Annotated in this window: 35 protein-coding genes and 1 pseudogene (2 of these 36 cut by a window edge); 13 read left to right on the forward strand and 23 right to left on the reverse strand. The window is 32.7% G+C overall.

What is annotated here, in order from left to right:
• The 3 genes from WC223_00270 to WC223_00280 form a co-directional block, all read right to left on the reverse strand.
• Positions 1 to 216, reverse strand: partial view of a hydroxymethylglutaryl-CoA synthase gene (locus tag WC223_00270; GenBank protein MFA6922663.1) — the 5' portion only. It extends 831 nt beyond the left edge of the window; only the first 216 of its 1,047 coding nucleotides appear in the window; its start codon is at positions 214 to 216; its stop codon lies off the left edge, out of view.
• Between the two features lie 253 nt (positions 217 to 469).
• Entirely contained in the window at positions 470 to 784 is a 315-nt protein-coding gene (locus tag WC223_00275) for a nucleotidyltransferase domain-containing protein (protein ID MFA6922664.1), read from the reverse strand.
• A 467-nt stretch (positions 785 to 1,251) separates the two neighbouring features.
• Entirely contained in the window at positions 1,252 to 3,246 is a 1,995-nt protein-coding gene (locus WC223_00280; GenBank protein ID MFA6922665.1) for an acetyl-CoA carboxylase biotin carboxylase subunit, read from the reverse strand.
• Positions 3,247 to 3,641: 395 nt separating this feature from the next.
• On the opposite strand from WC223_00280, the pseudogene WC223_00285 reads away from it, so the two are divergent.
• Positions 3,642 to 4,811 (forward strand): annotated as a pseudogene (locus WC223_00285) (IS4 family transposase).
• Positions 4,812 to 4,857: 46 nt separating this feature from the next.
• On the opposite strand, the gene WC223_00290 reads toward WC223_00285, so the two are convergent.
• From WC223_00290 to WC223_00320, 7 genes are all read right to left on the reverse strand, one after another.
• The gene (locus WC223_00290) at positions 4,858 to 5,646 is read right to left on the reverse strand and encodes an enoyl-CoA hydratase-related protein (GenBank protein MFA6922666.1); all 789 of its coding nucleotides are present in this window, start codon (positions 5,644 to 5,646) and stop codon (positions 4,858 to 4,860) included.
• Positions 5,647 to 5,890: 244 nt separating this feature from the next.
• Positions 5,891 to 7,498 (reverse strand): carboxyl transferase domain-containing protein, encoded by a 1,608-nt coding sequence (locus tag WC223_00295; GenBank protein ID MFA6922667.1) that lies wholly within the window; start codon positions 7,496 to 7,498, stop codon positions 5,891 to 5,893.
• 275 nt (positions 7,499 to 7,773) lie between these two features.
• Complete coding sequence (locus WC223_00300) at positions 7,774 to 9,843, reverse strand: helix-hairpin-helix domain-containing protein (GenBank protein ID MFA6922668.1); 2,070 nt, start codon at positions 9,841 to 9,843, stop codon at positions 7,774 to 7,776.
• A gap of 54 nt (positions 9,844 to 9,897) precedes the next feature.
• On the reverse strand, positions 9,898 to 10,269 hold the full coding sequence (locus WC223_00305) for a GxxExxY protein (GenBank protein MFA6922669.1): 372 nt from the start codon (positions 10,267 to 10,269) through the stop codon (positions 9,898 to 9,900).
• Positions 10,270 to 10,332: 63 nt separating this feature from the next.
• On the reverse strand, positions 10,333 to 11,154 hold the full coding sequence (locus WC223_00310) for a hypothetical protein (GenBank protein MFA6922670.1): 822 nt from the start codon (positions 11,152 to 11,154) through the stop codon (positions 10,333 to 10,335).
• A 116-nt stretch (positions 11,155 to 11,270) separates the two neighbouring features.
• Positions 11,271 to 11,648, reverse strand: a complete 378-nt coding sequence (locus WC223_00315) for a GxxExxY protein (protein MFA6922671.1) — start codon at positions 11,646 to 11,648, stop codon at positions 11,271 to 11,273.
• Positions 11,649 to 11,742: 94 nt separating this feature from the next.
• Positions 11,743 to 12,738, reverse strand: coding sequence for a T9SS type A sorting domain-containing protein (locus WC223_00320; GenBank protein MFA6922672.1), 996 nt, complete (start codon positions 12,736 to 12,738; stop codon positions 11,743 to 11,745).
• Positions 12,739 to 13,158: 420 nt separating this feature from the next.
• Between WC223_00320 and WC223_00325 the strand changes: the two genes are divergently transcribed.
• Complete coding sequence (locus tag WC223_00325; protein ID MFA6922673.1) at positions 13,159 to 14,451, forward strand: hypothetical protein; 1,293 nt, start codon at positions 13,159 to 13,161, stop codon at positions 14,449 to 14,451.
• Between the two features lie 20 nt (positions 14,452 to 14,471).
• Here the strand turns inward: WC223_00325 and WC223_00330 are convergent, their stop codons facing one another.
• Positions 14,472 to 17,972: a hypothetical protein gene (locus tag WC223_00330; GenBank protein ID MFA6922674.1), complete on the reverse strand. Its 3,501-nt coding sequence runs from the start codon at positions 17,970 to 17,972 to the stop codon at positions 14,472 to 14,474.
• An 84-nt stretch (positions 17,973 to 18,056) separates the two neighbouring features.
• On the opposite strand from WC223_00330, the gene murQ reads away from it, so the two are divergent.
• The gene (gene murQ / locus WC223_00335; GenBank protein ID MFA6922675.1) at positions 18,057 to 18,857 is read left to right on the forward strand and encodes an N-acetylmuramic acid 6-phosphate etherase; all 801 of its coding nucleotides are present in this window, start codon (positions 18,057 to 18,059) and stop codon (positions 18,855 to 18,857) included.
• A 41-nt stretch (positions 18,858 to 18,898) separates the two neighbouring features.
• Here the strand turns inward: murQ and WC223_00340 are convergent, their stop codons facing one another.
• The 4 genes from WC223_00340 to WC223_00355 all read right to left on the reverse strand — a co-directional run bounded on the left by WC223_00340 (position 18,899) and on the right by WC223_00355 (position 25,987).
• Positions 18,899 to 19,915 (reverse strand): NAD-dependent epimerase/dehydratase family protein, encoded by a 1,017-nt coding sequence (locus tag WC223_00340; GenBank protein ID MFA6922676.1) that lies wholly within the window; start codon positions 19,913 to 19,915, stop codon positions 18,899 to 18,901.
• A gap of 6 nt (positions 19,916 to 19,921) precedes the next feature.
• Positions 19,922 to 21,469 (reverse strand): aldehyde dehydrogenase family protein, encoded by a 1,548-nt coding sequence (locus WC223_00345; GenBank protein MFA6922677.1) that lies wholly within the window; start codon positions 21,467 to 21,469, stop codon positions 19,922 to 19,924.
• Positions 21,470 to 21,707: 238 nt separating this feature from the next.
• Positions 21,708 to 23,333, reverse strand: a complete 1,626-nt coding sequence (pruA, locus tag WC223_00350) for an L-glutamate gamma-semialdehyde dehydrogenase (protein MFA6922678.1) — start codon at positions 23,331 to 23,333, stop codon at positions 21,708 to 21,710.
• A 554-nt stretch (positions 23,334 to 23,887) separates the two neighbouring features.
• Positions 23,888 to 25,987, reverse strand: a complete 2,100-nt coding sequence (locus tag WC223_00355; protein ID MFA6922679.1) for a T9SS type A sorting domain-containing protein — start codon at positions 25,985 to 25,987, stop codon at positions 23,888 to 23,890.
• A gap of 545 nt (positions 25,988 to 26,532) precedes the next feature.
• On the opposite strand from WC223_00355, the gene WC223_00360 reads away from it, so the two are divergent.
• Complete coding sequence (locus tag WC223_00360; GenBank protein ID MFA6922680.1) at positions 26,533 to 27,444, forward strand: carboxypeptidase regulatory-like domain-containing protein; 912 nt, start codon at positions 26,533 to 26,535, stop codon at positions 27,442 to 27,444.
• A gap of 235 nt (positions 27,445 to 27,679) precedes the next feature.
• Here the strand turns inward: WC223_00360 and WC223_00365 are convergent, their stop codons facing one another.
• Positions 27,680 to 27,910: a T9SS type A sorting domain-containing protein gene (locus WC223_00365; GenBank protein ID MFA6922681.1), complete on the reverse strand. Its 231-nt coding sequence runs from the start codon at positions 27,908 to 27,910 to the stop codon at positions 27,680 to 27,682.
• Positions 27,911 to 28,490: 580 nt separating this feature from the next.
• Between WC223_00365 and WC223_00370 the strand changes: the two genes are divergently transcribed.
• Entirely contained in the window at positions 28,491 to 33,857 is a 5,367-nt protein-coding gene (locus tag WC223_00370; GenBank protein ID MFA6922682.1) for a PKD domain-containing protein, read from the forward strand.
• A 35-nt stretch (positions 33,858 to 33,892) separates the two neighbouring features.
• On the opposite strand, the gene secA is transcribed toward WC223_00370, so the two are convergent.
• Entirely contained in the window at positions 33,893 to 37,189 is a 3,297-nt protein-coding gene (gene secA / locus WC223_00375) for a preprotein translocase subunit SecA (GenBank protein ID MFA6922683.1), read from the reverse strand.
• Positions 37,190 to 37,499: 310 nt separating this feature from the next.
• Between secA and WC223_00380 the strand changes: the two genes are divergently transcribed.
• From WC223_00380 to WC223_00390, 3 genes are all read left to right on the forward strand, one after another.
• Positions 37,500 to 38,657, forward strand: coding sequence for a hypothetical protein (locus WC223_00380; protein MFA6922684.1), 1,158 nt, complete (start codon positions 37,500 to 37,502; stop codon positions 38,655 to 38,657).
• A gap of 67 nt (positions 38,658 to 38,724) precedes the next feature.
• Complete coding sequence (locus WC223_00385; GenBank protein MFA6922685.1) at positions 38,725 to 38,961, forward strand: NifU family protein; 237 nt, start codon at positions 38,725 to 38,727, stop codon at positions 38,959 to 38,961.
• 235 nt (positions 38,962 to 39,196) lie between these two features.
• Positions 39,197 to 39,979, forward strand: a complete 783-nt coding sequence (locus WC223_00390) for a zinc-dependent peptidase (protein ID MFA6922686.1) — start codon at positions 39,197 to 39,199, stop codon at positions 39,977 to 39,979.
• 194 nt (positions 39,980 to 40,173) lie between these two features.
• Here the strand turns inward: WC223_00390 and WC223_00395 are convergent, their stop codons facing one another.
• The 5 genes from WC223_00395 to WC223_00415 form a co-directional block, all read right to left on the reverse strand.
• Complete coding sequence (locus WC223_00395; protein MFA6922687.1) at positions 40,174 to 42,183, reverse strand: oligopeptide transporter, OPT family; 2,010 nt, start codon at positions 42,181 to 42,183, stop codon at positions 40,174 to 40,176.
• Between the two features lie 342 nt (positions 42,184 to 42,525).
• On the reverse strand, positions 42,526 to 45,672 hold the full coding sequence (locus WC223_00400; GenBank protein ID MFA6922688.1) for a T9SS type A sorting domain-containing protein: 3,147 nt from the start codon (positions 45,670 to 45,672) through the stop codon (positions 42,526 to 42,528).
• A 247-nt stretch (positions 45,673 to 45,919) separates the two neighbouring features.
• Complete coding sequence (locus WC223_00405; GenBank protein ID MFA6922689.1) at positions 45,920 to 46,684, reverse strand: LytTR family DNA-binding domain-containing protein; 765 nt, start codon at positions 46,682 to 46,684, stop codon at positions 45,920 to 45,922.
• Positions 46,685 to 46,822: 138 nt separating this feature from the next.
• Positions 46,823 to 49,774: a two-component regulator propeller domain-containing protein gene (locus WC223_00410; GenBank protein MFA6922690.1), complete on the reverse strand. Its 2,952-nt coding sequence runs from the start codon at positions 49,772 to 49,774 to the stop codon at positions 46,823 to 46,825.
• Positions 49,775 to 49,958: 184 nt separating this feature from the next.
• Positions 49,959 to 52,394 (reverse strand): sodium-translocating pyrophosphatase, encoded by a 2,436-nt coding sequence (locus WC223_00415; protein ID MFA6922691.1) that lies wholly within the window; start codon positions 52,392 to 52,394, stop codon positions 49,959 to 49,961.
• Between the two features lie 488 nt (positions 52,395 to 52,882).
• On the opposite strand from WC223_00415, the gene WC223_00420 reads away from it, so the two are divergent.
• The 5 genes from WC223_00420 (at position 52,883) to WC223_00440 (ending at position 57,561) form a co-directional block, all read left to right on the forward strand.
• A complete protein-coding gene (locus tag WC223_00420; GenBank protein ID MFA6922692.1) occupies positions 52,883 to 53,521 on the forward strand; it encodes a bifunctional nuclease family protein in 639 nt (212 codons plus the stop codon).
• A 144-nt stretch (positions 53,522 to 53,665) separates the two neighbouring features.
• Complete coding sequence (locus tag WC223_00425; protein MFA6922693.1) at positions 53,666 to 54,457, forward strand: thymidylate synthase; 792 nt, start codon at positions 53,666 to 53,668, stop codon at positions 54,455 to 54,457.
• 36 nt (positions 54,458 to 54,493) lie between these two features.
• On the forward strand, positions 54,494 to 55,006 hold the full coding sequence (locus WC223_00430; protein MFA6922694.1) for an RDD family protein: 513 nt from the start codon (positions 54,494 to 54,496) through the stop codon (positions 55,004 to 55,006).
• A gap of 179 nt (positions 55,007 to 55,185) precedes the next feature.
• Positions 55,186 to 56,832 carry a Zn-dependent hydrolase gene (locus tag WC223_00435; protein MFA6922695.1) on the forward strand — a complete coding sequence of 549 codons (1,647 nt, stop codon included), beginning with the start codon at positions 55,186 to 55,188 and terminating at the stop codon, positions 56,830 to 56,832.
• Positions 56,833 to 56,952: 120 nt separating this feature from the next.
• Positions 56,953 to 57,561 carry an outer membrane beta-barrel protein gene (locus tag WC223_00440; protein ID MFA6922696.1) on the forward strand — a complete coding sequence of 203 codons (609 nt, stop codon included), beginning with the start codon at positions 56,953 to 56,955 and terminating at the stop codon, positions 57,559 to 57,561.
• 42 nt (positions 57,562 to 57,603) lie between these two features.
• Here the strand turns inward: WC223_00440 and WC223_00445 are convergent, their stop codons facing one another.
• Positions 57,604 to 57,671, reverse strand: the end of a protein-coding gene (locus WC223_00445) for a 4'-phosphopantetheinyl transferase superfamily protein (GenBank protein ID MFA6922697.1). 568 nt of this gene lie beyond the right edge of the window; only the last 68 of its 636 coding nucleotides appear in the window; the start codon falls outside the window, past its right edge; its stop codon occupies positions 57,604 to 57,606.

Below are 57,671 nucleotides of genomic sequence, written 5' to 3' on the forward strand. Positions count from 1 at the left end.
AAGTTCCTGAGGATTTATACCGGCTCTTATAATTGCATTTTGCGCTGCATTAACTGCAAGCGTTGCACAATCTTCGTCAGGAGCAGGAACAGATTTTTCGTTTAGGTTCAATCCCCGCTTGTATGACGGAGCATCGGCACCCCAAACTTTTGCTATTTCCTCTACCTTTATCCTGTAACGTGGAATTTGCGTTCCATATCCCACTATTCCTACCATAATTTTACCTCCTTGTTTTTTATTTATTTAAGTTAATTTATTTCTTAATCAATTTGGTAAAATTAAAATTAAAAAATTAATTTTCAAAAATAATTTTAATAATAATAATTGAAATTCAGATTTTATTTTAGGGCACCTAATAACATATCAAAAAAATTAATTCTGCAACAATCTGTTTTAATATTCGATTATCAATTGCAAAACTAATTTGTTTTAATACTAGAAACGCTATTTTTAGTTGTTCGGGGAACTATTATATTTTTATTTCAATGCCGTATTTTTTTATTTCAGCGATAAAAGGGTCGCCTGCTTTAAAATAAGCTGTAGGATAAGTTTTTGGTTGTATATAGATATAATTTGTCAATGTATTAACGAATAATTGAATGTCATTGAAACCTATGCCAACAAATTCATCGGCAACCATGGCAACATCAATATCAGAATATTGATGTTGTTTATTTTTTGCATAAGAACCGAACAGTATCACTTTTTTTAAATGTAATCCGGAGTTTTTAACCTCTTTTGCAAATGACTGAACCGTGTTTATTGCAGTTTGCTGAGTAAACATTTTTTAATATCTTTAACTTTATTCAATATATCATGAGTGAAATCCAGAGTACAAATTTTGTAAATCTTTAATGTGTAATCAGGATATCTTGCTTTCAAGCTGAAAATCATTGAAAGTAGCCAGAAAGTTTTTTTGTTCTTTTGTTAAATCAACATTGGCAGAATTAAGAATAATTAAAAGATTGTGAATTTTGGGCGGATGATTGCCTTTATTATTTTTACCCAAAGCGCTTTACATATTTTTTCGATATGTAAATGGGCAAAAAATAAACTGTATAAATATTTCTTTTGTTTAAATAACACCTGCGAAACTTCCCAATCCTTTTCAGAAGTGTCAATCCAGTATTTTATAAAATCCTTTTTTATCATAATATTTCCGAAAATGCTTTAAGCGATACTCATTTTTATGTGAAAACAAATATACAACCAAGTATTATGAAAAACAAATTTTAAGTAATGACTAATGACCTATTTACTTTCTTCAAAAATAATAAGAGGTTTACTGCTATCAACCATTTCGCCTACTGATGTGTTTATTTTTTCTATTTGAGCATCTTTTGGGGCAATAATATTGTTTTCCATTTTCATTGCTTCCACAACAAGCATGATTTCTCCTTTTTTAACTTTGTCTTTATCCTTAACATTAAGTTTGATTACTTTTCCGGGCATAGGTGAAAAAATGTGATTTGTATCTTCGGCATGTCCGCCGCTTGCTCCCGAAAAAACATCTTCTTTTACAAGAACATCTTTACGTATCGCATTGAAAATATTACCGTCGCAGGAAATATGAGCTTCACCTTTTGAACCTACGGAAACATAAGTTGTACAAACATCATTGTTAATAACCGTATCTATTTTCCCGTCAATAATCCTTATGACGAAAACAAAATATTTTTTACCTTCTATTTCAAATTCATATTTGTTGTTTTCTTCACTGTTAATGAATACTGTAATTTCCTTTCCTTCGAAATCAATTCCGAATTTCATTACATCTCGCCAATATCCTATAGTGTTCCATATATTCTCCTGAGTTTTCTCTTTTATATTTAAACTGTATATGAGATAAGAAATAAGTGGAATATGTGACGGAATGCAGTTTTTGTTTAATTCGCATGAAGAAAGCATTTCATCTTTATACTCTTCGCAAAACTTTGTAGATATTGTGTTTTTGATATACGCATCGTGTTGAAGCAAGTTAATAAGGTATGAAACATTTGTTTTTATTCCATGAACAATATAATCTTTAAGAGCTGATTGCATTTTTTTTCGGGCATTTTCCCTGTCAACACCCCAAACAATAAGCTTACTGAGCATTGGGTCAAAAAAACTTTCAATAACAGTTGCACTTTCAATACCGGTATCAATCCTCACTCCTTCGCCTGAAGGTTCTTTGTAATATGTCATTTTTCCGGGAGAAGGCATAAAATTATTTTCAGGGTCTTCGGCATATACACGACATTCTATTGCATGACCGGTTTGTTTGATGTCTTCCTGTTTGAATGAAAGCGGATTTCCGGCAGCAACTAATATTTGTTCTCTCACAATGTCAATGCCGGTAACCATTTCCGTAACCGGATGCTCAACCTGAACGCGCGTGTTCATTTCAAGAAAATAATAATTCTGATTTTTGTCAACGAGAAATTCTATTGTGCCCGCATTGTTATAGCCAATTTCCTTTCCGATTTTCACTGCTGTTTCGCCCATCTTCTGTCTCACCGCATCAGTCAATGTTGGTGAAGGAGATTCTTCTATGATTTTCTGGTATCTTCTCTGAATGGAACATTCTCTTTCAAAAAGATGAACTACATTTCCAAAGTTATCACCGATTATTTGTATTTCAATATGACGAGGTTCTTCAATAAATTTTTCAATATAAACCGCCCCATCGCCGAAATATGATTTTGCTTCGCGACTTGTTGATTCTATCGCATTTTCAAGTTCTTTATCATTATATACTATTCTCATTCCTTTTCCTCCACCACCTGCTGCTGCTTTAATAAGCAATGGATATGGTATTGTCTTTCCTGCTTTAAGCAATGTAACTGCATCACCGGTAACACCTTCCGTCATCGGGATTTTGATTTTCTTTGCAAATTCCCTTGCCTCTATTTTATTTCCCATAATTTTCATCGCTTTTATATTAGGTCCGATGAAAGTAATTCCTGCATCTTCGCACGCTTTTACAAAAAGAGAATTCTCCGCAAGAAACCCATAACCCGGATGTATACCATCACATTTGGATTTTAAAGCAACATCAATAATTTTTTTAATGTTAAGATAAGTGTCATGCAATTCAACTCTTCCGAGACAATATGATTCGTCGCCCGATTTAACATGTAGTGCGTCTGCTTCAACTTCGGAATAAACCATCACGGTTTTTATTCCTAATGCTCTTGCTGATTTAGCAACTCTGATAGCTATTTCGCCTCTGTTTGCAATTAATATTTTATTGAATAATTTCATTTTAATTATGTTTAATTTTTATGCTTTTCTTTATTTAGTACCTATTTAAAACTTTCTGCTTTGCGTCGCACCATACATTTTAGCAATTAAATATTTTCTTCTTGCGACGCTGAACACGTTGGCATTTACTTACCCCGTGCTGAAGCACGGGGCTATTAACATTTAAACCCAATGGGTTTATTCCAAATAAACTGACTTATAAACAAACAATAATTAACTACAAACCACAAACTACAAACATTTTCAACTTTATATAAATAAATTAATTTCAAAGCTAAAAACACTCGTATTGCGTTTAAAAAATAAATAAATTCTAAAAGTACTAATAATACTAATATTATAAAACGTTCTTTGATTTTACGATTTCAAAACATAAATATTTGCAAAAAATATTTATGCATAAAGGTAAGTTTGTTTTCGCTCAATTAATGGATTTTGTGAATCGCTATGAATTTGATAAATGTGTTGAACGCTACAACGGAGATTATAAGACACGCGATTTTAATTGTTGGTGTCAATTTCTATGTATGACATTTGGACAATTGACACACAGAGAAAGTATCAATGATATTATAACTTGTTTAAACGCCCATTATAATTCAGTTTATCACATGGGAATAAAGCAAGTTGTATCGATATCAACATTAACTCGTGCAAATAAAAACAGAGATTGGCGGATTTATGCTGATTTTGCTAATTATTTACTTAGCATAACTCGTCCTCTTTATCACGATAATAGTGATTTTGCTCTTGATTTAGAAAATACGGTTTACGCATTTGATTCAACAACGATAGACCTTTGCTTACGTACATTTATTTGGGCAAAGTTCAGAAAAGCAAAAGCAGCAATAAAGCTTCATACTCTTATTGATGTAAGAGGTAATTTGCCAACATTTATTTACATCACAGACGGGAAAGTTCATGATATAAACGCACTGGATGAATTACTTTTTGAAAAGGACGCTTTTTATGTTATGGATAAGGCATATGTTGACTTTGAAAGACTTTTTAAAATCACAAAGGCAAACTCTTTCTTTGTTGTTAGAGCAAAAGACAACCTTAACTTTCGTTGTATTAAATCGCAAAAGATTGATAAATCAACAGGGTTAAGATGCGACCAAACAATAAAGCTGCTGACAAAGAAGTCTGCTTTAGATTATCCGATTTATTTGCGAAGAATTAAATATTACGATAAAGAAAATGATTTGCTATTGGTGTTCTTGACAAATAATTTTGAAATATCAGCAACATTAATTGCAATGCTTTACAAACAAAGATGGCAGGTTGAATTATTTTTTTAATGGATAAAACAACATCTTAGAATAAAAGTATTTTGGGGACGTTCGCCAAATGCGGTAAAAACGCAAGTTTGGATTGCTGTCTGTTCCTACATACTTATAGCATACATAAAAAAACAACTTAATGTGAAATTATCGATGTATGAAATGTTACAAATTTTAAGCGTGTCATCATTTACAAAAGAGCCGATTAAAGAGCTGTTTACAAACATGTCAAAGAACAATGAAAATATATTATCGTCTAATCAATTGAATATCTTTAACTAATAACGCAATACAAGTGAGCTAAAAACTATAAACTGGGAACTGTAAACTAAACAACCCATTTCGGTTTTCTTTTTTCCAGAAATGCTGCCATTCCTTCCTGTCCTTCTTCGGATGCTCTTATGTCTGCTATCATTTTTGCTGTATATTCCTGTGCTTGCTCAAATGTAAGATTATTTGAAATATTGAAAATTAAATTTTTACATTGCGTCATCGCTTCGGGTCCACTTGTTTTCAGCAATTCAACAGCTGAATTAACGTACTCATCAAGCTTTTCAGGAGGAAGAGATTTATTCACCAACCGGTAATATTCTGCTTCTTTTCCTTTTATTCTTTTTCCAGAAATCATTAAATCTCTTGCACCAAACTCGCCGACTCTTTTAATAACATAAGGACCAATGCACGCAGGAATAATTCCTATTTTTACTTCACTCAACGAAAATGTAGCTTCATCGGAACAATAAGCAAAATCACAAGCCGATAAAATTCCGTTTGAGCCGCCGAGAGATACTCCATGAATAATAGCAATAGTAGGCTTTTTACAAGTGTAAATTGTGTAAAAACATTTTGCCAGGTTCAAACTCTCGTTATAATTTTGCTCATAACTGTTTTTTGCAACATCACGCATCCAGTTTAAATCCACACCTGCACAAAATGATTTTCCTTTGCCTCTTATAATCAAACATACAACATCATTGCTGTCATTTATTGCTCCAATACAATCAACTATTTCAGCAAGCATCACATCGTTGAAAGCATTATGAACATCGGGGCGATTCAACCACAGAGTTCCAACGCGGTCGTTAATTTCAAATTCTATTGTCTTATAATTATTCATATGTTGTGTTTATTTTTGGTATTGTAATCCATTCCGCAAGTAAGAAATTAAACTTTGTGAGCTTTGTGTTCTTTGTGGTAAAAAAATATAACCACAAAGTTCACAAAGAAAATTTCACAAAGAACGCAAAGGACTATACTTGATTTATTATGCTATATTTATTTAATGTAAAACATATTTATTAACAGTTTCTAAATGGTTTTAGCAATTCAACAATTTAGCAATAAAACAATGAATAAAAAAATTACATTCTAAACACTCCATATCTATGTTCAGGGAATTTTTGATTTAACGACATTGCAATTCCCATCGCAATAATTTTTCTTGTATCCACAGGGTCTATTATTCCATCGTCCCACAAACGTGAAGTGCTGAAATATGCCGAGCCTTCTGCTTCATATTTTTCGAGAATGCTTTTTCTTAATGCTGCCTCTTCTTCTTTTGGCAATGTTTTTCCTTTTGCAGCAAGTTGTTCCTGCTTTACCTGCACTAAAACTCCTGCTGCCTGTTCGCCACCCATAACCGAAATTTTTGCATTGGGCCACATAAATAGAAGTCGCGGGTCATAAGCTCTTCCTGCCATTGCGTAATTGCCTGCACCAAATGAACCACCAAATATTACAGTAAACTTAGGAACATTTGCATTTGCCACTGCGTGTACTAACTTCGCTCCGTCGCTTGCTATTCCTCCTCTTTCATATTCCTTGCCAACTATAAAGCCGGTAATATTCTGAAGAAATAGTAATGGTATTTTTCTTATCGTGCATAACTCTATGAAATGAGCTGCCTTCAATGATGTTTCAGAAAATAAAACACCGTTATTTGAAATTATTCCCACAGGGAACCCCATTATATTTGCAAAACCTGTAACTATTGTCGGGGCATATCGTGCCTTGAATTCATGAAATCTGCTTCCGTCAACTATTCGCATTATTATTTCTCTTGAGTCAATTGCCTTTTTAAAATCAACGGGTGCTATGCCGTATAATTCTTCAGGGGGATATGCCGGTTCTTCTATTGGGGAAAGTTCTATCGTCTGCTTTTCCTTTACTCTGAGAGTTTCGAAAATATTTCTGCAAATCTGAATTGCGTGTGAATCGTTTTCGGCAAAATGATCGGAAACTCCCGAAATAGAAGTATGAACATCGGCACCGCCGAGTTCTTCCGCAGTAACTTCTTCGCCTGTTGCTGCCTTCACCAAAGGCGGACCGCCGATAAATATTGTTCCCTGTTTTTTTACAATTATTGTTTCATCACTCATTGCCGGAACATAAGCTCCTCCTGCCGTACACGAACCCATAACTATTGAAAGCTGCGGAATGCCCATAGCAGAGAGCTTTGCCTGATTATAGAAAAACCTTCCGAAATGATATTTGTCGGGAAAAACATTTGCTTGTTCAGGAAGAAACACTCCACCGGAATCCACAAGATAAACACATGGTAAATTATTTTCCATTGCAATTTCCTGTGCACGCACATGCTTTTTAATGGACTCTTTAACATAAGTTCCTCCTTTAACTGTAGCATCATTTGCAACAATAACCGTTTCTTTTCCATGTATTACTCCTATTCCGGTAACAATACCTGCGCATGGAAACTGGTTATCATACATACCATACGATGCCAATGATGATAATTCAAGAAAGGGTGTGTTTGGGTCGAGAAGCAAGTCAATACGTTCTCTTGCCAACAATTTCCCTCTTTTTTTATGTTTTTCCACTGCATCCGCAGAGCCACCCTTTTTTATTTCTCTGAGAGTTTCTTTATATTTATTCAATATAGCTAAAAATGCTTCTTTGTTTTTCTTAAATTCCTCAGAATTTACGTTGATTTTCGTTTCTAATTTATACAAGGTTTGTAAATTTTAGATTTAATAAATAGGATTTACTGCAAATATAAAAAAAACATTAAATTAAAAATTTGAAAGATTAAAAAAGTAGAATTAATAAAAAGAGGCTGTCTAAAAAGTAAAAATTTAGTATTTTTTTTCTCTGTGACTCTCTGTGGATTTTCTGTGAATCTCTGTGTAACAAAAGAATAAAAAATTACACAGAAAACCACAAAGAATGCACAGAGTTACACAGAGCACTTTTAAGTAAATTTAATGTACGATTTTTTTTACTTCTATTAAAATTTTATCCTCATCTGTATTTTTATTTCCGATTTTGTATTTCCATCAATTTCTGTTAAGCCGCTTCCGATAATGTTTTTATTTGAATATGTTGTTCGTGCATATCTCAGCCACAATTCAAAATTTCTGTTTATTTTGTATGAAAAATTTATGTATGTTCTGTATCCTTTATAAAAATATGATGGCAGTGAATACGAATAAAGAACATCGTTTTCGTAAGAATATATTCTTGTATCATAATCATCGGCATCAAATAATGCGAAGCGGAATGATACTGAATACCGGCCTTTGAAAGATGTGTATGAAATGTCCTGAGATAAAAGATAACCGTATTTAATTTGATTTTGAATTTTATAAACAATATATTCTAATCTGTTTTTTAATGAAAGCGAAGGTGAGATTCGATATGAAATATTATATCTATAATTTTGTTTACGATAATTTTCGGTATAGTCAATGTAATAGTCCGTAACATTTGTTGCTTTGCTTTTTTCTTTATAATAAAAATACATATCAACTTTTTTTGAAGGAACAAATTCTATTTGTACGAAATAGTCATAACCTTGTGATGGTGCGTCAACCTGATATTTCAGCCATGGAAAAGAAAAAATATCATAATATGCCGATATGTTAATATTTTTTAGCGGATTAAAAATTATTCCCGAGTATATTCCTTTTTCATTTGCTTTCATGGTGTTTTCTCCAAATGATTTTCCGTATAGATTCTGAAAGTTTCTTTGATAATTTCTTTGGAGCAATGCAAATGAAATTTGTCGGTCAATAGCTACGATTACAGAATTAAGATAAGCAACTCCACCATTTTTGCTTCTTGCAATTTCACCCGAAAACATGAAATTTCTAAATGAAAAATTATAATCACTTCCGATTATAAAATTGTTTCTTCCACTAAATTCAAATTGGTTATATGGGTGAGGTGTCTTTTGCAAAAAGTCGCTGAGTAATGAGTTTAATGCTGTTATTCCAACTGACATTTTTTTGTTTTCAAAAGTTAAATTTGTTCCGCAAATAATTTCTTTAACTGCATCTTTATCGAAAAACTCATTTGGTATAGTATGCAAGCCTGTTTGCTGAAGTGAAGAAATTATTTCGGGTTTAAAATCAGAACTGTCAACAGCAACTATGTTCGCATCGCGTTTTTTACAGGAATATAATGTGGAAAATTTAAAATTTTTATATTCCAATGTTGTGGCAATTCCCCGAAAGAAATTGTTTTCGTCAGTGCCAGTGTATGATTTTATACCAACCGGATTATTTATTATATTTATTGCATCAGAAGATTTGCCCACAGAGAATCCTGAATTCAAAACAAGTCCCTGTCCAAAATCTGCTTGATAATCTCCAATAGCAAGAGTTTTTAATAATCCATAATTTTTCAAAAACAAATGAGCAGAATAAAAATCAAATCCGTTTTTTTGAGAACCTTTTAAAAATTCTTCACCGGCATCTTTTTCAGCAGTGATTCCAAAATTAATTTTATTATTATATTTATAGCAATAACGAGAGTATATACGAAACGGATTGCCCAAATATCTTGAGTTTGGATTTTCTTTATATGCTGAATAAGTTACTGGACTGAATCCTTTTTGTTGTTCAATAATTCTTTGAGAGCGAAAGAAAAATTCATTTTCGCCTTTACTGAAAATGTCTTTAAAATTAAGTTTTAATAAAGAACAGGAATCAATTTTTATGTATGGAAGAATTTTTATTATTGTTGCGTTATCAAATCCGTCAATGCTTTGAAGTTCGTAAAGTGAAATAAGCTTGCCGTTGGTTTTGATATGATTTATGAGATTATTTATTTGCAAACTATTAAGCAAGAACAATTCTTTCAATTCTTCTTCTGTAGCGGTATTTATATTCAATGGGTGTTCTTTTAAAAATTCAAGATTTTCGAGAAGAGTAGAATAATCCAAATCGGATTCGGAATTTTCGGCAATATTTTCAATTCTATTTTCAATTTCATTTTCCTGCGAAAAACAAATAGAAAATGAAAAAATAAAAAATAAAAAAAATATTATGCGGCAATATTTAATAAATGATGTCATAAAAAAATATTACACAGAGTCTCACAGAGCAAACACAGAGAGCCAGAGGGTTTTCTATTTCTTAAATCTTTTGATTCCATTTTTTAGCATTGTCACATTAAAATTGATTAAAAGACCAATTTGTTTATTAGAGAACTTCATGTAAGTCAGAATTTGAGCTTCGTGCACAGGATTAAAAACATCTACTGTTTTTAACTCAACCACCACCACTTTTTCAACTAATAAATCTATCCTATAGCCGCATTCTAATTTTATTTCCTTATAAACAACGGGAACCGGTTTTTGTCTTTCAACATACAAACTTGCTTTTTGTAATTCAAAAAATAAACATTCTTCATAAGCAGATTCTAATAATCCTGGACCCAATGTCCTGTGTATTTCTATAGCACAACCAATAATTGTTCCTGTTATTTTATTAATTTCCATGTTATTTTTCTCCGTGTAACTCTGTATTTACTTTGTGAAACTCTGTGTAATTTTATATTTTTTTTAAAAATCATAAATCATTGAAATAACAGGAGTACAGCCAAGAATAGAATTTGTTTTTGTTGCAAAATCAATTTTAAAAATTTTTAATTCCAAACCAAAACCAAAACAATATTCTGTGGGATTTGTTGATAATCCTGTTCTGAGGAATATTTGCTTTACGATGTGATATTCGAGTCCGGTTTTAAAAAGAGGTTTGAAGTCAATATCCTTTTCTGTTTCGACAGCAAGTAGAACTTTATCGGAAATTTTATAAAGTAAGCCGAGTCGCATTATTGCAGGCACACGTTCATTGTTGTAATCTGCAAGTTTTACTCTGAAAGGATTAAAAATATGAACACCGAGAAAAAGTTTTTTTGCAACTTTTGCCTGCAACCCGGCTTCACCTGTCAGTATTCCCTTGTTTCCATAGTTTTCGGCGATGTGTGTGTATAAATAATCAAGTTGAATTCCTGCCGAAAAATTTTCACCGAATGATTTTCCGAATGCAAAACCGAATTTTGTTTCGTTGAATAATTCAAATCCGAAATAATTAAAGTCGAGTGCGAAAACACCAGATTTTGTTGGTAAAGCAAATGCTAAAGATTTTGAACTTAAGCTGTTTAAAAAAAATCTGTTTTCATAACTAAAACCAACTGAAATATTTTTAATCTTAGATAATCCTGCCTGATTATTGAATGATGACCAAATGTCGGAAAAATTCAATGAAGAAATTCCTAATGCGGCGGAACGTGCACCAATTGGATGATTGTCATAAGCGAATGATTGATGGATTGAGAAAAGAAAAATAAATAAAAAAATATTTTTCAGAATAAATAACCTCATTGTATTATTTTGCTTATTAGTTAGATTATATTATTATTTCTTTTTCTTCGCGGCTTCGCATCTTTGCGGTAATTTTTTTTACCGCAAAGTCGCACAAAGTAAATCACAAAGGCACACTAAGGATTAAAAATTATTCGCTTTATACCGTCTTTTAAATGTCTTACATTAAAATTTACTAACAATCCAAGTTTACATTCGGATAGTTTTAAGTAAGTGAGTATTTGTGCCATGTGTATATCACATAATGAATCAACTGATTTTATTTCGACTATCACACTGTTTTCTACAAATAAATCAACCCTGTATCCTGTCTCGAGCTTAACCTCTTTATAAACGAGTGGTAAAGGTTTCTGTTTGTCAACTTTTAGTCCTGATTGCGCAAGTTCATAATACATACATTCTTCATAAGCACTTTCAAGCAAACCGGGACCTAATGCTGAATGAACCTGAAAAGAACAATCCAATACTTTTTTAAAAATTTCTTCTATATCCATATTTCTGATTTTTTTACTTTGTGTGCCTTTGTGATTTACTTTGTGCGACTTTGTGGTTAAATTAATTTTTTATTATTCGATGTTCGATATTTTTTTATTTTAATATTATTTGCTTCACCACTCTATCTTCGTTTTTTTTGAATTTCATTTTAATAAAATATGTTCCTTTTGGAAATGAGCTGATGTCAACAGAGAAATGATTATCGGATTTGGTTGCATTAAAAATTATTTTTCCCATCATGTCATAAATTATAATATTTGATAAAATTTCTTCGGAAGCAATTTCAAAAACACCATTACATGGATTAGGGTTTATATTTATAATTTTTGAAATATTATTTTTATTAATGTCAGTGTAAGCATTGCTTTGGCTTGTGATAAAAATATCATCAACACCAAGTTCAGGTCTGCTGCCATAGCCGGCAATACTTTGATAGTAGAGCCATCGTAATTGTATTAATGGTTTGTTATTGCAAGTGTCAGGCAATAAAACAGGACCAATAGTATCAATATGCTCTTTGTGTTTGTATGAAGTGGATGTGGAGTCGCTTGTAAAAACACTTGGTTGCGAAAGAGAATGAAAATTTCCCGTATCACCTATTCGGTATTGAAGTTGTATGCTGAAAAATCTGTTTTGTCCTGTTGAACCAGTGCTATAAGTGAATGCAGAATGCATTATTCCTTTCCATTCCACCTGAATGGAGGTGCGGTTAAGCGTATTTAAAGCGAGAACTGCTTCTCCAACATAAGTATTTAATGAGGCGCTTCCAGATAAACAATTATCATATTGAGCCGAGCTTGTGTTTAAAAAACTAAACCCATTAATGCCTTTACCCATTATTCTTGCTCTGCTGGCTAAGTTATATCCGCATACCCAATCTCCCGCAGCTATTGTATTTGTATCGGGAGACACGGTGTTGAATCTGTGAAAAATAATATTGTTGGGATACGTTTCCGCAGGTGAATCTCCTGCCCATTCGGTTAAAGAATAATCTCCTGTGCTTAAATCAAAAGGAACCGGATTTGTTTGTGCTTTCGTAACTGTTGCTGTTGCAACAAACATAATGAAAATTAAAAAATGTTGTTTCATGATTTTTTTGTTTTAAAGGTTAATAATAAAAATGAATACAAATAAATTTTTTGCACAAACATATTTGTAGGAAAATTAAAATAAAAGCACAATTTAGAATTAGATGGAAGGTTTTTAGAATTTGCCGTAAAATTTTTAGAATTTGTAAAAATTATGTGAGGTTCAATAATAAATAAATTTTATTCTCATTATTGAATAACAGTTTCACGACTGCAAAAAATAAGTTTGCAACATAATTTTATAATAGTTATTTTTGTTGAAAATTATCATAACTGATTAAGTGAAAGAAATATATTTGCGTTCAATAAACTTCACTTGAATGAAAGTTTTATTCCAACAAATAAATTAGACAATAATAATTGCTAACAAAAGAATACTACTTGCAAAATATTAAATTATTAAGAGTTGTTAATGATGAAAATGAAATATAAATATATTTTTATTATCTTAAATTGTATTTTAACAGCTTTTACTCAAATAATTTATCATTATACACCGGCAAACGATTCATTGAGTTATTTGCATTTAGCAAAACAATACAGTGAATTTATTTTTTTTGACCCGGTAACAAATTGTACAGGACATCCTTTTTATGCATTTTTTTTGGCGATAGTTGGAAGTATAATTTCATACAACCATTTTTTAATAGGATTTATACAAACTTTGATATTCTGCGTATCTGCTTTATTTTTAATTGGAGAATTAGAAAAATATCTGAATAAAAATTTATTTGGACTTGTTGTTATTATTTTCTTAATTCCCGAAATACATTTTTTCAACGGGTATCTTCTTACTGAATCTCTTGCATTTTCTTTAATACTACTCATTTTTTCGGTAGCATTAAGAATGTATAATCGCGAAGCAACATTATTTAATTTGTTTTTTCTTTCTTTTTTAATAGGACTTATTGTAATAAACAGACCGGAATGCGTAGTTTGTATTTTTCCTGCATTGTACTTAATATTTCCAAAAATTAAAGATAAATTAATTATTCGTATTTTAATAATTATAAGCATTCCAGTATTTATTCTCATGTTAAATGGTTATAAGAATTATAAAACTTTTAATGTTTATAAAATCACTGCTTTTAATGGAGGTGAAGTAATCTATGGCGGGAATAACGAGAATATGGACGGAAGTCATCATCCTTTTGCTCAACACATAGAAATTTTTATTCCAAAAAATAAAATTGATGACTTTAAAAAAATACTATCTCAACCGATGTGCTATACATGCCCTAAACAAGATTCTTTTTATCTTAATCTCGCTATTGATGCTTGGAGAAAAAACACATTTCAGCAATTAGGCGTTATCCCGGTAAAATTTGCTAAAAATTGGCTGCTACCCGGTAATTTTGACATATATACTTCCGATACTACAAAAACAAGAGGTCTTCAGTTCACAAAAATTTTATCAAAAAAATATTTTAATGGCAAGTGGTATATTCCATATAAACATCTTTTATACATAATCATACATTACATATTATTATCAATAATAATTTTTGGATTATTTAAAATTGAAAGAAAAAACAGATTTCAGATGGCAGTGTTATTTTTACTAATGTTCTTTATTTTATTCACTATACCTTTTTCCGGACTCCCGAGATGGCATGTTCCAATATTTCCATTATTAATTATAACATTTACTCCTTTTGCATTAGTATCCAGAGTAGAAAAAATCATAAAACATTTTTTTCGACTTAATACTTAATACTTACGACTTATTACTAATTAAAAGAAAGCCCTCAATTGCACGCTACCGGTATGAATTGCGTGTGTGCCTTCCGATTTTCTGCCTTCGTAGCTTACGTTCATTTGAAGATTATTTGAAAGGTTTTGCTGATACATTAAGTTCCATGTTATGTTTTGTCCGGCTTTAAGTCCTTCGAGCATTTCAAATGCAACAGGAGTGTTATTGTTGGCATTGCTGTAGCTTATGTTAATATAATTTATCTTCGACATCAAGCTTCCGTTTGCTTTAATGTTGTACCGGATTTCAATTCCCGATTTTCTGTTTATAGAGGATTCTTTTAGTCCAATTTTATTTTTCTTTTCTGTATAAGTAAAATTTAAACTCGTTCTGAAAAATGTATTCGGCTGAAAACTCAGGGTATTTTCGGTTTCAAAATAATTAATTGTGTAATCTCTGGAATTAAGATATTCGGATTTGTTGTTTTTATTTCCTTCGGTATAGCCCGCATTTAAAGCAATTTCCCTGATGATATTCCATCGTAATTTTATATTTCTTGTAATAAGCGATTTTGAATCGAACCCGTTTACAAGTAATGTTTTTCCGTTGTTTTCCTGATACCCGAGTTCTATTCCATACTTTGAGGAATTTCTGTTAAAGTAAAAAGTATTACGGAATGATGAATTAAGAGTTAACAAACTGCTGTCGGCAATACGGTTGTTAAAAGGATTATAAGCTTCCAAAGCATCATTAATTGTGGTTTTATGGTCAACATGATATATAGTTTGGTTTGACAAGCGTGAAATGATTTTTTTAAAACCTTTGGCATTGTTGTAAACTATATATGGATTAATATTAAAAACTTCATTAAACTGATTTGAATTACTTTTTATATACTTGTCGGTAGGAACAAAAACTCTTATATAATTTGCCTGGTCGGTGAAAGCAGCAATTTCAAATTCGTTGAGTTCGGGAATACCATTGTTATTGTAGTCAGTCCATGAGTACACACCCTGACCGGTTGCGACTTTTACATAATAAAATTCTTTCTTGACTTCAAGTCCCGAGCCGATTTCATAATAAGTGCCCGAATTGAAAACTCCCTTTAAGAATTTTGTATTATATTCTAAACGACCAAGTAATGAATAATCGCTTTTTAGTTTTGTGATTTCAGTATCGGCGATGGCTAAATTTCGATAAGTAAAATTCAATTTAAACTGATTATTTGCATTTTTAACTAATTCGAGCATGGCACCTGCTTCATCGGCAATTGTGGAGTTTCTGAATTGTAAAAATTTTGGAGCATAATCGAGCCGATGTTTGTAGTTCAATAAAAATTTATTTTTTGTTGAGTCGGAATTTTGAATAAAACCCTCAAATTGCCTGAAGGAAAAACTGTTTTGCTGTAGCGTATCGGAATGGGCTTTCCTGAATGTGTTTACTTCCTGTTCTTCTTTTGCACCGATTGCAATAACTTTCATTTTTTTAGTAAGACATGCTTTTTGCCTTATGAACTGAGTTGTTGATTGTATGCCAGTTGAGTTTAAAAAACTTCCATCAAAAGTAAAGAAGAAATTTTTCTTATTAAGATTTGTGTTTAATAAATTCATGTATGCATTGTAATCAGTGCCTTTAATAAAAGAATTCAATTGATAATTTATGAAATTATTTTTTTTATTTGCAAACGAAAACTTAATTCCTGATAAATGCTCATATTCATTTGCCGTATTATTAGCGATGTTCCAATCTCTTTCAAATTCAGAGCTTCTGTATCGCTCAAGAGGATTAAAGAAAATATTTTTAAATTCATAATTTGCCGAACTTGTCATGCTCCATGTGTTTTTGCTTTTATTACTCAATGGAGTTGTATTTTCAAAATAATATTTTACTGCAAAACCCTGATTATTCTTATCGTCAAGAGGCGAGAAAAGATTAAGGTCGTTGTTGCTCATTGCAACTTCAACACCTGTTTTTGTTCGTTTTGATATAAAGTAATCAAAACCGAGAGTATATAATTGCTGCATTTTAGGAGTAACAAGTAATTCAACGGGTTCATAAGAACCTTGGAGAACACCATTGGTGTCGGGGGCAATCCATTTGAATACTTTTCCGTTGGCAGTGGAATTTATTTGTACATAATTTCCTTTCCCCTGTCCTACTAATGAAAACCCGAGTCGAAATTTTGCACTGTCCGAATTTGTTGAATAAACAAAAACAGTGTCGTAATGAATTGCATGAACTGTTGTATCAACAATTTTATATAAAACTTCATTTTCATCAAATCCCACACTGTCAATATTCGGAAAAATTGCTTTATCAAGATTATTTCCAATATTTTTGAGCAGGATTTTTTTCTGCGGCGTTAAATTCTGCTGTAAAGGTTGGTTTTTTGAGTCCTGTTCGGAATATATATTGAATTTTATTTTTACTTTTTTACTTTCCAACTCGTTGCCCACAAAGAAAGTTGAACGACTGTAATTTTTATCGGAATATTCAAATTCAACAACAATTCTGCTGTCCTTAGTGATTAATTGTTTTGGTGTGAAAGTAATTTCCGCGGTATTATAATCAATAATATAATCATAATCTTGTCCTCTTTTTATTAATGCACCATCAATATAAACTTTTTCAGTGCCTGAAAGTACAACAATGAAAAGTTCATTATTAGCACCTTTTAATTTATAAGGACCTTGATTTCTTTCAATTCCGTTAAATAAATTTCGTGCATATTTGCCTTTTGAAACAGCAGCAGATGCGAATGTTTTTAGGATGAGTGGAGAATCCTTTTTGTTTTTTGATAAATTATTTTTTGTTCCTAAACTTAATCCTTGCACTTTTTTATTGAAATTCATAAAATAACTTTCAGGTCGTTTAATTTCAAAATCACCTGCAGTTAATTTAAAATTTTCATTCGACAATTCAATAAATACTTTGTCGAATTCCTGTAATTGCTGCGTGTTTCCTTCGGGTTGTATCGGAATATTATTATCGGAAATAGCAGCAACTATTTCAATATTATCAGTAAGTTTTCCGGATAGCTGCATATTCAGATTTGAATTTACAACAACATCCTGATTGTTTCCGAATGAAACTCCGCGTGAAATGCTGCCGTTTTTATTTAACCCTCCGGTTTTAAAAATATCATCGGTTGAATTCTTTTCAATCGAAAAAGAAAGTTCATTATAATAACTTTTTCTTTCGGTTTGAATTTTCTGAGGATTTTTATGAAAATAGGGCTTTGTAAATAAATAAGGAAAACCCCTGTAAGAAATTTTAAACTTTGAACCTTGAACTTTGCTCTTTGAATCAAAGATAATTCTCGAATTCGGATAATCAATTTTATAAAATGAAGAATCGACAATTTTGCCTGTACTGTCAAATAAAATAACCGAATTCGGAATTATGCTTAATGTATCAATCTGAATTGTATCTTTCGAAACGCTAATGGTTGAAGTCCTGAAATTGCTTAATTGTTGCGATTTGCAATTATAATATGCAAACACAGAAAATAAAAAAGGAATTATGAAAAAGCTCTTTCTCAAAATAATCGAAATAATTTATGCTAAAATAATAAAAATACTTTCTTTATTTTTGTAAGAATTTAATTTAAGTAATAACTGATATATATGAAATATATTACAGAACAGAATTCCCGTTATGATAATCTCGAAAGGATGAGCACTGATGAAATTTTAAAAAAAATAAATACGGAAGACAAAACCATTGCTTGTTGCGTTGAAAAGGCATTACCTCAAATAAAAATATTGACAAATCAGGTATTGAAGAAAATAAAAAACGGCGGAAGATTATTTTATATAGGTTCGGGTACAAGCGGACGACTTGGCATTGTTGATGCTTCGGAATGTCCTCCTACTTTCGGTGTTAAAAATAATTTGGTGATTGGCATTATTGCCGGCGGTGATAAGGCAATACGAAATGCCGTTGAAGGTGCCGAAGATAATTTTGAAGCAGGGTGGAACGATTTGAAAAAATATAAAGTAAATAAAAAAGATTTTGTAATTGGTATTTCCGCATCGGGCACTACGCCTTATGTTGTGGGTGCAATTCAAAAATGCGAACAGAATAAAATAACCACCGGTTGTATTACATCAAATAAAAATTCACCTCTTGCGGTAGAATCACAATATCCTGTTGAGGTTGTTGGACCCGAATTTATAACAGGCAGCAGCAGAATGAAAAGCGGTACTGCACAAAAAATGATTTTAAATATGGTGTCTTCCTGTGTGATGATTAAGCTCAATAAAATCAAAGGAAATAAAATGGTGGATATGCAGCTTAAAAATAAAAAACTTGTTGAAAGAGGTGCCGGAATTATAAAATCGGAATTGAAAATATCACACAATAAAGCAAAAGAACTACTTTTAAAATATGGAAGTGTAAGGAAAGTTCTGGAAAATAAAAAATAAAGTTTTTAAAAAAGTATTTCTGTTTTTATTAATTTTATTTGTCAGGATTTCATGTCCTTCAAAAATAATTTACAAGTATCATCAATACTTTTATTTATCGGAATAAATTCAAAGTTTAATCTTTCTTTTATCTTTTTGCTTGAATAAAAATACTTATTGTTCGCTGTTCTTGCAGTTTCGGGAGTTATAATATCATAATCATTACCGAATAATTTCAATAAAGTATTTACCGCTAATGCAATTTTGCTGATAAACATATTTACGCGGATATATGGTCTTTTGCAATGCAAACTGTCTGCTATCAAAAAAAATAAATCTTTATAAGTTAAATTTTCAGACGAAATAATAAATCTTTCATTCTTAATTTCTGAGTTCATTAATTGAATCATAGATTTTACTACGTTTCTCACATCAACATAACCGTTAACTCCAAGTGTATAATATTTCATTCCTTTGCTGACAGTATAAATTAAATTGGCACTTCCTTTTTTCCAGTCGCCGGGACCTATGATAACAGAAGGGTTTACAATTACAGCATTCAAACCGTTTTCTATTCCTTTTAAAATTTCTTTTTCGGCAGAATATTTACTTTTTGAATAATTTGAATTATGGTGAGATTCATTCCATGTGGTTTCTTCGGTAATCTCATCAATTTCTCTTTTCGCTCTTCCTATTGCTGCAATGGAACTTATATAACATATTTTTTTTATTTTATTTTCAATTGCTGCATGGACAACATTTGCAGTTCCTTCAACATTTGTTTTCACCATCAGTTCAAAATCTTTTTTATGAAAGGAAATTTTAGCAGCACAATGATAAACTTTTTCTATTCCTTTCATTGCGATTGTCAATGCTTGCAAATCGCATACATCAGCATCAACCCAATCAATGCGGGAAAATATTTTTTCGTAATCATTAGAATAATAACTGAATATTTTTTTTGTAAGGTTAAGATTGCTTTCGCTTCTTTTAATTGCTTTTATTCTTTCTTCTGTTTTTAAAAGTTCAAATAAAAGATGCGAACCAACTAAACCTGTACCGCCTGTTACTAAAATCATTGAATTTTATATATCAAATTTTATTCCTTGTGCCAAAGGAAGCTCATTACTGTAATTGATAGTATTGGTTTGTCGTCGCATGTATTGTTTCCATGAGTCGGAACCGGATTCGCGACCGCCGCCGGTATCTTTTTCACCGCCAAAAGCACCACCGATTTCAGCGCCTGATGTGCCGATATTAACATTTGCAATTCCACAATCAGAGCCACATTCTGATAAGAATTTTTCTGCTTCACGGATATTTAAAGTAAATATTGCCGAAGATAAACCTTGCGGAACATCATTGTTTATGGCAATTGCCTCATCAATGGTTTTATATTTTATAAGATAAAGAATAGGAGCAAATGTTTCTTCCTGAACTATTTTAAAATTATTTTTTGCTTCTGCTAAAACAGGTACAATGTAATTTCCCGAAGAGTATTTTTCACCTTCAAGAACATTTCCACCGCAAATAATATTTCCGCCTTCTTTTTTAATTTCTGCAATTGCGTTTAAAAAACTTTTAACAGAAGAATTATCAATTAAAGGACCAACTAATGTATCAGGTTCGAGCGGATTTCCTATTCTGTTGGTTATTTGCCTGTATGCATTTGTTAATTTATTTTTAATTTCATCGTAAACTTTTTCCTGTATAATCACTCTTCTTGTTGAAGTGCATCTTTGACCACATGTTCCAACCGAGCCGAAAACAATGGAATTTACTGCCATGTTTAAATCGGAATTATCGGAAACAATAACTGCATTATTGCCGCCAAGTTCCATAATAGTTTTGCCGAGCCGCTTACCTGCAATTTCCGAAATGCGCTTTCCAACCTTTGTAGAGCCGGTTACTGAAAATAAAGGTATTCTTTTATCGGCAGCGAAATTATCACCAAGCACCGATGATTTTGCAACGAGCATGCTGAAAATTCCTTCGGGTAAATTATTTTCTTTTAAAACTTTTGCAATAATGTTTTGTGTGGCAATTGCACAAAGTGGAGTTTTTGAACTTGGCTTCCATATTACAACATCACCGGCTGCTGCTGCTAACATGGCGTTCCATGCCCACACGGCAACCGGAAAATTAAAAGCAGAAATTACTCCTACTATTCCAAGTGGCTGATACTGGTCATATATTCTGTGTTCTTTTCTTTCGGAGTGCATTGTAAATCCATTAAGCAATCTCGACTGACCAACAGCGAAGTCGCAGATGTCAATCATTTCCTGCACTTCCCCTAATCCTTCCTGATATATTTTTCCCATTTCAAGAGAAACAAGAAATCCTAAGTCATCTTTATTTTTCCTTAATGCATCTCCAATCTGGCGAACAATTTCTCCGCGTTTTGGTGCGGGTATTGCACGCCATGTTTTAAATGCTTTTTCGGCTGTTGCCATCACTGCTTCGTATTCCTGAAGTGTGGCGTTTTTAACTTTTGCGATTTCTTTATTGTCAATTGGTGAAATGGAAGTTGTGATATCACCTTTTGCTTCCAGCCAAATTGTACCGGTGGTAACACCACTATTCAAAGGTTTAATTTCTAACCTTTCCAAAACAGAAGTTATATTTTTTTTCATCTATTTAAATTTTGTAAGTAATTAATATTTCTGCTGTTAATTTGCTGTTATGTTTATTTAACTTTTTTAGTTGCTCCCTCGCACAGCCGAAACACCAGCTGGTCGCGAATATCCATGCCTTTCTTCGTTGAAAACAGCATTGAATTTTTAATCATTTACGGTTTGTGCAACCTATTTTGTTTGCATGGATATTTCATAATGGATTTTGATTATTAATTATTATTTATTAATTTAATTCCTACTCCATAAACGGATATCTGAAATCAGTTGGCGGTGCAAATGATTCTTTAAGTGTTCTAGGGCTTGTCCATCTTAAAAGATTCATGTCGCTGCCTGCTTTGTCGTTTGTACCCGAACCTCTTGAGCCGCCAAATGGCTGCAAGCCGACTGTTGCACCTGTGGGTTTATCGTTGATATAAAAATTACCTGCTGCATATCTTAGTTTTTCACAAGCACTGGCAATAGCAATTCTGTCGGTTGAGAAAACAGAGCCAGTCAATCCGTAAGGTGATGTTTCTTCACAAAGCTTTAATGCCTCATCATAATCTTTATCATCGTAAACATAAATTGTCATTATTGGTGCGAATATTTCTTCGACCATGGTTTTGTAATGTGGATTTGTAGTTTCAATAATTGTAGGTTCGAGAAAATATCCTTTTGATTTGTCGCCTTTTCCGCCTGCAATAATTTTAGCATCGGTTGAATTTTTAGTTTCTTCAATATATTTCATGGCATTATCAAAAGCAGGTTCGTCAATCATTGCATTCACTAAATTTTTAAAATCCCTTACATCACCCATTTTTATTTCATCACACATTTGTAAAAGAAGTTCTTTTATTTGCTTCCATAATGATTTAGGTACATATCCACGTGATGCAGCAGAGCATTTCTGTCCCTGATATTCGAAAGCGCCTCTTGTTATTCCCACTGCAACCTCAAGTGGATTTGCCGAAGGATGTACAAAAATAAAATCTTTGCCTCCTGTTTCTCCGATAATTCTCGGATATGATTTGTAATTTTGAAGATTATCGCTCATTTTCCTCCAAAGCCAGTTGAATGTTTTGTTAGAGCCGGTGAAATGAATTCCTGCATAATATTTATGTGATAAAACTGTTTCTCCTATCATTGAGCCTTTGCCGGGGACAAAATTAATTACACCATCAGGCAATCCTGCTTCTTTAAATATTTTCATTAAATAATAATTGGAATATAAAGAAGTGGATGCAGGTTTCCATACTGTTGTATTGCCCATCAATACAGGCGACATATTCAGATTGGAAGCAATAGCGGTAAAATTAAAGGGGCTTACGGTAAAAACAAAACCTTCGAGGGAGCGGTATTCCATACGGTTTAGTTGGTTGAAGTTCGATTTCGGCTGGTCGGAATAAATTTTTGAAGCAAAAAAAGCGTTGTACCTCAGAAAGTCAACAGTTTCACATGCAGCATCAATTTCTGCTTCACGAATATTTTTGCTCTGACCAAGCATTGTTGCTGCGTTTAAAAGGTGTCTGTGCCTCGTTGATATGAGTTCGGCAGCTTTAATAAGAATTGATGCTCTTACAACCCATGAAATGTTTGACCACTCTTCATGTGCCTTGAGAGCCGCATCAATAGCCATCTTCACTTCTTTCTCGGTTGCTAAATGATACGTTGCGAGTATATGTCCGTGAGCATGAGGCATCACTACTTTTGCGGTTTTGCCTGTTCTTATTTCTTTTCCGCCAATGATTAAAGGTATTTCAATCTCTGATGACTGGAGAGTTTCAATTTCTTTTGTTAGTTTTTTTCTGGCTTCACTGCCGGGTTCATAATTTAATACTTCTTCATTTTTGGGGTCGTAGAAATTAAATAGTGCGTTGTTCATTTTATTTATTATTTTTAAAAATAAAAGAAAATAATTTCGAAAATATGTGGAATACAAACCTACATGATTTTTTTGAAATCGCAAAAACATGATGAAAAAGTATAGAAAAAAATGTTCTAATTAAAGTTCATCGCAGGAAATTAAAAGTGTTTTCCGAGAAATTGAAAGTTATTATCTTGCAATTATAAGTTATTCCAAAGAAATTGAAGATGAGAGCAAAAAAAATGAAAGTAATATTAAAGAAATAAAAGATGCAAGCAAAGAAATGAAAAGTGCGGGTAAATAAATTAAAGATGAGAGTGAAGAAATTGAAAGTAATGTTAAATTTTAATATCTTCGTTTTATAGCTTGGATAAGAATCCTTCGAGAATACCGAAATTGGCTTTGTTTCTCAAAAGCCGTTTTACTGCCCAATCGAATCGTATAAGATTTTTCATTTCAATGTTTTTTATTAATGCAAATTTACTGTTTTTTTAAAAACTACTAAAATAAACGCCAAAATAAAAAAGGCGTTGTTTTTATTGTAACGCCTTTTCTTAGTTTTATATTTTTCTTTAATTTTTAATAAACTTTCTAACAGTTACGCCATCTTGAGCTACAACTTTTATAAAATAAATTCCGCATGGCAAAGTGCTGACATCAATTTTCGTTTTGTTATTTGTTGTTTGTTGTTTTATCACTTCTTCTCCGTTTATGTTATAAATTATAATTGTGCTTTGTTTTGCTGTTTGCGGGAGTTCGATTGTTATTTGGGTGTTTGCCGGATTTGGAAACACTTGCAATGCCAAATTTGTATTCACTGCTTTTTTTGAAACATCATTTGCTTTGTCGTCAATTCTTGTGATTGCTGTGTTTGTTAGAACAGGCACATTAGCATCGAAATAAATATATGCTTTGTTGGTGATTGAATCATCTTTTATCAATGTATTGTTTATTTTCACTTTGTATTTTACAAAGCCATGACTCTTTGGTTCGTTAATATTGCTATCGGGCAAAAGTATGTTATTGAATTTCCACTCACAAACTCCTAATGCTCTCATGCTGAAAACGCATGAATGGCTTGAACCAATGGTTTCCAGAGTGGGTATATTAAGATTTTCATCAAGAGTATCTTTAATTATAACCGTATAAGCTGTATCGTTTCCTGTGTTCTGAAAGTTTACAGTATAATTCAGATAAGGTTCGCTTGCAACTTGATTTGGTGTAATTAATTCTTTAGACACAATTTTATCATTTGGGTCGTAAGAGTTGGTAACAAACTGATATATTGTATCTGCATTGTCAAAAAGGTATGCATCTGTTAGTGCAGGTACTATTGAAACAGTTGAATTCAAATAAACACCAACCATAACAGACGAAGGTATATTAAATTTTATATTTATATATCTTCTTTCACCCGGTAATAAATTAGTAAAGTCCCATTTAACTGTATTGCCTGACTTAAAAGAATGTGCTGGCTCGCTTGAGGTGTAATTTAACCCGCTGTTGAAAACCAATTGCACATAACCATCTGCATTTTGATTTCCTGTGTTTTCATAATTTATATAATAATATGTATCAAAGCCCGGTCTTGCTCTGTTTGATGCAGTTAAGCTAACTCGTACATCATAAATATCTGGTGTGTAAATACCAAATTTATTTACTGTATCTGTTGCATTAGTCATTGTCTGGCTTGTTGGAGTTACCGTACTGAACTTTGGCGGGCTTGGAATATTTATATTATATGTTCCGCTTATATAATTTACTTTATAACTGCCTAAGCTATCGGTGCTGTAATAATAATCTTCTGAGCCCTGATTTTGATGAACAATTATATTTGGCAATGGCGGTTCTCCTGCATCTTTTACTCCATTATTGTTTAAATCATTATATACTGTTCCTGCTTTTATTAAGTTGCAAATACCGCTTCCTAATACTGATACAACTGCATTTGTTATGCAACAATTTACGTTTATGCTTGGAGGAGAATCTGAGTACTCGGAAACAGTTAAAGTATATGTAGTTGTGTGGGTGGGTGAAACAGTAATACTTTTTGCTGTAGTAGTGTTACTCCAAATATATTTACAATTACTATTAAATCCACTACTTGTATTAATAATTGCAGTCATTCCATTGCAAATAGAAGGGTTACTGACAGTAATTAAAGATTCTGGCGGAAGAACTGTAACTATGGAATTGCCAGGGTTTGTACAACCGTTTCCATCTGTTCCTGTTACAGAATAAGTTGTTGTGATTGTAGGAGAAACGGTAATAGAAGAAGAGTTTCCTAATGAATTACCCCATGTGTATGTAATAGCTCCTCTTGCAACAATTTCTGTTATTGTTCCCGAGCAAATTTTCTCAGGACCCTGTGCGGATATACTTGGCTTTGCATTCACTGTTACTGTTGCTTGAGCAGTAGCGGTGGAAGGAGTATTGTCGGTAATAGTTATTTTATATGTTGTAGTCCCATTTGGCGTAACAATAATAGATGAAGTTGATTGTCCTGAACTCCATGTATAACTATAAGGTTGTACGCCACCGGTTGCTGTTGCTGTTAAAGTTGTTGAACTGCCGTTACAAATTGTTTTAGAATTAACCATTACACTTAATTGAGCAAAAGCACTCGCAAAAGCAAGTGTAACGATAATTGAAAGTAGAAGTAGTTTTTTCATAAGTTTTTTTTTAAGTTAATGTTTAATTTATTTTTCAAGGACACACCCTTGTATTCCCTCTCAAGAGGGAAGCTAACACACTTGCCTCGCTTTTTTATTTTCAATTATTAATTTATATTCCGACAAATGTAATAATAAAAATTAAAAAAAGGCAATCCCATTTTAGTATTCGCCAGTGTTTTTTTATTATCCGCTGGTATATTTTTATTATTCGTGTAAAACATAGTTGTTGATTGATATTTGCTTTTTTGCGACTTTATACTTATGACTTACGACTTTTTTTCATTATTAACTATTAATTATTAATTATTTTTCGCTTTTTACTTGACTTTAGCAATTATATTTAATATATTTACATATAAATTAGCACAAATCAAAAACAAGCTATGCAATCCTAATTCTACCCTTATAAAAACCAAATTAATCTTTATGACTCAATTCTACCCGGCTTGTGAAGGTGCAACCGGATAAAAACGGTAAAAGTCCGAACAAATCCCAATGAGCTTCACTAAAGGGGTTTATTAAACAATTAAAAACTAAATTTTATGAAAAAGTTTCAGGAAAATAAACTGAACATGTACTATGTAGTGCGTAGTACGGATGAAAGGTTTCAGTCGTCATGGACTGGTAACGCACCCTTTGCAGCATCGCACAATGCGTTTGTTGCAATAATTCCTTTAATAGAACAAAACAGGGATGCACAGATAGTAGAAAACACAGGAGTTACTATCGACAAAACACTAAAACGCGATACGATGACCGATAAGGCGTTGTTTATTGCAAACCGCGTAAAGTCGTACGCAACGGTAACGGGAAATAATGAGTTGCTTGGAAACGTGAAGTACACAGCTTCGGATATGAAAAAAGCAAGGGATACGGATGTGGTTGGAATTTGTGATACAATATGGGCAAAGGCAAATGCAAATGTAGCTGCATTGAGCACTTATGGGGTAACAGCGGCAATGCTAACCGATTTGCAGGCAGCAATAACGGCTTATGTAGCTGTAATACCGAAACCGCGGGCAACAAGAACGCAAACAAAAAATGCAACAGAAAATATTGAAATGTTTTTCAAGCAGGCAGATGATATTCTGACAAAAAGATTGGATGTGGATATAGAAGTTTTTAGAGCGACAAAACCTGATTTCTACAGTCAGTATAAAACAGCAAGAATAATTTTAGGTTCCGGAAACGGATTAACTTCTGTAATTGCATTGGCATTAGAAAAAAATTCAGGAATACCAATGAAAGGAGTTAATTTTACATTCAAGTTGGATGGAATGGTGGTATCGAAGAAGACATGGATAAAAGGTCATTTCAGATTGCCGAATTTACCGGAGGGTGAATATACATTAACTGTGAGTAAAATAGGCTGCAAAACACAAATTCTTACAGTGGACGTGGTAAATAATGAAACAACAATAGTTCGTGTTGATATGGAAAAATCAGATGGATGATGAGCGGCATGGAGAAAAAAGCAGTAAGTGAGTAAAGGGTGGACAGAATTATTTGTTCGCCTTTTATGATTTTTTACCGCTAAGGCGCTAAGACGCAGAGATTCAATTATTCATTAGGGTCATTCGCTAAAATATCCTCCCCAAAATTTATTTTATATTCTTTTTTCCCTGATGAAAAAAAACCAATCCGTCGGTTGACGGACAAGGCAAAACTCTGCCATGATTCCAGCCATTTTCAATTCACAATAATTTTTCTCACAACAGTATTATTTTCTTTTCCAAAAACAATTTTAATAAAATACATTCCCTTATCAAATTTTGATAAATCAACTTTTGCGTTATTTCCTTTTTCATAGGATTTGAAAGTTATAGAACCTGTAATATTATAAATAATTATTTGTGAAATATTTTTTTCTGATTTAATATTTAGGGTTTGCTGAATAATTATAAACTTCAATACTATCAATAAATATCATTTGAAATTTAACAATAAAGTGCAAGGATTTTTCAATTGTTATTTTAAAAACCTTGCACTTTAATTATAATTATTATAAATTGTTTTTTCTTTATGTTACTTTTGGTTTGACCCAAAAGTAACCAAAAAGTCAAGGCAAAACGAAGCTTCCACCCGCTCTGCAATATTTCTGAATTCTAACAAAGCGAGTAAACTTCTTTGTAAGAATTTTACGAAATATTGCATTCACAGCCAACACACGCTCGCCGTTTTGCCTGGCCTACGCTCCGCTTTTAATATGCGTTTGAAAGTTGTTTGGGAATAGAGCTTACTTTTTCAGCAGACCCTAAATACCCTTAGTATAATCTAAAATATCTATTACGGTTTACCAATAATTTTTTTACTTTTGATTTTATAAGAGATAAAATTAAATAAAACATGACAATTTAAAAAGTTAAAATTAATTAATATGTTAAGTAAACATATTGTTTAACATTTATATAAAACATTACGCTTAAAAAATTTTGTTTTAGTATTAAAATATTATACATTTATAGCAAAATAATTTTGTTTTAACTATTTTTTATAAGTTTTGAAAACATATAGGTTAATATTTTATTTATTAATAATATCAAATGCAATAACTGTATTTGCTCAAAAGCCAGTGGCTGATTTCAGCAATAATGATTCGTCGGGCTGTGATATTGTTATTGTTTCATTTACGGATTTATCTTCCAATAATCCTACTTCATGGAAATGGAATTTTGGAAATGGAGTTAATTCAACATTGCCAAATCCAACATGCGCATATACTAATCCGGGAACATACACTGTAAAGCTTGTTGTAAAAAACGCATCCGGAGAGGATTCAATTACAAAAACAAATCTTATTACAGTTTTTAAATCACCTACAGTTAGATATACTGCAAGCAAATTAAATAGTTGTCCGCCTTTTACAATATTCCTGACAGATAATACAACACCGGGAAGTTCAGGGCTTGTAACCTGGCAATGGGATTTTGGAGATGGAAGCTTTTCAAACTCTCAAAACACAAGTCATACATACAATAATACTGGAACGTTTTTTATATCTCTGAAAGTAACTGATGTAAACGGATGTATTGGTTTTTCAATAAACACCGATAGTGTTAAAATTCATCCTGCTCCTGTAGCGGGTTTTACTTCAAATGCTCAAACTTCGTGCTTCCCGCCATTTACAGTGAATTTTACAAATACTTCTACCGGTAATTCAAGTTTAACATACTTGTGGAGTTTTGGGGATGGAAGTACTTCCAATGCAGTAAATCCAAACCATACCTACAATAATATTGGAAGTTATAATGTTTCACTGACTGTTACTGATACTTCAGGATGCGTTAATACATTAAATATTCCCGGTTATATTAACATTACAGGACCCCTGACATATAAAGCAAATTTCTCTGTTTCAGATACAACAAGTTGTTCGTCTTCGGTAATATTTACAGACCTTTCGTCTGTCGGAACAAATTTGTGGCGTTGGTATTTCGGCGATGGCGGTTCGAGTACTCAGCAAAATCCAACGCATGCTTATGTTTCATCAGGAACATATACTGTTACTTTCATTGCATCAAACAATCTTCCATGTGCCAGTCAGCCGTCAGATACAATGATTAAGACAATTCATGTAATTATTTTCAATAAACCGGTTGCAAATTTTTCTGTTGATGACAGCATAGGTTGTAATGCTCCATTTACAGTTAATTTCACCGATTTGTCGCCATCGGCAACAACATGGAATTGGGATTTTGGAGATGGGGCAACAAGTACAGATGAAAATCCAACTCACACTTACAACTCAGTGGGAACGCATGTTGCAACATTAACTATTACCGATAGTAACGGCTGCACTGCTATAAAAACAAAAAATATTTACATGTCTGTTCCATCGCCATCTTTTATAGTAAGTGATACCATTGGCTGTGCTCCATTAACAGTGAACTTTACAAATTTAAGCACCTCAAATTATCCTATAACAAATTATTTGTGGAATTTTGGTGATGGGGGCACGTCTAATCTGATAAATCCCTCTCATGTATATTCCGACTCCGGGAGTTTTAGCGTAACCTTAACAGTTATAGATATTAATGGATGTCAAAATTCAATTATATATAAATACATAAAAACGGGAATCAAACCGAATGCAAACTTTTTTTCAAATGATACTAATGTTTGTCATATTACTATTGTGGGGTTTAATAATACTTCAAGTATTTATGCAAATTATTTTCATTGGAAATTTGGTGATTCAACAGAATCTTTTGACAAAAATCCGGGACATCAATACCAAGATACAGGATATTTCAGTGTAACTCTTATTACCGGATTTAACGGTTGTTATGATACATTGGTAAGGCATAATTATATTCATATTTGGCCTCCTATTGCCAGATTCATGGGCGTACCGCGCATAAGCTGCACTGCCCCGCTTACTGTTTCTTTTACCGACTTGTCTCTTGGAGCAGATACTTATACCTGGTTTTTTGGTGATGGAAGTCCTGTAAGTAATCTTAAGAATCCCACACATACTTATACGAGTCCGGGTTTTTACAACGTGAAACTTATAGTGAGTTCTCTTAAATCTCCATTTTGCCTCGATTCTGCTGATTATTTTCAGTATATTATAATTTCTGAAATAATACCAGGGTTCACACAATCCGGTATTTATACGTGTATGCATAATACAATAACATTTACTGACTCTTCTTATGCAAATACCGCAATAAGCAAATACGCATGGGATTTCGGCGATGGTTACAGGGATACTGTTTTTTCACCAACTATCGTTCATCAATTTGACAGCGCAGGAACTTTTAATATAACCCATACAGTTTTTGATATTTTGAATTGTAATAATTCTATTACAAAAAACAGTTTTATTACTGTTTACAAAAATCCCATTGCTTCATTCACCATCGACACTACTTATGGGTGTGTGCCTCTTAATGTGGCTTTTAATCCTTTGCCATCAATTGTTTATCCGCCTGCTGTATTAACACGATGGGAATGGAATTTTGGAGATGGTTCACCGCTGGTTATTGATTCAACAGGACAAGTAATACACCATATATATACTGTTCCGAGTTATCCGGGAAATTATTGTATAAGTCTTCGTATTATTGATTCGAAAGGATGTGAAAATAATTATGTAAACAATAATTGCATTACGCCAACTTTCCCCAATATAAGCATTTCTTATGATTCAGTAACCTGTTACAACGATTCATTTCGTGTGATTAATAATTCAACGGGTGCAGGACTTAATTACACATGGAACTTCGGCGATGGAACACCTGTTGATAACGCAAGAAATCCCGCACATCTTTATACTGTTACAAGCACTAAAAATTTCTCGGTTACTTATATTGTATCAGATGCAAATGGCTGTGATACTTCAATTGTTTTTCCAATTACAATTTCAAAACCTATAGCGCATTTTTATTACGATTCTATTGTAAGTAACTGTCCGCCTATATTTGTAAATTTTCATGACTCATCTACTTCCGATGTTGTTTCATGGATATGGGATTTCGGAGACGGCAATATAATCAGTGGAATCTCCGAACCGCAACATGTTTTTAATAAAGCAGGTTATTACGATGTAACTTTAATTGTTACCAATATTTATGGTTGCGTAGATACATTTATCATGAAAAATCTGCTAATAAAAGGACCTTTCGGAACTATCAGCTACAATCCGACACAAGGATGTGCACCTCTTACAGTAACTTTCACATCACAAACACAGAAAGCAACAACATTAACATGGATATTTGGCAACGGAGATGTGGCGTTTGGCGGAAATGTAATATACACATATCCGGATTCTGGTACTTTTATACCAATATTGCATCTTCACGATACTTCGGGCTGCGATGTAAATATTATCGGAACTCAACCGATAACGGTTTATCCAAAACCTATTGCAAATTATACTGTAAATAACGGATGTATAAATACTCCTATTAGTTTTACTGATAGTTCAAAAACATTTCCGAATAATCCGCTCGTTTCTTATGATTGGAATTTTGATGATGGTACAAGTGGAAGCGGTTTGATTATGAGTCATAACTATACAATTGGCGGATTTCATAATCCATCACTTATTGTTACTACAGATAAAGGATGTAAAGATACAGCCAGCAAAACCATTGAAATATATAATCCTAAAGCTAAATTCAGTTTTCAGAATGGGTGTATTAATACTCCTATTAGTTTTATTGATTCTTCATATAGTACCAATCATATAATTAATTCGTGGAATTGGGATTTTGGTGATAGTACAACAGCAACCAATAAAAATCCTATTCATACTTATGATTCAGCAGCAACATATATAGTTTCTCTCTCTGTTACGGATAATATGAGTTGTCCGCATGATACAAGCATGACTATTAAGATTTTTCCGCAACCTGTTGCCCAATTTTCAAATCCTCCTATTTGTGCAAATAACTTAACTCCTTTTAATGATTTATCTGCGGATACAAGTGGAATAAATTCATGGTCGTGGAATTTTGGAGATGGCGGTACATCTAATATTCAAAATCCATCCCATTCATATTCAAACTATGGTACCTACCAGTTAGTAATGATAGTGCAATCAGGAAATGGCTGTAAAGATACGGTGAGCAGGAATATTATTGTAAATTCATTGCCTGTTCCGAATTTAACGGTAAATAATGTATGTGAATTAATAAACACGAATTTTATAAATAAATCAACTATTCCGAATGGAAATATTGTTTCGTGGACATGGGATTTTGGTGATGGTCAATTTCAGAATAACGGTGATACTGTTCCTCATGCTTACATTCATGGAAATACCTACACTCCCAAAATTATTGCTGTTTCCGATAGTGGTTGTGTTGATTCTATTGCAAAAATTCTTACAATTTATTTTAATCCTAAAGCAAACTTTATTTCAGATTCTATTTGCTTGTATAATACTACGACAATTACCGATTTATCAACTTCAAAGGGAAGTGAAATAAACAAGTGGAGTTGGGATTTTGGTGATACAACAACAGCAACAACTAAAAATCCTCAGCATAAATATAATATTCCCGGCAATCATTCTGCAACATTACAAGTTACCACATTACAAGGATGCATTAGCGATACAACGATTGATGTATATGTAAAATATTTGCCGCTTGCACAATTTGTAATACCCGATACCATTTGTGCAAAGCAAACTATCAGCACTAACAATTCTTCCGTTGCTCCTGCCGATGGAATAATAAATATATGGCAATGGGATTTCGGAAACGGAACTACATCTTCAAGCAAAGACACAACGATGCGTTATGTGTCTCCCGGAAATTATAATGTATCGCTCATTGCTATTGCAAATACCGGGTGCAGTGATACTGCCGGTAAACATATAATTGTTTTGCCCTCACCAATTGCTTATTTTTCAGCTAAACCATTAATTACAACAATGGTTTTTCCGCAAATCGAATTTAAAAATCTTTCAGATAGTTATGTAAAATGGTTATGGAAGTTCGGCGATGGCAATACATCAATTGAAAAGGACCCTTCGCATACTTACAATGATACAGGAACATATAATATAGTTTTATATGCATATAATATTTTGAATTGTTTGGATTCATTCAGTTTGAAAGTTACTATCAAAACTGAATTTGCTTTTTACATTCCCAATGCTTTTTCTCCTAACGCAAATGGGGTAAACGATGTGTTTAACGGTAAAGGTGTTTGCATTTCAAAATTTGAATTTTTAGTATTTAACCGTTGGGGTGAAATAATATTTAAATCTACTGATAAATATAAAGGTTGGAACGGCAGAACTCATAATGGCGAATATGCTCAAATTGGTGTCTATGCTTATGTTTTCAATATTACAGATTATAATGGGGTAAACTATCAGTATATAGGACGAGTGAGTTTGATTAAATAGAGTTTGTCCAGAATGTCCGATTTCTTCATTATTCATTAACTCCCCACTCCGTGGCATTGCTTGTATTTTTTGCCGCTTCCGCATGGACATGGGTCGTTGCGACCTACTCTTTTTTCCACTCTTATTGGCTCCGGACGCTGCTGTTCCTGCGTGTTTGCAATTTTAGGCATTGTGTCATCGGTGCGGCTTGTTCGCAGTTTGCTCATGTCGGTTCGCTGCGGTCCTCTTGATTGACGAACATTCTTTTCATCCTCTTCTGTCGGCAGGTTTCCTTTCGACAAGAATGATATCACGTCCTTGTTCATTTTCTGAAGCATGCTTTTGAACAACTGAAATGATTCAAATTTATAAATCAGCAACGGGTCCTTTTGTTCGTAAGCGGCATTTTGTACCGATTGTTTTAATTCATCAAGTTCGCGTAAGTGTTCTTTCCATTCATTATCAATAATTGCGAGAGCTATTGTTTTTTCAAATGAAAGCACAAGCTCTTTTCCTTTTGTATTATAGCATTTTTTGAGATTTGCAAGAACATTTACTGTTTTAGTTCCATCGGTAACAGGAAAAACAATATTTTCATAATTGGTATTTTCGTGAATGTTTTTTATAACCGGTAAAGCCATTTCAGCCATTAATTCCGATTTATGCTTATAATATTCGTGTGAGAGGGTATAAATTTTTTCAATTATTTCATCAGGATTTACTTTAAAAAATTCCTGTTCATCGTAAGGACTTTCTATTCCGAATGTCTTAAACAATTCGAATTTAAAACCCTCGAAATTTCTCGTATCATAATATTCATTTGCAATATGGTCGCAAACGTCGTACATGGTATTTATAAGGTCAGTCGAAAGACGTTCACCGTAAAGTGCATTTCGTCTTCTTGTATAAATCACTTCACGCTGTGAGTTCATCACATCATCGTATTCGAGCAATCGTTTTCGTATTCCGAAATTATTTTCCTCAACTTTTCTCTGAGCACGTTCAATGGATTTTGTAATCATTGAATGTTGAATAACCTCTCCTTCTTTAAGTCCGAGAGTATCCATCATTTTTGCAATTCTGTCGGAGCCGAAGAGTCGCATCAAATCATCTTCGAGTGAAACAAAAAACTGTGTAGAGCCCGGGTCGCCTTGTCGTCCCGAACGTCCGCGCAGCTGCCTGTCAACACGGCGTGATTCGTGGCGTTCGGTTCCTATGATTGCGAGACCGCCGGCAGCAACAACACCAGGACCAAGTTTTATATCTGTACCACGACCTGCCATGTTTGTAGCAATAGTAACTGTTCCTGCCTTACCGGCTTCGGCAACTATTTCAGCTTCCCGCTGATGTTGTTTTGCATTAAGAACATTATGTTTTATTTTTCTTAGTGTCAACATTCTGCTTAGGAGTTCAGATATTTCAACAGAAGTTGTACCCACAAGAACAGGTCTTCCGTTTTTTACGAGGTCAACAATTTCGGTAATAACGGCATTATATTTTTCGCGTTTTGTTTTATGAACAAGGTCTTCGTTGTCTTTTCTGACAATCGGACGGTTTGTAGGAATAACAACTACATCGAGTTTATATATGCTCCAGAATTCACCTGCTTCGGTTTCGGCAGTACCTGTCATCCCGGCAAGCTTATTGTACATTCTGAAATAATTTTGTAAAGTGATTGTTGCAAAAGTTTGTGTAGCTGCTTCAACTTTCACATTTTCCTTTGCTTCAATTGCTTGGTGCAATCCATCGGAATAGCGGCGTCCTTCGAGAATACGACCGGTTTGCTCATCAACAATTTTAACCTGATTTTCCAGAACAACATATTCGGTATCTTTTTCAAATAAAGAATATGCTTTTAGCAATTGGTTTATTGTATGTATTCTATCTGATTTTATTGAAAAATTCACCATCAGCTCATTTTTCTTCCTCATCTTTTCGGCTTCCGATAAATTTGATTTTTCCATTTCTGCAATTTCTGCACCAACATCGGGAATAATAAAGAAATGAGGGTCATCAGTATTGGAGGTAATTAGGTCAATTCCTTTTTCAGCCATTTCGATACTGTTATTTTTTTCATCAATAACAAAAAATAAAAGTTCGTCAACCTTGGGCATATTCTTCGACTGGTCCTGCATGTAGAAATTTTCGGTTTTCAGCAAAAGAGCTTTTACTCCGGGTTCACTTAGGAATTTTATTAATGCTTTATTTTTTGGTAATCCTCTGTAACACCTAAGCAAAGGTAATCCTGCCTCATCTTCTTTTCCTTCCGAAAATAATCTTTTAGCATCTGCAAGAAGTGTATTTATAAGGTTTCGTTGGGCATTTACAAGCTTTTCAACTTTGGGTTTCATTTCGTTGAATTCCTGTTTTTCGTCATCCTTGCCGGTTTGACCTGAAATAATCAGAGGTGTACGTGCATCATCAATCAGAACAGAGTCGACTTCATCAACGATGGCGTAATTATGACCTCGCTGAACTATCTCTTCAACACTGCGAGCCATATTGTCTCTCAGATAGTCAAAGCCAAATTCATTATTTGTTCCGAAAGTTATATCTGCCAGATATGCCTGTCTTCGTTCATCGGTATTCGGTTCGTGCTTGTCGATGCAGTCAACTTTCAATCCATGAAATTCATATAAAGGACCCATCCACTCGGAGTCGCGTTTTGCAAGATAATCGTTTACGGTTACTAAATGAACTCCTTTTCCTGTGAGTGCGTTTAAAAATATCGGCAGAGTTGCAACAAGAGTTTTTCCTTCACCGGTAGCCATTTCGGCAATCTTTCCCTGATGCAGCACAATTCCGCCAATAAGCTGAACATCGTAATGCACCATGTCCCATTTAATCATATTCCCACCTGCGAGCCACTGATTTTTGTAAATCGCTTTATCGCCTTTTACTTCAATATTTGCTTTGACAGCAGCGAGGTCTCTGTCCATCTGAGTTGCAGTAACTTCAAGAGTTTCGTTTTCGAAAAAACGGCGTGCAGTTTCTTTCATTACGGCAAATGCTTCGGAAAGGACTTCTTCGAGTATTTCTTTTGTTTTTGCTTTTACGGCTTTATCAAGAGCATCAAGTTCGGAATATATTTTTTCTTTTTCTTCAACGCTTAATTCGAGATTTTCCTCAAGTTGAGTTTTAAGCTCCTTTATTTTTGATTCTTCTTCATTAATAAACTCATGAATTCTGCTTTTTAAATTCTGAGTGATTGCTCTTAATTCATCATTGCTGATATTTTTATAAGAATCGAAATGCTGATTAATAACAGCAATAAAAGGCGAAATTTCTTTTACATCTCTGTCGGACTTTTTACTAAACAAACTACCTATGAGATTTGTTACAATGTTTGACATTTTAATAAAATTAATTTGAAAGCAAAGTTAAATAAAAAAGTTGGAATGATTGAAAAAAGAAAAAACGATATTTTAATTTGCATTATTTGCAATACAGGAAAGATAAGATAAAAAAGAGATTGCATTAAAAAGTAAATGACTCGTCCTAAAAAAAGTTTACAGGTTTTTCTCTCCGGCTTTAATTATTGTGCGAAAAATAAAAAAATCACGAAGAAGAAAAATGATTGTTTCAAAAATTCTTTTATTATTCTTTCAAAAAATATCACTATTTTTGGCTTAATCTTTGAATTGAAAAAATAAAAAGACAAATATGTTAAAAAAGATTTTTTATATAGTGCTTTGCATAATGCTTTCAAGTTGCATGTCGCCGCAAAAGATGGTGATAAATGGAATGTATGATGCGGCAATAAATAAGGCAGTTAAAAAAATAAAAAAACATCCGGCAAAAGAAAAATATGTTCAGCCATTGGCAGATGCATTTCGTTTGGCAAATCAGATAAGCAACGAGAGGATAAAATTTTTGAAACAAGAAGGAAGACCTGATACGTGGGACGAAATTCTTGTAAATTATTCGGCATTGAAAATACGTCAGGATGAGGTAAAAACACTTCCGCAAAATGTTTTGAACAAAATCGGATATTCCTATATTGATTATGACAAGGAAATAATTGCTTCAAAACAAAAAGCTGCTGACTACAATTATGCACATGCTGTGGAACTTTTAAAAACAAACAATAAAGCCGATGCACGCAAAGCTTATGATGAACTGATGGAAGTAAAAAAATATTATAATAATTATAAAGATGTTGATGTATTAATTCAAAAAGCAATAAATATTGGCACAAGCTATATTCTTTTCCGAATGGAAAATAAAACTATTATCCCTTTGCCTCCAAGATTTGAAGAAGATTTGCTGAAAATAAGTTTAAACGAATTTAATGATTTATGGCATAATTATGATACAAAGCCCGTGAGCGGACGCATTTATGATTATTCAATTCTGGTAAGAATTAAGTATATTAATTTCACTCCAGAATCAGTGAAAGAAAACAGTTACACCGAATCTAAAGATGTTGAAAACGGCTGGCAATATGCACTTGATAAAAACGGAAATGTAATGAAAGATAGTTTGGGTAATGATATTAAAATTAAAAAATATAAAACTATTACATGCACAATCAGAGAAACCATAATGAAAAAATCGGCAAGCTTAACCGGAACAATTGATTTTATTGAAAATAATACAAACCAGCTTATAAAAACAAATCCGCTCACTGGCGATGCAATTTTTGATTATGCTTATGCAACTGCTTATGGTGATGTTAATGCTTTGAAAGACGAAACAAAAAAGAAACTTCGTTCTGCTGCTCCATTTCCTGCAACACCTGAATTATTAATGATGGCAGTGGAGACAATGAAAAGTGCATCGAAAAATATTGTTAGCAATAACAGGAATTTATTATATTAATTAAGTTTTAATTTAACATAAAGCTAAAAATAATTTTAAAAATTAAACAATTTAAAAAAAACAAAAAATGGTAAACCAAGAAATGCAAGCAAAAGTAGAAAAGGCAATTGAACAGATTAAGCCATATCTTCAGGCAGACGGAGGAGATATTAAATTTGTAGAAATAACCGACGATTTAATTGTTAAGGTTGAACTACAGGGAGCATGCGGATGTTGCCCTATGAGCACGGTAACATTAAAAAAAGGAGTTGAAGAAGCCGTTAAGAAAGCTGTTCCCGAAATAAAATCGGTGGAAGCAATTTAATTTGAATCAATCAAGCTGTTAAAATTTCATGAGGCTGTCTCAAAAGTCCTTTGAGTGCCTTTGAGAATACCTTTGTGCGACTTCGTGGTTAAGTTAAAATATTCAACCACAAAGGACTCAAAGTATGGCGCAAAGGAACACAAAGTAAAAAAAACAACAATATTTTTCTTTTGAGACAGCCTCGAAATTCCATCGGAAAATAACTTCTTAAGAAAAAACCGAATCATGTTTCGTTATGGAAATTATAGTTTATGTAATAATTTTTTTATTTTTTCTTTTGATAAAATTTAATAAAATTATTATACGAATTATATTTCAGAAACGACTATGTGAAGAAGATGAAGATTTTATTTTAAGAAAGTATAAATATTACAGGAATTTACCGAAAATATTACAAAAAAAATTCAGCAGAAGAGTACGTGAATTTATCGAAAAAAAGAATTTTGAAGGACGAAAAGAACTGGAAGTTACAAACGAAATGAAGCTTCAGATTTCGGCAACAGCAATAATGTTGACATTCGGATTTGAAAAAGATTATTTGTTAAGCGGACTTGAAACAATAATAATTTATCCCGAAGATTTTTTTTCGAATTCAACAAAAACATATAATAAAGGTGAAACAAACATGGATGGTGTAGTTGTTTTCTCGTGGAAAGATTTTCTTGATGGATTTAAAGATGAACACGACAATATAAATTTGGGACTTCATGAACTTGCTCATGCTTTTGTTTTAGAAAATAAGTATATAGAAACTTTAAGCGAATGTTTTGATATAAATTATGAACGTCTTGGAGAAATGATGGTAGAAAGCAATTTAATTGAAAAGACGAAAGAATTAAAATTTTTCAGAGAATATGCTTACGCAAATAAAATGGAATTTATTGCATGTGCTATCGAAACTTTTTTTGAATCACCAGAAGTTTTCAAAAAAGAATTGCCGGAGCTATACAATGTAATTGCCGGCATGCTGAATCAGGATGTCAATAAAAAAATATATGAAGAAGTTGATTTGATTTGAATATCAAGCATTTTGTAAGGCTTTTTATAAACAATACCTAACAGGTATCCAAGACCTGTTAGGTATTGTGCTTTTTAGACAGCCTCCAATTAAAATTTAAACCCTATGAGTTTTATTCAAAATAAATTTATAATATATACAAACACTAATTATTACTACCAACTTTAGACTTTAAACATTAAACTTTAAACTCTTTATTCTTCTTTTGCTCTGAATGATTCCCAAACAAAATACGATACAAGTCCGATGAATGCCAGCAATGCTGTTATCTGGGCACCTATTGAGTTTTCATTACTCCATACTTTAAGATTAACTGCTTCGTTATCTCCAGTGAAGAATATTATAAATGCACCAATAACACCAAATAATGCAGCACCTGCAATAAAGCCCGAGGCAATTAATATTCCTCTTTGTACACGTGAGTTGGCAAGTTTTTCGTTTTTGGTGCTCTTGGTAAACCAATTATTAAGCAACCCTCCGACAACAAGAGGAGTGTTCAACGGAAGCGGAATAAACATACCCAATGCAAATGCAAGTGGAGAAATACCCAGCCAGTTTACCAGAACAGAAATAATAGCTCCAACACCAAGCAATACCCAGCTAACGCCTGTTCCCGACATTAAAGGTTCAATGATGGCAGCCATAGCATTTGCCTGAGGTGCTGTCATTGGATTTGGATGTCCGGTTGATTGAGTAAAGCCATATGCCTGATTCAGAATAAAAATAACTATGCCTACAGTTGCCGCAGAAACTAAAGTTCCCAGAAATTTGAATGATTGCTGTTTTACAGGTGTTGTTCCCAGCCAGTAACCTACTTTTAAGTCAGTAATGAAACCACCTGCCATAGAAAGCGCCGTACAAACGATACCTCCGATTATTAATGAACTGACCATTCCCTGCCATCCTTTTAAACCAACAGATACAAGAACTACTGAAGATAGAATAAGTGTCATCAAAGTCATTCCCGAAACAGGATTTGTCCCTACGATAGCAATGGCATTTGCAGCAACAGTTGTAAACAGGAATGAAATAATAAGTACTGTTATAAGAGCCACAATTGCCTGCACAAGTGTAATTTTAACTCCGAAGATTAGAAATAAGAAAACGGCAATAAGTGTAAAAAGTATCAGCAACATTACAAATGACATTTTCAGGTCTTTCTGTGTTCTTTCCACTTTAACTTCCGATTGATTTTTTGCTCCGATACCAAAAGCAAGTTTAAATGCACTGCCTATTACCCCTGATGATTTTATGATGCCGATTATTCCAGCCATAGCAATTGCACCTATTCCGATTGGGCGAACATAAGATTTAAATATCTGTTCTGCTGTTAATGCATCAAATGGATTTGCACCTCCGCCTATAGTTGCCGCAATATTTCCAACTTCGTTAATTAATGGAATTAACACAAGCCATGATAATAAAGAACCAACAGTAATGATTAGTGCATATCTTAATCCTATTAGGTAACCAAAACTGAAAATCAATGCGCTCACATTGAATTTAAAAACCATTTTTACTTTTGTGGCGAGTATTTCTCCTAAAGGTATTATACGTGTAGTAATTTCTTCACTCCAAAGTTTGAAAGCAGAAAAACAGAAGTCGAAAATACCGCCGATTAAACCGCTTACAATTAGTAATTTTGCTCCGCTTCCTCCTTTTTCACCCGTCATTAATATTTCTGTTGTGGCTGTTGCTTCAGGAAAAGGAAGCTTGCCGTGCATGTCTTTCACAAAATATTTGCGGAAAGGAATAAGAAATAATATCCCCAGAAAACCTCCCAATAAAGATGAGAAAAATATTTGCCAGAAATTTATTTCGATTTCAGGATATTTTGCCTGCAGGATATATAGCCCCGGAATGGTGAATACTGCACCCGCAACAATAACTCCCGAACATGCACCAATGGACTGAATGATTATATTCTGCCCGAGTGCATCTTTTCTTTTAGCTGCCGCAGAAGCTCCCACTGCAATAATTGAAATTGGTATAGCTGCTTCAAATACCTGACCTATCTTTAATCCGGAATAGGCAGCAGCAGCCGAAAATATAACTGCCATCAGCAAGCCCATTCCTACCGACCATGCAGTAATTTCGGGAAATATTGAACCCGAAGGCATAACAGGTTTATATTCTTCACCCGCATTAAGCTCTCTGTAGGCATTTTCAGGTAAACTTTTTGTTTCTGTAATTTGTTCCGACATAGATTTTTATTTTTAAATTTTGCGGCAAATTAAGAAATAATTTTAAATTAATGTGATTTTGGGATATAAATTATTTTATGGCGACTCTAATAAAGAAATCCGAAAAGCCAAAGAGGGATTTTATTATAAGTGCCTGTTAATATATCGTCAGAAACTACGAATGCATTTTTCTTATTCATTTGTGCAAAAATAACAATAATTGCTGAAATAAAACAGCAATATTATACATTTTTTTTACAGATAAACATATAAAATTATCATATTGTTTGAGTTACGGAATTTATAAAAATAAAAAAAGCTACCCGAGTTTTTCAGACAGCTTTTTCAGATAGTTGAAATTTCTTATTTTGTAATAATAAGCTTTTCCGTTTTAATTGGCACTTTGTTAACAACAACTTTATACAAATAAATTCCCGCGTCTAAATCTTTAACAGAAACAGTGGTTTTGCTATCAGTTAATTTATAGTTAGCCACTTTGTTGCCAAGCAATCCGTAGATTTCAAAATAGATATCATTTCCGGTGATATTTTCTGATTCAATGGTTATATTGTCATTTGTGGGATTGGGATAAATATTGAAAGCAACAGATTCTGTGTTTTCTGTAATACCTGATAAATGGGAACCTTTACAAGGATACCCCGTGCAAATAGGATAAAAATATGGAGACCCCGTACAACCATTAGCATCTGTAACAACAACATTAGGACAACCATTTGCATTTGGTGAATAAGTAGTTTGTGTAATAGCTCCATTTGACCATAGATAAGTATATGGGCTGCTTCCGTTAGAAGGGCTTGCAGTATAATTGCACCCATCGCATGTCGGAACACCTGATACAGATACTTCGGGTTTGGGATTTCTGAATATTGTCATTCCGGTTGATGCAGTGCAACCTTGAGCTGTTGTAACTGTTAAAGTATAATTAGTTGTTATGGTGGGACAAACATTTATTGAATAAGATACAGCTCCAGTGCTCCATTTATATGTGTAGTTACAAGTATAATTACCTGAACAAATAAAAGAAGAACAAAAAGCCGAAATATTTGAACAACTTCCTGCACATCTACCCGGTGAGTAGCTTCCCATCAGAGAAACACATGGTTTTGGACTTAATGTAATTGTAGTTACATTACTATTTGTATTTGAGTTAAAGCAAGCATTATTTGATACTGCATTTAGTGTAACATTAATTGGACCGCCACTTGTATTTGGACTAATGTTAAGATTCAATACCAAATTTGTACAAAATGTTTCATCAATTGTTCCATATAATCCGTTTGCAGGAATTACGCATTGTCCCGAAGAATTAAAATTTCCACCACTTGCAAAACTCAATCCTGTAGGCAAAGCAGCTACTTGTAAAGTAATAGGATTTGCATTATTTGTGTTTGAGCATATCTGATAATTTATACTAACAGTACCACCAGAACATGAATTTGGTGAAGTTACGGTTGATGTAATAGTTAATGGCTTTTCGCAATTAGAGCGAACATCTATGTCATCTATTAAGATAAAACCTGTTGCATGTTCTGCACCTGTAAACATAATATAATTTATGTCGCTTCCTGTATTATTAACATAAGTACGTGTAAATGCAATAAAATTTGGATTAGTAATACTGGGCCAAGAACCTGTTGCATCATTGGTTAACGTAACATTTGCCATACATGTATGTGTATATGCTGTGCATGCCCCACCACCTCCGGCGCAATCTGTATTATTTAATGTGTTTGGAACACAAGGAGGATTAAATGAGCCAAGTATTCGCAATATTATATTTCCATTTATTCCGCCATTATAATTTCTTGATGCTTTAAATTTGATAGTTGTTGTACATCCGGGTGCTATTGGTCTTATTAAATGATAAACTATACCTTCAAAATGAGAATAAGAAGAAATAGAACAATATTGATTGCCATTAAAGTTTTCAATACCAGGAGAATTACCTAAAGGGTCTGTAATTCTAAAATTGCTATATGGATCCATTGATGGGCTGGGCATTCCTACCAAAAAACCTGTAAAATCACCATTACAAACAAGATTGCATTGATTTGGGTTGCAATCAAATTGTGGTGGATTTACATAAATTACAATATAAGTAATATTTCCTCTTTTACTACCACTTGTGTTTACAGGAATATAACGCAAAATAGCGTTTCCCGCAAAACCTGTTGGGGGAGTGTATGTAAATGATATCCCTTGTGTTGCTGATAAATTAGTGTTATTGCCGGCTCCCGAAGTAATTATTTCCAAACACTCAAAACGTGCAGGTAATATGGTTCCATTATTATCATTGTTTAAAACATTGCTTATTGTAATAGGTACTTTGTAATTTGTAGAATAACCAAAATCATTAACTCCAGCAATTCTTTCACCGCAAGTTGTAAAAGTATGGTAAATTCCCAAACCTGAGCTTGTGGTACCATAAGTTCCGCTTGTCTGGTAATCCAATTCGCATAAAACATTTACTTCTTCTTGCACAGGACTTCTTCTTGCCGGATTTTCTCCCGCTGATATGTTGGGTTGCATAATATAATTCGGATTAGGCGTACAGTTTCTATCGAAATGACTTAATGAAGAACCGTCAGTGCATCCACCTGTTGCCAATACTGGCAAGTCTAATCCTCCAATTCCAACAAATCTTATATTCTGACAACCGCTTGATAAATCACCTGTATTCGCAATAAACGACTGAATATAACAATTATTTGTTGATAATAGCATTGATTGTGTTGGAGTATTTCTTCTCAAATGCATATCCCATCTTGAATAATAATTTTTTGGTGCAAACCAAGATGCACCTGTTGAAGTAATATAAGATCCAATACCAAGCATATGCATTGCTTCGTGCAATGTTATTGAATATAAATCAAATTGGGCTGCTACAGGATAAATAGATAAATTTGTATTGAAATTCCAATCTGTTCTGAAGTTTAACGTTAATATGCCATGATAAAATACCATACTAGGGTCGCCATATAATAATTGACCAAATTGTGCAAAAGCATCTGCTCCGCCAGTAATTGTTTTCCAAACAGCAGCATCTATTATTCCACTATTATCATTTAGTTGGGCAAGAAGTGATTGTCCTGAACCAATCGCCCATGAAGTTGGGTTATTTTGAGATAAAACTTGTATTTTAACTAAACTTGTTGCCACAGTTGGTCTAACTATTAATTGCGATAAATCGGTAAAAACTTGCCGCACTACATTTCTTCTTGCAGTTCCGCTACTTGCATCAAAAAAACCAATGTTTGGTAATTGGAGAGGGTCAACAAATGTCAGTTCAAAAAAACCTGCTGTAACGACAATGTCCGCTCTCGTTCTCTTAATAATAACATCTTCTACGTTATAGGTTTTTCCATACTGGTCAAATATTTTGGGTTTAATGATTTGACCTGTTTTGTCTGATACCTGTCCCTTTAAACTTAGGGATACCACCAGGAAGAATAAAATAATGCTTCCTGCAATTTTTAATTTTGTTTTCATTTTTTGTTTGCTGTTTTAATTTCCGCCTACTCTTTAAGCTTTTCGGCATCCGCTTTGATTTTTAAATTTCAAAGCACAAATATATATTGCACTAACTTCTTGTAAATGATGGTTTCTTAAACGGCTGAGGTAATTTGACGAACGGTTGAGGTAAATTGACGAACGGTAAAAATAAGTAAGAAATATTTAGATAAAAGAAAATTATATGTTAATTTTCCGGCAGATAAAATTATATTTTGTAATAATATTACATATCAAATTCAGCAAGTAATTTATTAAAGTCTTTTTTGCAGCGGCGTGACACATATATTTTTTTATTATCCGAGCAACATATTTCACCTGATTTAGCATTATATGTTTTAATGTAATTTATATTTAATATAGTTGACCTGTGCACTCGAAAAAATATTTTATCAATAAGCAATTCTTCGATTTCCTTGATATTTTTTGAGACCATAAGGTTCTCGCCACCTTTGAGTATAACTTTGGAATAACTTCCTTCGGCTTCAACACATATAATATCACTTTTCATTACATAATATTTGCCGTCAAACGTAGGGAAGGAGATTTTATCTTCTATATTTTCTTTAAGTTTTAGCAATCTATTTTCGAATTGTTCTCTGTTTTCGTTTTGTTTAAAATTATTAACATACTTGTTCAGAGAGGTAATAAATTCATTTGAATCTATTGGTTTCAATATGTAATCTATGGCATTTACTTTAAATGCTTTTATGGCAAATTCATCATAAGCCGTAATAAAAATCACATCGAAATTTCTTTCTGGTATGATTTCGAGCATCTTAAAACCGGTCATTTCCGGCATATTTACATCAAGGAATAAAAGGTCGGGATTTTGCCGTTGAATTTCTTTTATTGCTTCTTTAGCTGAGATGCATTCAGCTACCAATTGAATACTTGGGAAATATTCATTTAATAATTTTTTAATATTAACGTGAGCATGAATTTCATCATCTACAATCATGGCTTTTATTATTCTGTTTTTTTCGAGCATAAAAAATGAATTTTTATTATGGCAAATGTAAAAAAAATAAATTGTTTTTTTGAAATTTTTAGCTTGATTTATAATGAGTAACAAAATATTTTATTGCAAATCACGGGTGGGTTTTTTTGCGAAGAGATAATAACTTTTTTAAAAATTGAGAGTTACCCTTGTACCCAAAGGTTGGTTGTTTTCATCTTTTAAATCTGTTACTTCAATAAACATTTTGGTTTTAAGATACGAGTTTATTGTTTCTATTCTTTCGTTAGTAATTATTGTAGCCAGAGATTTATGTGTTTTTGTTTTTCCCTGATTTATTTCCATTGACTTTTCCCTTCCAATGCCGTTGTCTTCAACCGCGCAAATTAATTTCTCGTTGACTTTTGTAACTTTAATATTTATAAACCCTTTGTTTTGTTTATGCATCAATCCATGAATAATGGCATTTTCAACAATGGGTTGAATAAGCAAAGGAGGAATGTTTATTTGTGCCGCATCAATATCACTGTCAACTTCAATATTATATTTGATATCACCCTGAAACCTCAGCGATTCAAGTTCAATATATAATTCAATTGCTTCGAGCTCGCTTTTTAATGAAACTGTTTTTTGTCTTGAGCTATTCAGCACAATACGCATCAAAGTGGCAAATTTGCCGAGATACAAACCTGATGAAATTTTATCATTTCCCATGATAAAATGTTGTATTGAATTTAGTGTATTGAAAATAAAATGTGAATTCATCTGACGTGTGAGAGCATGCTGCTGATATATCAGCATGTTTTGTTTCAATAAACTTCTGCGCCTGTATTCCATAAATAAACCGGTAATTATTAACAACAGAACAGCAACAATAAATGTTCTGAACCACCATGTTTCCCAATAAGGAGGTTTAATAAGAAGAGTAACAGCAGCGGGAGTGCTGCTCCAAACGCCATCTTCGTTGCAGGCATAAACCCGAAAGCAATATTCTCCCGGTGGCAGAAAAGGATAATTTATATTTGTGGAATTTGTATAAATCCATGCTTTGTCAATTCCTTCCATTTTAAGTTTATAAAGTATCTTTCCGCTGTTGCGGTACGCTAATCCATTGAATGAAATATTTATGTAATTCTTCTTATAAGTGAGTTCAAATTTATTTTGAAGACAGGTGTCTTTATCGTTAATTTTAATTTTATTTATATACACCAAAGGTGCAATTGTATTGGGCTTAAGTTTAAAATAATTAAAGTATGTCACTCCTTTAGATGTTCCAACATAAACAACAGAATCTTTTACAGTAACATAATTAACATCGTCGGATATTAAACCGTTAAGCGTTGTAATTTGGAAAATTTTCGAACTCCTGTTATTTTTCGGATTTAATATAATTTTATTCAAACCTTTGTTTGTTGCTGCCCATAAAATTCCATTCGAATAACATAAAGATTTAATCTGAGCGCCTGTCAATCCATTATCGGCATCAATTTGTATTATTGAATCGCCTGAATATATTAAAATTCCTGCATCATTAGTAGCTAAAAATAATTTATTATTAATTGTGCAGATGTCATTCATGCGCAATTGCAGAAGTTTATTTTTATCGCCATAGTATTTGTATTCGATAAAAATTTTATTTGTAGCAGAATTTATTTTTTCAATTCCTTTCCAAAGACCGTTAATTGTGGCGAGCCATAAGTTGCCGCTTTCATCTTTTGTAATACCAAAAGTTTTTATACCGAAAATAAATTTTTCACTTGAAATAGCGGATTGATATACACATTTATTGTTAATAATTTTAGCTATACCCATACTTGTAGATAAATAATAGCTATTGTTTTTATCAGGATAAAAAGAATATATATCACTAAAACCATCATCTTTAAAATCACTGTGTATTTTTTCTATTTTGTTGTTTTTTAAATAAAATAGTTTTTTGTCAATTCCTATTAAAAGCCAATGATTTGAAAAATCGTATTTAATCGTAGGAACATAGGAATATTCACTAAGCTTAATTGCACTCGTATCTTTATTATCAATAATCATCAATTTACTTTCTTCTTCAGCAATGTAAATTTTATTTTTTTCATCAACTGCGAGCATAAATTTTTTATTATCATTGCCTTTTTGTTGAATAAAAATGTTTTTAAATTCAAGTGAAGGAACATAATAAACACCGTCGTTCAATGAAGTAAGCCAAAGCCCGTTTTCATTATCAAAGAGAACAGATGAAATGGAACTGTTTTTAAAAAAATGCAATGGCTTTGAATTCATATCTCCGTTTTTGTAGCAGTACAATCCATCCTGATAAACAGAGAGCCATGTATTATTTTCTCTGTCGCAGCTTAGCCATATAATTTTTGATTGAAAATCAATATTTTTAATCAATTTATAATTTTTTATAATATGCAAATTATTGCAAATTGTTAATAAAATTTGATTCTTTGGATTTTCTATACAAAAGTTTGATGAACATGAAGTTGGTATTTCCGGAAAATAAATTTCATGGTTATGTATTTTATATATATTCCCAATATTGAAAGCAATTTCAAAACCAGACTTAAAGAAAATTGGTAGATAATACGTTCCAAAATGTGAATGTTTGCTTTTATTAACATAACCTTTATTAGAAATTTCAATTAGTCCATGATAACGAACGCATATAGTTGAATTATCATAAGAATCGACCCGAAAGCCGAATTTGCAATGCAATGCCGAAGGCACATTTTTTTCATTAATATATTTGGAAATGGAATCATTAAAAGTGTATGCGTAAATTTTACCATTATCAAAATACGATAGTTTAAAAGAAACAGGAATAAACCAAATCCTGCCTTTGTAATCCTCATACAATTCTAACACAGCGTTATCAGGTAATCCTTCGCGAGTTGAAAAATTTTGAAATTTATTTCCGTCGTAACGACTAACGCCTGCAGATGTAGCAAACCATAAAAAGCCATTTTTATCCTGAATTACATGATATACCTCCGTAGAAGGCAGTCCATTTTCAATTGTGTATTTCCGGTATACCGGTTCTTGTGAAGATGCTTCTGTAAAGATAAATATAGTAAAGAGTATGCAAAAGAAAATTTTCTTGAATAAAAAATAATTGAAAGCAGTCATTAAAAAATATGTAAGTTTTATAAATTAATCTATAGCTAAAAATATTATTTCTTTTAACAGGCAAATATATAAAATTATCATATTGTTTGAGTTGCAATATTTATAGAAATAAAAAAAGCTGCCCGAGTTTTTCAGACAGCTTTTCAGTTAGTTTATGTTTTTTATCAAAAAACAGAACTTTGTTTTATTCGGTTTTTATAATTCTCATTTTATAAAACGAACGCCAAACAAAGTATAATGCTATAATTAAAAATACAATTCCTACATACGGAGCAACTGGTCTGAAATTAGGAGAAATAGCTATTTCCATTGCAAGTAAACCAAATAAAGTTGTAAATTTAATAATAGGATTTAAAGCAACCGATGAAGTATCTTTAAATGGGTCGCCCACTGTATCGCCTATTACAGTTGCGTCATGTAATGCCGTACCTTTTTCTTTTAAATCAACTTCAACAACTTTTTTAGCATTATCCCAGCAGCCACCGGCATTTGCCATAAATATTGCCTGGAACAAACCAAATACAGCAATTGAAATCAGATAGCTCACAAAGAATGAAGCAGCAGCAAATGCAATTTTTGGTTCGGGATTATCAGCTTCATATCCTGATATAAATGCAAATGCTAAAGCAAAAGAAAAAATTGCAGGAAATATATTCCACATTCCATTTTGAGCATATTGAGTACAAATTTTTACAACTTCTTTTGATTTTTCTGTAGAAGCTTTTTTATCAGCATCTGCATCAAGATTTATATTTTTCTTGATGTATTCAACTGCACGATAAGCACCGGTTGTTACTGCCTGTATTGATGCACCGGTAAACCAGTAAATAACAGCACCGCCACAAAGAAAACCAAGTATTGTCCATGGATTTAAAACATTAAGAATAGTTTCGGGTTCAATGCCAAGAACATTTTTAATAACGAGAATCAGAGAAAAAATCATCGTTGTTGCACCAACCACAGCAGTTCCTATTAATACTGGTTTTGCAGTTGCTTTAAAAGTATTTCCTGCACCATCGTTTGCTTCAAGAAAATGTTTTGCTTTTTCAAAATCGGGTTTAAAACCAAACTCTTTTTCTATTTCCTGCGATGCATTTGGATTTTGTTCGATTAATGAAAGTTCATAAACCGATTGAGCATTGTCGGTAACAGGACCATAGCTGTCAACCGCAATAGTAACAGGACCCATGCCGAGCAAACCGAATGCAACCAAGCCGAATGCAAAGATTGAAGGATATATCATGTATTGGTCTAAACCGAAAGTACTTGCAAAATAAGCTACAAACATTAACAAGAAAAACACCATGCCCTGCCAGAAAGCGCTGAAATTGCCTGCAACCAAACCCGATAATATCGTAAGTGATGCACCGCCTTCTCTTGATGCAGTTACAACTTCATTAACATGAGCTGATTTTGGACTTGTGAATATTTTTGTGAACTCAGGAATAAGAGCTCCGCCAATTGTACCACAACTTATAATTGTTGAAAGAACGAGCCATAGATTTCCGTCCTGCGCACCTATTGATGTATCGGGACCAATTAAAAAATAGCTTGCAATAAATGTAACTATGATTGACATTATTGAAGTTATCCAAACCAGATTTGTAAGAGGTTTTTCAAAGTCAATATCATCTTTATTGCTGTATCTTGCTTTGCTCAAAAATCCATTGAGCCAGAAAGAAACAATGGAAGTAATAATCATAAGAATACGCATTACAAATATCCAAGTGAGAAGTTCTTTCTGAAATTCAATACCTGTAATTGCAAGAACAATAAAAGAAATAAGAGCAACACCTGTAACACCATAAGTTTCGAAACCGTCAGCAGTAGGTCCAACGCTGTCGCCTGCATTATCACCTGTGCAATCTGCAATAACACCGGGATTACGAGGGTCGTCTTCACCAATTTTAAAAACAACTTTCATTAAATCTGAACCTATGTCGGCAATTTTTGTGAAAATACCACCGGCAATTCTTAATGCACTTGCTCCAAGAGATTCACCTATTGCAAAACCAATAAAGCTCGCTCCTGCAAGTTCTCGTGGTACAAACAATAAAATAATAAGCATCATTATTAATTCTACACATATAAGCATTACACCAATGCTCATACCTGAGTTTAAAGGAATAGTAAGCAGTTTTAAAGGTTTTCTTTCAAGAGAAGCAAAAGCCATTCGGCTGTTGGCAAGAGTATTCATTCTTATTCCGAACCATGCCACGCCATAAGAACCAAGAATGCCGATAACTGTCCAGCCGAGAATTAAAAGTACTCCTCCAACTCCTTTTTCTTGTAGAAAACCAAAATAAAAACTAATACATACCGCTATAAATATAAAAAGATAAATTAAAAATTTTCCTTGCTGCAGTAAATATGTTTTACATGTTTCAAAAATAGTATTTGAAACATCAAGCATTGATTGATGTGCTCTGAGTTTTTTTACCCTTAAAAATTGATACAACCCGAATGCTAATCCCAGAAAACATATAATGAACCCGAACATCAACAATGTGTTTTGGTCGGGATTCAGTTCCGGAATTTTTAAATCGGCATCACTGGCAAAACATAAAACTGGACTAAACAAGCTAATTATAAAACTTGTAAACAAAATTTTCTTTTTCATAATTTTAAGATTTAGTTTTTAATAAAAGCTCAAAATTATAAAACAACTTTTAAAAAACAATTAAATATTTAATAACAATTGTAATTCAGCAAGTTTAAAATTAATGTGAGTTGCAGACTAAAACAATGGGGTTGTCATGTTGCAAAACAAATTTTACCGAGTCGCGAAGACTCAAAGGTTCAAAAATAAATATTTTATCTTTGCGTTTGCGCCTTAACGGTATATATGATACTTTTGAGGTCGTATGTTTGCATCCTCCACTTTGGTGTTATTTTGTGTTTTTGTGATTTGGTGGCTGTTTTTTTACTAAAACACACAAATCTACAGAAATAATTAGGTTTTAATACTTTTACATGCTGTATTAATTTGAGAATAAATTAACTGGGTTCCGAACACGCGTTATACATACATATTTTTTTTAAAAATTCATTGAAATTTTCTTAAATTTGCGAAATTTGGATAAAGAAAATAAAATTCAAAATAAATAAATGGATAAGATTAAGCTTGATATAATAGGAATATCATACAGTCAGACACAAACCGGAGCGTATGCTCTTATTCTCGGTGAAGCCGAAGGCAAAAGAAGATTGCCGATAATAATTGGGGGATTTGAAGCACAGGCAATTGCTATTGAACTTGAAAAAATGAAACCCACACGACCTTTGACACATGACTTATTTAAAAGCTTTTCAACTGAATTTAATATCAATATTACCGAAGTTGTTATATACAAATTTATTAACGGTATTTTTTACTCCAAACTTATTTGTGAAAGCCCCGATAAAATAACTGAATTAGATTCACGCACTTCCGATGCTGTTGCTATTGCCGTTAGATTCAATTGCCCGATTTATACATTTGAAAACATACTCGAAGCAACAGGAATTATTTTGGATGAAACAACTGAACAGGAAGAAAAATCAGCAGAAAAAGCTGAAATAAAAGAAATAAAAGAGACAGTACCCGAAAAAGAAAAGGAAAAGGAAAAACCCAGTGAATTTGCATCATATACTGTTAAAGAACTTGATGAAATGCTGATGTCTGCTATTGATGAGGAACTATATGAAAAGGCATCAAGAATAAGAGATGAAATAAATAAAAGAAAAGAAAGAAAAAAGAAGAAATAGAAAAGTTTGTTGTTTGTAGTTAGAAATGTTTAATAATAAACTTTGAAGTTTTGAGGTTGACTGATAAAAAATAGATTTATGGTTTAAAACAAAACAAACCACAAACAACGAACTCTTAAAATTAATTCCAAACAAATCCATTTCATGAGGCAATATCTTGATGCATTAAAACACGTTCTTGACAACGGAGTAAAAAAAGAAGACCGCACCGGAACAGGTACATATAGTGTTTTCGGCTATCAGATGAGATTTGCTCTTCAGAATGGATTTCCACTGCTTACTACAAAAAAACTTCATCTGAAATCAATAATTCACGAATTACTTTGGTTTTTAAAAGGTGATACAAACATTAAATATTTGAATGTTCATAATGTTTCGATATGGAATGAGTGGGCTGATGAAAAAGGCGAATTAGGTCCCGTATATGGACATCAGTGGCGTTCATGGGATACTCCAGATGGAAGTATTGACCAGATTTCACGGATTATAAAACAAATAAAAAATAATCCCGATTCGAGAAGAATTATTGTGAGTGCATGGAATGTCGGGCAAATTGAGAAGATGGCTTTACCTCCATGTCATGTACTTTTTCAGTTTTATGTTGCAAACAATAAACTTTCATGCCAGCTATATCAAAGAAGTGCAGATTTATTTATCGGCGTGCCTTTTAATATTGCTTCGTATTCGCTACTCACAATGATGATTGCTCAGGCATGTAATCTTGAATACGGGGAGTATATACACACATTAGGCGATATGCACTTATATGCAAATCACGTAGAACAATCGAAACTTCAGTTGACACGTACTCCCAAAAAATTACCATTAATGAACATCAATCCTGAAATAAAAGATATTTTTTCTTTTAAATTTGAGGATTTTACTCTAGAAAATTACGACCCGCATCCACATATTAAAGCTGATATTGCAGTATAAATCCAATATTATTATTTATTTAAAAAATCAAAAAAAATGGAAAATCAAAATTTAAATCCCGAAATTCAGCCGAAATACGCAGGTTTCTGGCTGAGGTTTGTTGCAATTATTATTGACGGCTTGATAATTGGAGTGGTGAAATTGATTTTAATCGGTCCTTTTATAGCCATGATAGGTATTACTTCTGTATGTTCTTTGTCATGCATGAAACAAGGATGCTACTCCTCTCAATGTGAAATTGCCAACTTATTAGGACCAATTATTGGTGCTGCATTGATTGCAAATTTTATTACTTTGGTAGTAGGATGGTTGTATTTTGCATTCATGGAATCATCTGCACAACAAGGAACTCTTGGCAAGATGGCTCTGAACATAAAAGTTACTAATCTCAATGGTGAAAGAATAAATTTCGGACAGGCAACAGGTCGTTATTTTGGAAAAATTGTTTCGGGTTTGATTTTATGTATTGGTTATATTATGGCTGGACTTACCGAGAAAAAACAAGCACTTCACGATATTATGGCAAATTGTCTTGTTGTTAAAAAATAAATATTGCTGATTTGGTGTAATAATACATAGTTTTAACCTTTGTGAACTTTGTGTAATCCTTTGTGTTCTTTGTGGTAAAAAAATATAACCACAAAGTCCACAGAGAAAATTTCACAAAGAACACAAAGGATTATACTTGATTAAAATACTAAAAACAAAATAACTTAAAAATTATTTTTATGAAAAAACTTATTTTATCTGCACTAACTTTTGCAATGTTTTCTTTTTTTATCAACTGCAAAAATTGTAAAAAACCCAATGAACAATCGGAAATATCAAAAAATATGGAAAACAAAATAAAAGAGCTTATAACGGTTAAACTTACAACTGACCTTACAAAGCTCACATCAAAAGAAAAGCAAATGCTTCCGATTCTTATTGAGATTTCAAAAATCATGGATGATATTTTCTGGGTTGAAACTTTAGGTGATAAAGAAAAATTCTTCAATGGCATATCCGACAGTTTGACAAAAAAGTTTGCAGAAATAAATTATGGTCCATGGGAACGACTTGATGGTGACAAACCATTCGTTTCTTCTTTTGGCAAAAAACCACTCGGAGCAAATTTTTATCCAACCGATATGACAAAAGAAGAATTTGAAAAACTTAAAGATAAAAATAAAACAAGCCAGTACACATTGCTGAAACGAAATGATGACAAGTCATTGAAAGTAGTTTGGTATCACGAAGCATTCAAGGAAAAAATCGAAAAGGCAGCATCTTTACTTAAAGAAGCAACAAAACTTGCAGAAGATGAAGGATTTAAAAAATATTTGAATATGCGCGCTGAAGCATTGCTCACAGATAACTATCAGCCAAGCGATATGGCATGGCTCGATATGAAAAACAATATGATTGATTTTGTTGTTGGACCAATTGAAACTTACGAGGATGGAATATTCGGCTATAAGGCATCACATGAAGCTATGATTTTAATTAAAGATAAAGATTGGAGTAAAAAACTTGATAAGTATATTGCAACACTACCTGAACTTCAGAAACAACTTCCTGTTGATGAAAAATATAAAGCCGAAAAACCGGGTACAAATTCCGATTTGAATGCTTATGATGTTATATATTATGCGGGAAATGCTAATTCCGGTGGAAAAACAATTGCAATTAATTTACCTAACGATGAACAGGTTCAATTGAAAAAGGGCTCAAGAAGATTACAGTTGAAAAATACAATGAAAGCAAAATTTGACAATATACTTGTTCCTATTTCCGGTGTCTTGATTGATGAATCACAAAAAAAATACATCAAGTTCGATGCTTTTTTTAATAATGTTATGTTTCATGAAGTTGCTCATGGCATCGGAATTAAACAAACGATTAACGGAAAAGGCAGCGTGAGAGAAGCAATGCAGAATACTGCATCGGCATTTGAAGAAGGTAAAGCTGATATTCTTGGATTATTTATTGTAACAAAACTTATTGAAAAAGGAATTGTTACAGATTGTACTACCGAAGAAAATTATGTAACTTTCATGGCAGGACTAATCCGTTCGGTTCGCTTTGGAGCTTCTGATGCTCACGGAAAAGCAAACATGATGTGCTTTAATTATTTTGAAAACATGGGTGCTTTCAAACGAAGCGGCAACGGAACTTATAAAGTTGATTTTGAAAAAATGAAACTTGCAATGAATTCATGGTCAAAGGAAATTCTGGAAATTCAAGGTAATGGTTATAAAGAAAAAGCATTGAAATATTTGAATGAAAGCGGAATAATAAAACCCGAACTGCAGAAAGACATTGAACGACTTAAAAATGCTAACATTCCTAAAGATATTGTTTTTGAACAGGGAAAGGAAGTTTTGGGATTGTAAAGTTTATTGTTTAATTGTTGAATTGTTATAAGAAATATCAACAATTTAACAATTAAGCAATGTGACTTTTTTATATGAAAGATAAAAAAGCATTTGATTTTTTAAAAGAGAGCATAATAAATGATTAAACCGAAAATATTCTTAATACTATTTTGTTTTCCCTTATTGATTTATTCACAAAATTTTAAAGGTGGAATACTTGCAGGGTTAAGTGCAAGCCAGATTTCAGGCGACAAGTTATATGGTTTTAATAAAGCGTCTCCAATAATCGGTGGGTTTACTAAATTAAAGTTTGATGAAAATAATTCTTTAGAGTTCGATTTGTATTATATTGGTAAAGGCAGCCACAAAACAATTGATACGATTAGTTTTGAGTTTTACACATTAAAACTAAGATATGTTGAAGCATTATTTTTATATCGTTATCATATAAAATACTTTTTTATTGAAGGTGGAATTTCTTTTGCAGTATTAGCATATTCAAGTGAGGAGTTTGAATACGGAAAATATAAACCGGGAGTTGACCGACCTGCATTTAATAAATTTGATTACAGCTATCATGTGGGTTTAGGTTATCCTGTAAGTAAAAAATTAATTTTTTCGGCAAGATTCTCAAGGTCAATAGCTCCTGTCCGCGGACAAGATTTGAGTCAAAGTCAAGCAAGGTTAGATCGTTTACAATTTAATTCCGTTACATCTTTTACTTTGAGTTATCAGTTTGGAAAATAGAAATAAGTTTCAAACCATTAATTTTTCAATCTTTTAATCTTTTTATTCTATAACATAAACAAGCATGTATTCATCAACAGCTTCGTAAAATATTTTGTATTTATTTTTCA

The organism is Bacteroidales bacterium (assembly GCA_041671145.1).
GTDB lineage: Bacteria > Bacteroidota > Bacteroidia > Bacteroidales > JAHJDW01 > JAQUPB01.

What these genes read in the sequence shown, in the direction of transcription:
- WC223_00290 (MFA6922666.1), bottom strand. Translation starts at nt 5,646, where the DNA reads ATGAATAATTATAAGACAATAGAATTTGAAATTAACGACCGCGTTGGA.
- WC223_00425 (MFA6922693.1), top strand. Translation starts at nt 53,666, where the DNA reads ATGAGGCAATATCTTGATGCATTAAAACACGTTCTTGACAACGGAGTA.
- WC223_00390 (MFA6922686.1), top strand. Translation starts at nt 39,197, where the DNA reads ATGGAAATTATAGTTTATGTAATAATTTTTTTATTTTTTCTTTTGATA.
- WC223_00355 (MFA6922679.1), bottom strand. Translation starts at nt 25,987, where the DNA reads ATGAAAAAACTACTTCTACTTTCAATTATCGTTACACTTGCTTTTGCG.
- WC223_00410 (MFA6922690.1), bottom strand. Translation starts at nt 49,774, where the DNA reads ATGACTGCTTTCAATTATTTTTTATTCAAGAAAATTTTCTTTTGCATA.
- WC223_00400 (MFA6922688.1), bottom strand. Translation starts at nt 45,672, where the DNA reads ATGAAAACAAAATTAAAAATTGCAGGAAGCATTATTTTATTCTTCCTG.
- WC223_00360 (MFA6922680.1), top strand. Translation starts at nt 26,533, where the DNA reads ATGAAAAAGTTTCAGGAAAATAAACTGAACATGTACTATGTAGTGCGT.
- WC223_00275 (MFA6922664.1), bottom strand. Translation starts at nt 784, where the DNA reads ATGTTTACTCAGCAAACTGCAATAAACACGGTTCAGTCATTTGCAAAA.
- WC223_00310 (MFA6922670.1), bottom strand. Translation starts at nt 11,154, where the DNA reads ATGAGGTTATTTATTCTGAAAAATATTTTTTTATTTATTTTTCTTTTC.
- WC223_00405 (MFA6922689.1), bottom strand. Translation starts at nt 46,684, where the DNA reads ATGCTCGAAAAAAACAGAATAATAAAAGCCATGATTGTAGATGATGAA.
- pruA (MFA6922678.1), bottom strand. Translation starts at nt 23,333, where the DNA reads ATGAACAACGCACTATTTAATTTCTACGACCCCAAAAATGAAGAAGTA.
- WC223_00315 (MFA6922671.1), bottom strand. Translation starts at nt 11,648, where the DNA reads ATGGATATAGAAGAAATTTTTAAAAAAGTATTGGATTGTTCTTTTCAG.
- WC223_00430 (MFA6922694.1), top strand. Translation starts at nt 54,494, where the DNA reads ATGGAAAATCAAAATTTAAATCCCGAAATTCAGCCGAAATACGCAGGT.
- WC223_00325 (MFA6922673.1), top strand. Translation starts at nt 13,159, where the DNA reads ATGAAATATAAATATATTTTTATTATCTTAAATTGTATTTTAACAGCT.
- WC223_00435 (MFA6922695.1), top strand. Translation starts at nt 55,186, where the DNA reads ATGAAAAAACTTATTTTATCTGCACTAACTTTTGCAATGTTTTCTTTT.
- WC223_00385 (MFA6922685.1), top strand. Translation starts at nt 38,725, where the DNA reads ATGGTAAACCAAGAAATGCAAGCAAAAGTAGAAAAGGCAATTGAACAG.
- secA (MFA6922683.1), bottom strand. Translation starts at nt 37,189, where the DNA reads ATGTCAAACATTGTAACAAATCTCATAGGTAGTTTGTTTAGTAAAAAG.
- WC223_00440 (MFA6922696.1), top strand. Translation starts at nt 56,953, where the DNA reads ATGATTAAACCGAAAATATTCTTAATACTATTTTGTTTTCCCTTATTG.
- WC223_00420 (MFA6922692.1), top strand. Translation starts at nt 52,883, where the DNA reads ATGGATAAGATTAAGCTTGATATAATAGGAATATCATACAGTCAGACA.
- WC223_00395 (MFA6922687.1), bottom strand. Translation starts at nt 42,183, where the DNA reads ATGTCGGAACAAATTACAGAAACAAAAAGTTTACCTGAAAATGCCTAC.
- WC223_00340 (MFA6922676.1), bottom strand. Translation starts at nt 19,915, where the DNA reads ATGATTTTAGTAACAGGCGGTACAGGTTTAGTTGGTTCGCATCTTTTA.
- murQ (MFA6922675.1), top strand. Translation starts at nt 18,057, where the DNA reads ATGAAATATATTACAGAACAGAATTCCCGTTATGATAATCTCGAAAGG.
- WC223_00320 (MFA6922672.1), bottom strand. Translation starts at nt 12,738, where the DNA reads ATGAAACAACATTTTTTAATTTTCATTATGTTTGTTGCAACAGCAACA.
- WC223_00280 (MFA6922665.1), bottom strand. Translation starts at nt 3,246, where the DNA reads ATGAAATTATTCAATAAAATATTAATTGCAAACAGAGGCGAAATAGCT.
- WC223_00380 (MFA6922684.1), top strand. Translation starts at nt 37,500, where the DNA reads ATGTTAAAAAAGATTTTTTATATAGTGCTTTGCATAATGCTTTCAAGT.
- WC223_00345 (MFA6922677.1), bottom strand. Translation starts at nt 21,469, where the DNA reads ATGAAAAAAAATATAACTTCTGTTTTGGAAAGGTTAGAAATTAAACCT.
- WC223_00305 (MFA6922669.1), bottom strand. Translation starts at nt 10,269, where the DNA reads ATGGAAATTAATAAAATAACAGGAACAATTATTGGTTGTGCTATAGAA.
- WC223_00300 (MFA6922668.1), bottom strand. Translation starts at nt 9,843, where the DNA reads ATGACATCATTTATTAAATATTGCCGCATAATATTTTTTTTATTTTTT.
- WC223_00415 (MFA6922691.1), bottom strand. Translation starts at nt 52,394, where the DNA reads ATGAAAAAGAAAATTTTGTTTACAAGTTTTATAATTAGCTTGTTTAGT.